This window comes from Cryobacterium sp. Sr3 (genome assembly GCF_004402835.1).
Taxonomy (GTDB): Bacteria; Actinomycetota; Actinomycetes; order Actinomycetales; family Microbacteriaceae; genus Cryobacterium; species Cryobacterium sandaracinum.
The window spans coordinates 1-50035 of sequence record NZ_SOFA01000019.1 but is presented as its reverse complement, the minus strand read 5'-3'; the positions used below and the strand labels follow the sequence as shown (position 1 = coordinate 50035).

General features: G+C 67.9%; 48 protein-coding genes and 5 pseudogenes. 22 read left to right on the top strand and 31 right to left on the bottom strand.

The genetic code is table 11. From position 1 onward, the window contains the following. The 5 genes and pseudogenes from E3N94_RS16460 to E3N94_RS04725 all read left to right on the top strand — a co-directional run. Nucleotides 1-420 (top strand): annotated as a pseudogene (locus E3N94_RS16460) (hypothetical protein); the annotation flags it as partial. 273 nt (nucleotides 421-693) lie between these two features. Then, entirely contained in the window at nucleotides 694-2817 is a 2124-nt protein-coding gene (locus E3N94_RS04740; protein ID WP_134569901.1) for an APC family permease, read from the top strand. A gap of 3 nt (nucleotides 2818-2820) precedes the next feature. Further along, nucleotides 2821-3237, top strand: a complete 417-nt coding sequence (locus E3N94_RS04735; RefSeq protein ID WP_134569900.1) for a CrcB family protein — start codon at nucleotides 2821-2823, stop codon at nucleotides 3235-3237. Then, nucleotides 3234-3602, top strand: coding sequence for a fluoride efflux transporter CrcB (gene crcB / locus E3N94_RS16455; RefSeq protein ID WP_166790065.1), 369 nt, complete (start codon nucleotides 3234-3236; stop codon nucleotides 3600-3602). The genes E3N94_RS04735 and crcB overlap by 4 nt, the downstream gene beginning before the upstream one ends. Before the next feature lie 171 nt (nucleotides 3603-3773). Next, a complete protein-coding gene (locus tag E3N94_RS04725) occupies nucleotides 3774-4049 on the top strand; it encodes a DUF3073 domain-containing protein (RefSeq protein WP_134421239.1) in 276 nt (91 codons plus the stop codon). A gap of 288 nt (nucleotides 4050-4337) precedes the next feature. Here the strand turns inward: E3N94_RS04725 and purM are convergent, their stop codons facing one another. The 6 genes from purM to E3N94_RS04695 all read right to left on the bottom strand — a co-directional run bounded on the left by purM (nucleotide 4338) and on the right by E3N94_RS04695 (nucleotide 9324). Continuing rightward, on the bottom strand, nucleotides 4338-5441 hold the full coding sequence (purM, locus tag E3N94_RS04720; RefSeq protein WP_134401840.1) for a phosphoribosylformylglycinamidine cyclo-ligase: 1104 nt from the start codon (nucleotides 5439-5441) through the stop codon (nucleotides 4338-4340). Beyond that, nucleotides 5438-7045: an amidophosphoribosyltransferase gene (gene purF, locus E3N94_RS04715; RefSeq protein ID WP_104099462.1), complete on the bottom strand. Its 1608-nt coding sequence runs from the start codon at nucleotides 7043-7045 to the stop codon at nucleotides 5438-5440. Before purF ends, purM begins: the two co-directional genes overlap by 4 nt. Before the next feature lie 116 nt (nucleotides 7046-7161). After that, nucleotides 7162-7560, bottom strand: coding sequence for a hypothetical protein (locus tag E3N94_RS16720; RefSeq protein ID WP_174721915.1), 399 nt, complete (start codon nucleotides 7558-7560; stop codon nucleotides 7162-7164). Nucleotides 7561-7763: 203 nt separating this feature from the next. Then, nucleotides 7764-8216 (bottom strand): MarR family transcriptional regulator, encoded by a 453-nt coding sequence (locus E3N94_RS04705; protein ID WP_134341984.1) that lies wholly within the window; start codon nucleotides 8214-8216, stop codon nucleotides 7764-7766. Continuing rightward, a complete protein-coding gene (locus E3N94_RS04700; protein WP_134569898.1) occupies nucleotides 8213-8845 on the bottom strand; it encodes an SDR family oxidoreductase in 633 nt (210 codons plus the stop codon). The genes E3N94_RS04705 and E3N94_RS04700 overlap by 4 nt, the downstream gene beginning before the upstream one ends. A gap of 119 nt (nucleotides 8846-8964) precedes the next feature. Continuing rightward, complete coding sequence (locus E3N94_RS04695; protein ID WP_104099459.1) at nucleotides 8965-9324, bottom strand: sterol carrier family protein; 360 nt, start codon at nucleotides 9322-9324, stop codon at nucleotides 8965-8967. 139 nt (nucleotides 9325-9463) lie between these two features. Between E3N94_RS04695 and purD the strand changes: the two genes are divergently transcribed. The 4 genes from purD (at nucleotide 9464) to E3N94_RS04675 (ending at nucleotide 13639) form a co-directional block, all read left to right on the top strand. Further along, nucleotides 9464-10741: a phosphoribosylamine--glycine ligase gene (gene purD / locus E3N94_RS04690; RefSeq protein ID WP_134569897.1), complete on the top strand. Its 1278-nt coding sequence runs from the start codon at nucleotides 9464-9466 to the stop codon at nucleotides 10739-10741. A gap of 339 nt (nucleotides 10742-11080) precedes the next feature. Next, entirely contained in the window at nucleotides 11081-12001 is a 921-nt protein-coding gene (locus tag E3N94_RS04685) for a phosphoribosylaminoimidazolesuccinocarboxamide synthase (protein ID WP_134342005.1), read from the top strand. A 128-nt stretch (nucleotides 12002-12129) separates the two neighbouring features. Then, on the top strand, nucleotides 12130-12513 hold the full coding sequence (locus E3N94_RS04680) for a VOC family protein (RefSeq protein ID WP_134401841.1): 384 nt from the start codon (nucleotides 12130-12132) through the stop codon (nucleotides 12511-12513). A 298-nt stretch (nucleotides 12514-12811) separates the two neighbouring features. Next, entirely contained in the window at nucleotides 12812-13639 is an 828-nt protein-coding gene (locus tag E3N94_RS04675) for a VOC family protein (RefSeq protein ID WP_134342006.1), read from the top strand. A gap of 63 nt (nucleotides 13640-13702) precedes the next feature. Here E3N94_RS04675 and E3N94_RS04670 read toward each other — a convergent pair whose 3' ends face one another. Beyond that, nucleotides 13703-14437, bottom strand: coding sequence for a TetR/AcrR family transcriptional regulator (locus E3N94_RS04670; RefSeq protein ID WP_166785416.1), 735 nt, complete (start codon nucleotides 14435-14437; stop codon nucleotides 13703-13705). A 136-nt stretch (nucleotides 14438-14573) separates the two neighbouring features. On the opposite strand from E3N94_RS04670, the gene kynA reads away from it, so the two are divergent. The 7 genes from kynA to E3N94_RS04635 all read left to right on the top strand — a co-directional run bounded on the left by kynA (nucleotide 14574) and on the right by E3N94_RS04635 (nucleotide 20635). After that, nucleotides 14574-15428 carry a tryptophan 2,3-dioxygenase gene (gene kynA, locus E3N94_RS04665; RefSeq protein WP_104169576.1) on the top strand — a complete coding sequence of 285 codons (855 nt, stop codon included), beginning with the start codon at nucleotides 14574-14576 and terminating at the stop codon, nucleotides 15426-15428. A 103-nt stretch (nucleotides 15429-15531) separates the two neighbouring features. After that, nucleotides 15532-16536, top strand: a complete 1005-nt coding sequence (locus E3N94_RS04660; protein WP_134421237.1) for an amidohydrolase — start codon at nucleotides 15532-15534, stop codon at nucleotides 16534-16536. A 245-nt stretch (nucleotides 16537-16781) separates the two neighbouring features. After that, nucleotides 16782-18122, top strand: coding sequence for an aminotransferase class V-fold PLP-dependent enzyme (locus E3N94_RS04655; protein WP_174722160.1), 1341 nt, complete (start codon nucleotides 16782-16784; stop codon nucleotides 18120-18122). Nucleotides 18123-18161: 39 nt separating this feature from the next. Continuing rightward, nucleotides 18162-18431 (top strand): phosphoribosylformylglycinamidine synthase subunit PurS, encoded by a 270-nt coding sequence (gene purS, locus E3N94_RS04650; protein WP_104099452.1) that lies wholly within the window; start codon nucleotides 18162-18164, stop codon nucleotides 18429-18431. Next, nucleotides 18431-19129 (top strand): phosphoribosylformylglycinamidine synthase subunit PurQ, encoded by a 699-nt coding sequence (gene purQ, locus E3N94_RS04645; protein ID WP_104099451.1) that lies wholly within the window; start codon nucleotides 18431-18433, stop codon nucleotides 19127-19129. The genes purS and purQ overlap by 1 nt, the downstream gene beginning before the upstream one ends. 59 nt (nucleotides 19130-19188) lie before the next feature. After that, the gene (locus E3N94_RS04640; protein WP_104099450.1) at nucleotides 19189-20292 is read left to right on the top strand and encodes a tellurite resistance/C4-dicarboxylate transporter family protein; all 1104 of its coding nucleotides are present in this window, start codon (nucleotides 19189-19191) and stop codon (nucleotides 20290-20292) included. A gap of 10 nt (nucleotides 20293-20302) precedes the next feature. Next, nucleotides 20303-20635 carry a cupin domain-containing protein gene (locus tag E3N94_RS04635; protein WP_104194316.1) on the top strand — a complete coding sequence of 111 codons (333 nt, stop codon included), beginning with the start codon at nucleotides 20303-20305 and terminating at the stop codon, nucleotides 20633-20635. Nucleotides 20636-20690: 55 nt separating this feature from the next. Here E3N94_RS04635 and E3N94_RS04630 read toward each other — a convergent pair whose 3' ends face one another. Genes E3N94_RS04630 through pdhA form a run of 3 tightly spaced genes read right to left on the bottom strand, consistent with a single transcriptional unit; the run spans nucleotide 20691 to nucleotide 24123 of the window. After that, complete coding sequence (locus tag E3N94_RS04630) at nucleotides 20691-21983, bottom strand: dihydrolipoamide acetyltransferase family protein (RefSeq protein WP_174776118.1); 1293 nt, start codon at nucleotides 21981-21983, stop codon at nucleotides 20691-20693. Beyond that, nucleotides 21980-22996: an alpha-ketoacid dehydrogenase subunit beta gene (locus tag E3N94_RS04625; protein WP_104099447.1), complete on the bottom strand. Its 1017-nt coding sequence runs from the start codon at nucleotides 22994-22996 to the stop codon at nucleotides 21980-21982. Before E3N94_RS04625 ends, E3N94_RS04630 begins: the two co-directional genes overlap by 4 nt. Further along, nucleotides 22993-24123: a pyruvate dehydrogenase (acetyl-transferring) E1 component subunit alpha gene (pdhA, locus tag E3N94_RS04620; RefSeq protein ID WP_134341990.1), complete on the bottom strand. Its 1131-nt coding sequence runs from the start codon at nucleotides 24121-24123 to the stop codon at nucleotides 22993-22995. Before pdhA ends, E3N94_RS04625 begins: the two co-directional genes overlap by 4 nt. A 138-nt stretch (nucleotides 24124-24261) precedes the next feature. Between pdhA and E3N94_RS04615 the strand changes: the two genes are divergently transcribed. Then, nucleotides 24262-24912 carry a TetR/AcrR family transcriptional regulator gene (locus E3N94_RS04615; protein ID WP_134341991.1) on the top strand — a complete coding sequence of 217 codons (651 nt, stop codon included), beginning with the start codon at nucleotides 24262-24264 and terminating at the stop codon, nucleotides 24910-24912. Here the strand turns inward: E3N94_RS04615 and E3N94_RS17100 are convergent. Together E3N94_RS17100 and E3N94_RS04605 are read right to left on the bottom strand one after the other, a co-directional pair. Then, a pseudogene (locus E3N94_RS17100) lies at nucleotides 24845-25107 on the bottom strand (hypothetical protein); the annotation flags it as partial. The gene E3N94_RS04615 and the pseudogene E3N94_RS17100 sit on opposite strands and share 68 nt — an antisense overlap. A gap of 33 nt (nucleotides 25108-25140) precedes the next feature. After that, nucleotides 25141-27948 (bottom strand): vitamin B12-dependent ribonucleotide reductase, encoded by a 2808-nt coding sequence (locus E3N94_RS04605; protein WP_134569896.1) that lies wholly within the window; start codon nucleotides 27946-27948, stop codon nucleotides 25141-25143. Between the two features lie 457 nt (nucleotides 27949-28405). Between E3N94_RS04605 and E3N94_RS04600 the strand changes: the two genes are divergently transcribed. Then, nucleotides 28406-28957 carry a cob(I)yrinic acid a,c-diamide adenosyltransferase gene (locus E3N94_RS04600; protein ID WP_104099443.1) on the top strand — a complete coding sequence of 184 codons (552 nt, stop codon included), beginning with the start codon at nucleotides 28406-28408 and terminating at the stop codon, nucleotides 28955-28957. Nucleotides 28958-29023: 66 nt separating this feature from the next. On the opposite strand, the gene E3N94_RS16450 is transcribed toward E3N94_RS04600, so the two are convergent. Together E3N94_RS16450 and E3N94_RS16445 are read right to left on the bottom strand one after the other, a co-directional pair. Beyond that, nucleotides 29024-29185 carry a hypothetical protein gene (locus tag E3N94_RS16450; RefSeq protein ID WP_166790064.1) on the bottom strand — a complete coding sequence of 54 codons (162 nt, stop codon included), beginning with the start codon at nucleotides 29183-29185 and terminating at the stop codon, nucleotides 29024-29026. Continuing rightward, on the bottom strand, nucleotides 29182-29484 hold the full coding sequence (locus E3N94_RS16445; RefSeq protein ID WP_166790062.1) for a hypothetical protein: 303 nt from the start codon (nucleotides 29482-29484) through the stop codon (nucleotides 29182-29184). The genes E3N94_RS16450 and E3N94_RS16445 overlap by 4 nt, the downstream gene beginning before the upstream one ends. On the opposite strand from E3N94_RS16445, the gene E3N94_RS04590 reads away from it, so the two are divergent. Further along, a complete protein-coding gene (locus E3N94_RS04590; protein ID WP_134569894.1) occupies nucleotides 29372-30115 on the top strand; it encodes a wax ester/triacylglycerol synthase domain-containing protein in 744 nt (247 codons plus the stop codon). The two genes, E3N94_RS16445 and E3N94_RS04590, sit on opposite strands and share 113 nt — an antisense overlap. 516 nt (nucleotides 30116-30631) lie before the next feature. On the opposite strand, the gene E3N94_RS04585 is transcribed toward E3N94_RS04590, so the two are convergent. From E3N94_RS04585 to mgrA, 5 genes and pseudogenes are all read right to left on the bottom strand, one after another. Then, nucleotides 30632-31852: a type II toxin-antitoxin system HipA family toxin gene (locus E3N94_RS04585; RefSeq protein WP_134569893.1), complete on the bottom strand. Its 1221-nt coding sequence runs from the start codon at nucleotides 31850-31852 to the stop codon at nucleotides 30632-30634. Continuing rightward, complete coding sequence (locus tag E3N94_RS04580; protein ID WP_134569892.1) at nucleotides 31845-32177, bottom strand: helix-turn-helix transcriptional regulator; 333 nt, start codon at nucleotides 32175-32177, stop codon at nucleotides 31845-31847. The genes E3N94_RS04585 and E3N94_RS04580 overlap by 8 nt, the downstream gene beginning before the upstream one ends. Before the next feature lie 368 nt (nucleotides 32178-32545). Further along, nucleotides 32546-32809, bottom strand: a pseudogene (locus tag E3N94_RS04575) (IS1380 family transposase); the annotation flags it as partial. A gap of 121 nt (nucleotides 32810-32930) precedes the next feature. Next, nucleotides 32931-33449, bottom strand: coding sequence for a hypothetical protein (locus tag E3N94_RS04570; protein ID WP_166805262.1), 519 nt, complete (start codon nucleotides 33447-33449; stop codon nucleotides 32931-32933). Nucleotides 33450-33597: 148 nt separating this feature from the next. Then, a complete protein-coding gene (gene mgrA / locus E3N94_RS04565) occupies nucleotides 33598-34623 on the bottom strand; it encodes an L-glyceraldehyde 3-phosphate reductase (protein WP_134569891.1) in 1026 nt (341 codons plus the stop codon). Between the two features lie 152 nt (nucleotides 34624-34775). On the opposite strand from mgrA, the gene E3N94_RS04560 reads away from it, so the two are divergent. The 3 genes from E3N94_RS04560 (at nucleotide 34776) to E3N94_RS04550 (ending at nucleotide 38802) form a co-directional block, all read left to right on the top strand. Then, nucleotides 34776-35237, top strand: a complete 462-nt coding sequence (locus E3N94_RS04560) for a DUF3817 domain-containing protein (RefSeq protein WP_134569890.1) — start codon at nucleotides 34776-34778, stop codon at nucleotides 35235-35237. 116 nt (nucleotides 35238-35353) lie between these two features. After that, complete coding sequence (gene purL / locus E3N94_RS04555) at nucleotides 35354-37663, top strand: phosphoribosylformylglycinamidine synthase subunit PurL (RefSeq protein WP_134569889.1); 2310 nt, start codon at nucleotides 35354-35356, stop codon at nucleotides 37661-37663. A 185-nt stretch (nucleotides 37664-37848) separates the two neighbouring features. Then, on the top strand, nucleotides 37849-38802 hold the full coding sequence (locus tag E3N94_RS04550; protein ID WP_134569888.1) for a hypothetical protein: 954 nt from the start codon (nucleotides 37849-37851) through the stop codon (nucleotides 38800-38802). A 114-nt stretch (nucleotides 38803-38916) separates the two neighbouring features. Here E3N94_RS04550 and E3N94_RS04545 read toward each other — a convergent pair whose 3' ends face one another. The 12 genes and pseudogenes from E3N94_RS04545 to E3N94_RS16930 all read right to left on the bottom strand — a co-directional run. Continuing rightward, nucleotides 38917-39870, bottom strand: a complete 954-nt coding sequence (locus E3N94_RS04545) for an SDR family NAD(P)-dependent oxidoreductase (RefSeq protein ID WP_104099433.1) — start codon at nucleotides 39868-39870, stop codon at nucleotides 38917-38919. A gap of 107 nt (nucleotides 39871-39977) precedes the next feature. Continuing rightward, a pseudogene (locus tag E3N94_RS04540) lies at nucleotides 39978-40298 on the bottom strand (chorismate mutase); the annotation flags it as partial. Between the two features lie 211 nt (nucleotides 40299-40509). Beyond that, on the bottom strand, nucleotides 40510-41574 hold the full coding sequence (locus E3N94_RS04535; RefSeq protein WP_347232591.1) for a DMT family transporter: 1065 nt from the start codon (nucleotides 41572-41574) through the stop codon (nucleotides 40510-40512). A gap of 163 nt (nucleotides 41575-41737) precedes the next feature. Next, the gene (locus E3N94_RS04530) at nucleotides 41738-42397 is read right to left on the bottom strand and encodes a GNAT family protein (RefSeq protein ID WP_233191139.1); all 660 of its coding nucleotides are present in this window, start codon (nucleotides 42395-42397) and stop codon (nucleotides 41738-41740) included. 227 nt (nucleotides 42398-42624) lie between these two features. Next, a complete protein-coding gene (locus tag E3N94_RS04525) occupies nucleotides 42625-43911 on the bottom strand; it encodes an adenylosuccinate synthase (protein ID WP_104099431.1) in 1287 nt (428 codons plus the stop codon). Then, nucleotides 43912-44406 carry a DUF3151 domain-containing protein gene (locus tag E3N94_RS04520; RefSeq protein WP_233191138.1) on the bottom strand — a complete coding sequence of 165 codons (495 nt, stop codon included), beginning with the start codon at nucleotides 44404-44406 and terminating at the stop codon, nucleotides 43912-43914. It abuts the gene before it with no gap. Nucleotides 44407-44414: 8 nt separating this feature from the next. Beyond that, nucleotides 44415-45008 carry a TetR/AcrR family transcriptional regulator gene (locus E3N94_RS04515; protein WP_104099429.1) on the bottom strand — a complete coding sequence of 198 codons (594 nt, stop codon included), beginning with the start codon at nucleotides 45006-45008 and terminating at the stop codon, nucleotides 44415-44417. A gap of 76 nt (nucleotides 45009-45084) precedes the next feature. Next, nucleotides 45085-47175 carry a YhgE/Pip domain-containing protein gene (locus E3N94_RS04510; RefSeq protein WP_104099428.1) on the bottom strand — a complete coding sequence of 697 codons (2091 nt, stop codon included), beginning with the start codon at nucleotides 47173-47175 and terminating at the stop codon, nucleotides 45085-45087. Continuing rightward, nucleotides 47176-47886: an ATP-binding cassette domain-containing protein gene (locus E3N94_RS04505; protein ID WP_134416535.1), complete on the bottom strand. Its 711-nt coding sequence runs from the start codon at nucleotides 47884-47886 to the stop codon at nucleotides 47176-47178. It abuts the gene before it with no gap. A gap of 142 nt (nucleotides 47887-48028) precedes the next feature. Further along, a complete protein-coding gene (locus tag E3N94_RS04500) occupies nucleotides 48029-49264 on the bottom strand; it encodes a hypothetical protein (RefSeq protein ID WP_104099426.1) in 1236 nt (411 codons plus the stop codon). Between the two features lie 111 nt (nucleotides 49265-49375). Continuing rightward, on the bottom strand, nucleotides 49376-49744 hold the full coding sequence (locus E3N94_RS04495; RefSeq protein WP_134569887.1) for a DUF4440 domain-containing protein: 369 nt from the start codon (nucleotides 49742-49744) through the stop codon (nucleotides 49376-49378). Between the two features lie 84 nt (nucleotides 49745-49828). After that, a pseudogene (locus tag E3N94_RS16930) lies at nucleotides 49829-50035 on the bottom strand (hypothetical protein); the annotation flags it as partial.

Below are 50035 nucleotides of genomic sequence, written 5' to 3'. Positions count from 1 at the left end.
GGGGCCGCCGCCGGCGCGGCAGCCGGCGCCGCGGCCGGGGCCCGAGCCGGTGCGGCAGCCGCATCAGCCGCAGCTTCAGCCTCGGCCGGTGCGGGATGGCAGACCGGCCCAGCGGAATCAGCAGCGAGCGGCAGCACATCGGGAACCACATTCGACGGAACAGGTGCCCGCGCCGGAACCGTCGAAGGCGATTCGGGATCCACCGCCGCCTCGACGCCCGACCCGCGTCTCGAGTCCAACCGGGCGCTGCATGAGGCCGACCTGGTGCTGAACGAGTTCCGTCAGCAGCTGCGCGCGGACCTGCGCCAGGCTGCCACACGGTCCGGCGTGCCGACCACGCTCGTGCCGGAACTTCGGGCTCGCCTGGTCGAGGTGCGCGCGGACATCCTCGCCGCCCTGCACCGGCAGCGCGGCCACTAGCCCGGAGCGGTGCAACAGCACCCCCCACACAGAACACCCTCGCCAGCTGCGCGGGTGTTCTGTGTGTCACCGTCGCAACCGGGTCAGACGGTACGGGCCGCGATCTCCTCGGCGGTGGGGTGGCGCGGTCGGCGCATCCCCCCGAACGGTCGATCGCGTGCAGGGACATCAGGGCGCCGCAGATCGGGCAGACCGGGCGCACCCGACACGCCCGCACGGCGGCCGACTCCCCTGGATTTGACAGAGGAATCCAAGGGAGTAGTGTCGTCCCTCGTGACACCAGAGGGAACCCCCCAGGCACCAGAAACACGTTCACCGAAAAGGTGGATCATCGGCGACCCGCTCTCGACCGAAAAGCTCGACGGCCAGTTGCTGCCCAAGCACCTCGCCCTCCCCATCTTCGCGAGCGACCCGCTGTCGAGCGTCGCGTATGCGCCGCAAGAGCTCCTGATGATCCTGACGCTCGGCGGGCTGGCCTTTCTCAGCTTCGCGCCCTGGGTCGCGGCGTGCGTCGTGCTACTGCTCGTCGTGGTCGTCGCGTCGTACCGCCAGCTGATCAAGGCCTACCCGTCCGGCGGCGGCGACTACGAGGTCGCGCACAAGAACCTCGGAGAGAAGGCCGGCCTCGTCGTCGCGTCCGCCCTGCTCGTCGACTACGTGATGACCGTGGTCGTGTCGGTGGCCAGCGGCGTGGACAACATCATCTCCGCACTGCCGGGCCTGGCGCCGTTCCGGGTGGAGTTCGCGGTCTTCTTCGTGATCCTGCTCGCGGCGGTCAACCTGCGCGGCGTGCACGAGTCGAGCAAGGCTTTCGCCATCCCCACCTACCTGTTCATCGCCAGCGTGCTGCTGATGGTCGTCGTGGGCCTCGCCCGGGTCGCCCTCGGCGATACCCCGATGGCCGAGTCGGCGAACTACGACGTAGAGGCCCAGAGCCTGGCCCAGTCGGCGTTCATCCTGCTGCTGCTGCGCTCCTTCGCGAGTGGGTGCAGCGCGCTCACCGGCGTCGAGGCGATCGCCAACGGGGTGCCCGCGTTCAAGCATCCGAAGGTCAAGAACGCCCAGCGCACGCTGGTGCTCATGGGCGGCATCGCCATCACGCTCTTCATCGGCCTGACCGCGCTCGCCCTGTTCTCGAAGGTGCACTACGCGGAAAATCCCTGCGACCTGATCGGCTGGGAGGAGTGTGCGACTTCCCCGCAGCGCAGCCTGATCGCCCAGATCGCGGCGGCCACCTTCGGCAACAACTCGATCATGTTCTTCGTGCTGCAGGCCGCGACCGCGGCGGTGCTGCTGCTGGCCGCCAACACGGCGTTCAACGGCTTCCCGCTGCTCGGCTCCGTGCTCGCCAAAGACTCCTACGCCCCGAAATCGCTCAGCACCCGCGGCGACCGCCTGATCTACTCCAACGGTGTGCTGCTGCTGGCCCTCTTCGCCTGCATCATCCTGGTCATCTACCAGGCCAACCTGACCGTGCTGATCCAGCTCTACATCATCGGCGTCTTCGTCTCCTTCACACTCGGGCAGACGGGCATGGTGCGGCACTGGCTGACCCTGCTGAAGACGAACCCGCCGAACCGGGCATCCATCATCGCCAGCCTCTCGATCAACGGCTTCGGCGCGCTGCTCACCGGCGTGGTGCTGATAGTGGTCACCATCACCAAGTTCACCCACGGCGCCTGGCTCGTCTTCGTTTTGATGCCTGTGCTGTTCACCCTCATGCTCGGCGTCAACCGGTACTACCGCGACGTCGCCAAGGAAATCGAAGTGGATGCCGACACCATCTTCGGCTCGTCGGGCGACCACGCGATCGTGCTGGTCGGCAAGATGCAGAAGCCCGTGCTCAAGGCGTTGGACTACGCGATCGCGGCCCGCCACGAGAGCATCGAGGCCGTACACATCTCCGTCGACGTCGACGAGACCAAGACGCTCAAGCGCGCCTGGGTGCAGCAGAATATCCAGGTGCCGTTGCGCATCGTACAGTCGCCCTACCGGGATATCAGCTGGCCTCTGATCAGCTACATCAAGGATCGGCGCGAGGACCACGGCTCCGAGGTCGTCACCGTGTACACCCCGATCTACATCGTGGGCCACTGGTGGGAGGGTCTGCTGCACAACCACAAGGCCCGGCGGCTGCGCCAGAAACTCATGCTCGTGCACGGCGTCACCATTGCCCTGGTGCCGTGGCTGCTCGACTCCTCCGAGCTCATCTACGGCCGGCGCTCCCGGCCCGTGCCCGGCCAGGACCGCCGCGGCGAGCCCGTGCGCCCCCGCCCGATCCCGCGCCGCCCGCTCGCTCCGGCGACCAAGGACATCTCGATCCGACCCACGCCGGTCGTCGGCACGGTTCCGCCGAATTCCCGGCCGTCCGCCGCGCGGCGCCGCAAGAGGAAGTAACGGATGCGCCTTGCTCCCGGCGTCCTTCTCGGCGGCATGGTCGGCACGGGCCTTCGACTCGGCATCGATCAGGCTCTCCCGCACGCCGACACCGACTTCCCGGCGAGCACGCTGATCGCCAACACGATCGGCGCGTTCATGCTCGGCTGGCTGGTGGCCGGCCTGTGGACCCGCCCGGGCCTGCCGGCCTGGGTCAAGGCCACCCTCGGCACGGGGGTGCTCGGGTCGTTCACGACCTACTCTGCCGTCATGGTGTCCCTGGTCGCGCTCGGCGCGGCCGGATTCCCGACTCTCGGCTGGATCTACCTGACGGCCACTCTGCTGCTGGGGTTCGGGGCCGCGGCCCTCGGCCTGCAGCTGGGGGCGCAGCTTCGGCACCGCGTGTTGCCGGACATTCCGGATGCCGGGAGCACTCTGTGAGCACCTGGCTGGTCCTTGGCGTACTCGTCACCGGTGGCGCGGCGGCGGTCATCCGTTACTTCGTCTCGCGTGCCCTCCCCGTCGGCCCCGGGCGGCTGCCGCTCGGCGTGTTGATCGTGAACGTGGCCGGATCGTTGATCGGCGGCGTGGTGCTCGGTCTCTCCGAGCGTGCCGCGGTGTCCGCCGACGTGCAGCTGATCCTGTTGACCGGGGTCTGCGGCGGCCTGACCACGTTCAGCACCTGGAGCGTCGAGACCGTCGAACTGACGCTCACCGGGTGTCGGCGAGCTGGCATTGTCAACCTGATCGGCACTCTCCTGCTCGGGTTCCTGGTCTGTGGTGCGGGCTACCTCCTCTCCCGCTGAGGTACAGTGAAGGAACGCTGATTGTGAACGTGCTCGGCGAACCGCTGCTCAGGATTTGCATCCTCGGCCCGTTCGGCCCGCCATGCTAAACTGACGGCTAGTTTTCACAATATTCGGCAACTCCCGGGAGACGTTCCTCTCACCCGGCCTGGCATCGTTAGGGGGTCTCGCATGGGGCGCGGCCGTCAAAAAGCAAAGCACACCAAGGTTGCCCGCGAGCTGAAGTACTTCAGCCCGGACACCAACTACAACGCGCTTGAGCGCGAGCTCACCGGGCATCCGGCCAACGACCCGCGCCTCGATGAGGACCTGGCGAAGTGGCCGGAGTACGAGGCCGGCAAGCCCGGCAAAGACGCAGACACCGACGACGAAGCCGACGCCGACGCCGACGCCGACGACCAATACGTCGACCATTACGCCACCGAAGACGAGCAGAAGCGCGCCTGACGCTCGGCTCGGCTCGGCTCGGCTCATCTCGGCTCGGCTCATCTCGGCTCATCTCGGCTCGGCTCATCTCGGCTCATCTCGGCTCGGCTCATCTCGGCTCGGCTCATCTCGGCTCGGCTCATCTCGGCTCGGCTCGGCTCATCTCGGCTCGCCGAGCTTCGCTCCTCCGCGGCCCCGTGCCTCAGCGGGTGCGCGCAAATGGCCGCCATCGTTTCACCGATGGCGGCCATTTACGCGCACGGGGCGCTCGGCGGGGCGCCCCACGAGGCGCCCCGCCGGGCGGCCTGGCTAGAGCGCGTAGCCGCCGACCAGGCGCACGGCGCCGCCGTTCACGCCCTTGGCACCCTGCTCAAAGCCCGCGAGGTCGTGCGGGGCGGTCGAGACACGGCCGGCCACCCAGGCCGGCACTCCCTCGGTGGCGAGGCGCGCGATGACGGATGACGCCGATTCGGCCGCGACGACGGCGAACATGCCGACACCCAGGTTCCAGGTGCCCTCCGCGCTCTCGAGCGAGGAGCCGGCGAGTTCGCTGAGCACCCGGAAGACCGGGGACGGCGACCAGGTGGACCGGTCGACCTCCACCCAGGCGCCGAGCGGGAGCACGCGAGCGAGGTTCGCCGCGATGCCGCCGCCGGTGACGTGGCTGAGCGAGTGCACGACGCCGGCGAGCTCCGGGTCGGAGATCACGCCGAGCAGCGGCCCGGTGTAGAGCCGCGTCGGCTCGAGCAGGACCTCGCCGACCACGCCTCCGAAATCGGCGGACGTGTCGGTGTAGCCGATGCCGCGGTTGGCGAGGATGTGCCGCACGAGCGAGTAGCCGTTGGAGTGCAGGCCGGAAGAGGCCAGCGCCACGACGACGTCACCATGGCGGACCTTCTCCGCGCCGAGCACCTGGTCGGCTTCCACCACCCCGGTGGCGGCGCCGGCCACGTCGTAGTCGTCAACGCCGAGGAGGCCGGGGTGTTCGGCGGTCTCGCCGCCGACGAGTGCGGTGCCGGTGGCGGCGCAGGCGCGGGCGATGCCCGCGACGATGTCCGCGATCCGCTCGGGGACGACCTTGCCGCACGCAATGTAGTCGGTCATAAAGAGCGGGCGGGCCCCGACGACGATGATGTCGTCGACGACCATGCCCACAAGGTCCTGGCCGATCGTGTCGTGCTTGTCGATGGCCTGGGCGATCGCAACCTTGGTGCCGACGCCATCCGTTGACGTGGCCAGCAGCGGGCGCGTGTAGCCGGTGAGGAAGGAGACGTCGTAGAGGCCGGCAAAACCGCCGAACCCGCCGAGCACCTCGGGACCGTGCGTGTTCGACACGGCCTCCTTCATCAGGAAGACGGCGAGGTCGCCGGCCGTGGTGTCCACTCCGGCCGCCGCATAGGATGCGTTGCTCATTCTTGTCTTCCTGGGTCGCCGATCGGGGGCTTACCCTGTGTGACCAAGGATTCTTCGCGCAGTGCTTCCTGGCGCAGTGAGGTGGGGGCGAGCAGAGGCTCGAATTCCGAGTCGGGGCCCGGGTCGCATCCGTTCGAGGCGGCGGCCGGACGTTCCAACAGGTTCTTGCCCAGGTGTGCTGAGTCGGGCAGCGGGATCGGATAGACCCCGGTGAAGCAGGCCGTGCATAGGCGTTCGGGCGGCTGCTCGGTGGCGGCGATCATACCCTCCGGTGAGAGGTACCCGAGCGAGTCGGCGCCGATGGCCTGGCGCACCTCGTCGACGCCGAGGCCGGTCGCGATCAGTTCCGCGCGGGAGGCGAAGTCGATGCCGTAGAAGCAGGGCCAGGTGATCGGCGGGCTCGAGATGCGCACGTGCACCTCGGCCGCACCGGCCTCCCGCAGCATGCTGACCAGGGCACGCTGGGTGTTGCCGCGCACGATCGAGTCGTCGACGACGATCAGCCGTTTGCCCTTGATCACGGCCTTGAGGGGGTTGAGCTTGAGCTTGATTCCCCGCTGGCGGATGGTCTCCGACGGCTGGATGAAGGTGCGCCCCACGTAGGAGTTCTTCACCAGACCCTGGCCGAACGGAATTCCGGATGCCTGCGCGTACCCGATCGCGGCCGGCGTGCCGGACTCGGGGGTCGGGATGACGAGGTCGGCCTCGACGGGGTACTCCTGGGCGAGGCGACGGCCCATCTCGACCCGCGCCTCGTGCACGCCGCGGCCGGCGATGGTGGTGTCGGGCCGGGCCAGGTAGACGTACTCGAACACGCAGCCGGCGGGCTTCGCTTCGGCGAAGCGCTGCGTGCGCAGGCCGTCTTCGTCGATGGTGATGAGCTCGCCCGGCTCGACCTCGCGCACGAAGCTGGCGCCCACGATGTCGAGGGCGGCGGTTTCGGATGCGACCACCCAGCCACGCTCGAGGCGGCCGAGCACCAGCGGGCGCACCCCCTGCGGGTCGCGGGCGGCGTAGAGGGTGGTCTCGTCCATGAAGACGAGGCTGAAAGCGCCGCGCAGACGCGGCAGAACCTCGAGCGCCGTGGCTTCGAGGGTGTGGTCGAGATCGCCGGTGAAGAGGGCGGTGATCACTGCGGTGTCGGTGGTGTTGCCGCGGGCGAGCTCGCCCTCCACCTTCGGGTAGCGTTCGTGCACGAGCTGCAGGAGCTCGGCCGTGTTGGTGAGGTTGCCGTTGTGGCCGAGGGCGACCGTGCCGCCCGAGGTTCGGCCCAGGGTGGGCTGGGCGTTCTGCCAGCTGGACGATCCGGTGGTCGAGTAGCGGGTGTGCCCGACGGCGATGTGGCCGATCAGTGTGCTCAGCGCGGCCTCGTTGAAGACCTGGGAGACCAGGCCCATGTCCTTGTAGATCAGGATCTTCGAGCCGTCACTCGTGGCGATCCCGGCCGACTCCTGGCCCCGGTGCTGCAGGGCATAGAGGCCGAAATAGCTGAGCTTAGCCACCTCCTCACCGGGAGCCCAGACGCCGAAAACGCCGCAGGCATCCTGCGGCCCCTTCTCTCCGGGGAGTAGATCATGGCCTAAAAGTCCGTCGCCGCCAGCCAAATCGGTGCCTCTTCTACTATCAGTGCTCGGGGAAGTGTGTGCTGAGAGTTGTGGGGTAACCGGGAGCTTCTCCGCTTCGGTCCGGTGAGCCGTGTTGTTGGGACGGGCGGGTTGAGCTAGCCCCGATCAGAATTCGACGAGTCGGATACGGCATCCGGAGACTCGGAATCGCTCGGACCGACAGCTGCCATTCTATCGACGACGACCGTCTTCCCGCGGCGGGAGATGACACGGTCGATGATGATGGCGACGACGGCACCCAGGGCGACGCCCAGCGTGAGGAACGCGAGCAACAGGAATCCGAAGACCTGGGTAGCCCCGAACTCGGCGTTCTCGGGAAACACGACCGTGAGAACCAGGGCCGCGATCGCACCGATCAGGGCGCCGAGGAGCATGAAGTTGAAGAAGCGGGGCGAGCGCCGCACGGTGACGGTGGACTTGTCGACGATCGATTCGCCGGCACTCTCAACGGTGCCGGAATCGGACTCCTGCTCGGGCTGTTGGTCTGAGATCACGCTTTCATTCTCGCACGCCTGGTCGGTCCTGCGGCTGTGTGTTGGCTCTGCCCGGCGGATGCCAGCCTGCCCGGATGAATGAGATTGCGGTACGCGGGAGCGCGAACATCGACCTCGTCGTGCGGCAGCCGCGGCGGCCGGTGGACGTTCCACCACGGCCGAGCCGAGCGCCCCGGTCGCGCCTGTCACAATGACCGCACCTCTCAGGATCCCTTGACCTGTGCGAGCAGTCCAGCGAGCTCGGTCAGTGAGTCATCGGTCAGCGTGTCGAACCATGGTGCGGAGCGTTCTATCGCGAGAGTTTCGAACGCCTCGACCTGGGAACGCGCGAATCCGGTGAGCCTGAGGAGCCGCACCCGTCCGTCCTGGTCGGATGCGAACTGCTCGACCAGGTCATGCTCGCGCAATTGGTCGACGAGTTGAGTGATGGCCCCCGGTGTGACGTGCAACAGTGCGGCAAGCCGGCCCGGAGTGACAGAGTCCTGCGCGTGAGCGAGGACGAAGAGGACATCCAGCTGGGTGCGTGTGAGGACCGTGCTACCGAACGGAGTCGATCGCGGGCTCGCGATCGACCGCGACAGACGAACGACCGCCGCCAGGACCTCCCCCATCTGCCTGGACCGGTGCGAGGTGAGCAGGCGCGCCGATTGTGTCATGCGCTGATAAACGGCATCTGCCCGATGAAGGTGCGATCCTCCACCTGGGTGAGGATGAAGTCCGCGAGATCATCTCGACTGATCTGGGTGCTCGCGTCAACGCCCACCCATCCCACCCGGTAAGTTCCAGCACCCGGCTTCTCGGTCAACCGCGGACCACGAACGACCGTCCACTCCAACCCGGACGCCTCGAGCACCCGAAGGTGCTGCTCCGCGTCGGCGAGAACATGCCCGGACAGGGTCTTCAGCAAGAACCTGATGACGCGGTCTGCGGGCCCGGGCCGGTCCAGTGGAGCGGTTAGCCCGCCGCCCGACAGGGTGACGATCCGCTTTACTTCGTGCCGCCCCATCGCGTCCACGATGAGCTGGTTGCCCTCGGTCTGCAGGGTCGGCGGCGACCCCTTGACCTGCCCGAACAGGCTGAGCACGGCGTCTGACCCCGCCACCGCCTGATCCACGGCGCCCGCGTCCAACACGTCACCGCGAATAACCGTCAGAGCCGGCGACGTGGTGACGAGCTTGGCCGGATCACGCACCAGAGCCCGCACCTCGCATCCCGCGGCAAGAGCTCGCGTCAGCACGCGATGACCGGTCTTACCGGTCGCACCGAACAAAGCAATCACTGTCATGAGAATTAGTTTAGTCGCTAAATGTTGTGATCGGATGATGCTGCCACCGAACCACAACGACGGGGAAAACTAACGAGGGAGAAAAGGGGGAGTCGCGTCCGAGACGGAGGTGGGAGGCGTCAGAGAAGCGGTAGGTGCCCGACCAGGTCGGCGCGCTGGCCGGAGGCGGCGATGCGACCGGATGCGATGCCATCAGCCCACGAGAGCGTACCGGTGGCGAGGGCGAGCCAGGTGGGGGCATCCGTCTCAATGACGTTCGGCGGTGTGCCGCGGGTGTGGCGCGGACCGGCGATGCACTGCACGGCCCCGAACGGCGGCACGCGAACCTCGAGTGTGTTGCCGGTGGCCTTCTCGGCGAGCAGCTGCAGCGTGTACCGAACCGCCAGGGCACGGATGTCCCGGCTCGCCTCACCCTGCTGCGCCGCGTATTCGCGCACCGCCGCGCGCCCCACGCCGTCGTCAATCCTCGCTCGTGCCACGCCACCAGTCTGCCTCCTGTCTGCGGTCCGTGCCGGCCGCCCGCTCCTTGCGCCGCCAGCCCACCTCGCGCGCATGCTGCGCCAGTGCCCGCTGTCCGCCGCCCGCGCGGGGCTACGCGGCATCCGCTAATCTGACGGGGTGAAGATTCTGGTCCTCGGTTCCGGTGCCCGCGAGCACGCCATCATCACCGCGCTGCTCCGCGAGGAGCCGCGCCACGACATCGTGGCGGCGCCAGGCAATGCCGGCATCGCCCGGGATGTGCCGGTGATTCCGCTCGACCCGGCCGACCCCGAGCAGGTCACGAACTACGCGAACCTCAACGGCATCGAGCTCGTCGTGGTGGGGCCGGAGGCGCCGCTCGTCGCCGGGGTCGCCGATGCGCTGCGCACCCGGGGCATCCCGGTATTCGGTCCGGACCGGGCCGCAGCCGCCCTCGAAGGCAGCAAAACCTTCGCCAAACGCATCATGGACGCCGCGGGCGTGCCCACCGGACGCGCCGAACGCGCCGGGTCGCTCGCCGAAGCCACGTCCGCACTCGATGAGTTCGGGGCGCCCTACGTGGTGAAGGCCGACGGCCTCGCCGCCGGCAAGGGCGTGCTCGTCACCGTGGACCGTACGGCCGCGATCAACCACGCCATCTACTGGCTTCAGCACGGCAGCGTGCTGATCGAAGAATTCCTGGACGGGCAGGAGGTCTCCCTCTTCCTGCTCAGCGACGGCCACAGCGTGCTGCCGCTCTCCCCCGCCCAGGACTACAAACGCCTCGGTGACGGTGACCTCGGCCCGAACACCGGCGGCATGGGCGCCTATTCGCCGCTGCCCTGGCTCGACGCCGAATTCGGCAGTGAACAGGCTTTCATAGACGAGATCATCGAAACGATCGCGTTGCCCACGGTGCGCAAGCTCGCCGCCGAGGACACCCCCTTCATCGGTCTGCTCTACTGCGGCCTCATTCTCACGACCGAGGGCATCCGGGTGATCGAATTCAACGCCCGATTCGGCGACCCGGAGACCCAGGTGGTTCTACCGCGCCTGGTCACGCCACTGTCGGGTCTGCTGCTCGCGGCCTCCACCGGCGGCCTTGGCGGCCTGGCCCGCCCGGTATTCTCGGCTGACGCCTGCGTCACGGTCGTGCTCGCGAGCGAGAACTATCCGGATGCGCCGGTCACCGGACGCGCTCTCACCGGCCTGGCCGCGGCATCCGCTGTGCCCGGCGTCAGTATTGCGCATGCGGCGACAGCCGTCGTCGACGACACCCTCGTGTCCACCGGCGGACGCGTGCTCAGCGTCGTCGCGGTCGGCGACGGCTTTGCGGATGCCCGCGCCCGCGCCTACGAGGCGCTCACCCTGATCACGCTTGAGGGTTGCCAGTTCCGCACCGACATCGCGGCCCGCGTCGCCGCTGTCGCCCGCTGAGCCCGCGTCGCCGGTGTCGCCCGCTGAGCCCGCCGAACCCTCGTCTCACTGGCCCGGCTGAGCTGTCGCCGCCCGCCGTTTCCGTGGCCAACTCAGGAGATCCATTCGGCGAGCGCTGAGAACACCCGAGAACACCAGGCCGGATGACACCGGCAGCGCAGATCTCCTGAGTTAGCCCCTCCCCCTGGGATCCTCGGCGCGGAAGCGCGGCACGCCGCGGGCGGCACGAACCCGGCACGAGCCCGGCACGAGCCCACGCCGGCACCGCGTTGGCGCGGGCACCGGCCGGTGCGCAAGAATATAGCCGTGACCGCACTAGACCAGCCCGCCGCATCCGCTCTGCCCGACCTGCCGGGATGGCGTCACGCCTACTCGGGCAAGGTGCGCGACCTCTATGTTCCGGATGCCGCGGCTGACCTCGCGACCGCCGCACGCGTGCTCGTGGTCGCCAGCGACCGCGTCAGCGCGTTCGACCACGTTCTCGAGCCCGGCATCCCGGGCAAGGGCGAACTGCTCACCACTCTCAGCCTCTGGTGGTTCGACCAGCTCGTGGGCTTCCCCAACCACCTCGTGCCGGACCACACCGTCAACGGGGCTGTGACCAGCCTGCTCCCGTCCGCCGTTGCCGGGCGCGCCATGCTCTGCAAGACCCTCGACATGTTCCCGATCGAATGCGTCGTGCGCGGGTACCTGACCGGATCGGGCTGGAAGGAATACCAGTCCACCCAGACGGTGTGCGGCATCCAACTGCCTGCCGGCTTGCAGAACGGCGACCGCCTGCCCGAACCCATCTTCACCCCGGCGTGGAAGGCCCCGATGGGCGAGCACGATGAGAACATCTCGTTCGAGCGCACGGTGGAGCTGGTCGGGGCCTCCGTTGCCGACGAGCTGCGCCGCCTGTCGCTGGAGATCTTCGGCCACGCCTCGGCGATCGCCGAGAAAGCCGGGGTCATCCTGGCCGACACGAAATTCGAGTTCGGCGCCGACCGCCTCACGGGCGCCATCACGCTCGCCGACGAGGTGCTCACCAGCGACTCGAGCCGCTATTGGGACGCCTCGCTCTGGCAGTCCGGCACGACCCCGGAACAACGGATGGCCAGTTTCGACAAGCAGATCGTTCGCGACTGGCTCGCGGCCAACTGGGACCTGACCGGCACACCGCCGGCACTTCCGGCGGAGATCATCGGGCAGACCGCGGCCCGTTACCTGGAACTGCTGGCGCGGCTGACGCACGCGGCTTCCGCGGCCGGCGCGGCGTAGGCGAGGCCGCGGTGGCCCGCGTTTCTCCGCGGGCACCGCACCGTCGCTGGGTTTCCCCGCAGCCGGGCGTGCCGTCGCGAGGCGTCACGGCCCGGCGGCCACGGGCCGCAAACTGATACGCTCCGGCCATGCGAATCAAGATGTGCAGCGTCCACGTGAACGATCCGTCCGCCGCGTTCGACTTCTACACGTCCGTGCTCGGATTCGAGAAGCTGATATCCATGCCGGAGCACCAGCTGTACATCGTGAAGTCCCCGGAAGACCCCGACGGGGTCGGCCTCCTCCTCGAGCCGAGCGACAACAAGGTCTACCAGAAGTACGCTCAGGGCATCCGCAGCCTCGGGCTGCCGGCCATCGTGTTCGGCACACCGGATGTGCAGGCCGAGTACGAGCGACTCCGCACCCTGGGCGTTCAGTTCGCCGGCGCCCCCAGCACGGATGCCTACGGCACCTCCGTCATCTTCGACGACACCTGCGGCAACCTGATCCAGCTCCACGAAGACGAGCAGTAGCGAGCGCCCTGACTGCCGGGTCGCGTTCTGCGCTCCGACCCGCTCCCGACTCCCGATCCCCCTACAACTCCCGACTCCACCTCCCGACTCCAATCTGGGGCTAACTCAGGAGATCCCGACCAAGGCCGTCCCCGGGGCCACTGTTTCCGCGGCGGATGGCGTCCGATCGCGACCGTGCCGCCGGATCTCCTGAGTTAGCCCCCGCCACGCGGCGCACGGCCGGAATACCGGGCCCGGATCATCCGTTGGGGCCAGTGTGAATCGATTTGCGAACGATCTGCTGCCCGCATCCACCGGCATGGGCGCGGTGACCCTGCGGGTGGGCGACCTCGACGCCATGATCACGTATTACCGCGACGCGGTGACCCTCGAGCTACAGAGCCACGAGGGGCCGGTCGCCGTGCTCGGGCGCGGAACCACACCGATCGTTGTTCTGCAGCACGCCCCGGAGCTGGCCGCCGCCGAGCCCCGCTCGAGCGGGCTGTTCCACACCGCCATCCTCTTCGATACGCAGGCGCAGCTCGCCGCGGCCGTCTACTCGGTGGGCACAACGCATCCGGGATCGTTCACCGGCAGTGCCGATCACCTGGTCAGCCAGGCCTTTTACTTCACCGACCCGGAGGGCAACGGCATCGAGCTGTACTGGGACCGCGACCGCACCGAGTGGAGCTGGACCCACGGCCAGGTCGAGATGGCCACCCTATACCTCGACCCGAACACCTTCATCGGCGAGCACCTGACCCGGGACGGTCAGGCGCATCCGTCGGTCGGCAACGCCATCGTCGGGCACGTGCACCTTTCCGTCGGCGACGTGGGCACGGCCCGCGAGTTCTACGTGGACCGCCTCGGCTTCGAGGCGACGGCGACCCTCGGCGGCCAGGCCCTGTTCGTCTCGGCCGGCGGCTACCACCACCACATGGCCATGAACACCTGGAACAGCGCCGGCGCCGGCAAGCGCCGACTGGCCCTCGGGCTCGGCGAGGTCGATATCATCCTGCCGGGCTCCGACGACATCGGCGCCCTCAACGAACGGATGTCCCACTTCGGCGTGCAGACCCGTCACGACGGGCAGGCCCTCGGCTTCGACGACCCGTGGGGCAACCAGATCGTGGTGCGCACGAAGTAGCCCGCACGGCGTCAGCGCACGGCGTCAGCGCGGCGCACCCCGCCGACGCCGAACGCAGATGTCCTATGCGCCGGCTCCCGGCGCCGCACCGGCTCCCGGCGCCGCACCCGTGCCGCGGGAGGCCGCCCGGGTGGCACGGCGGCTCAGGCCGTGCACGGCCGCCTGGTATTCCTTGGCTCCCAGCGGACGTCCCGGCAGCTTGGGCCGGCCCCGGTCGACGGCCCGCAGCCCGTCGAGCACGATCGACAGCTGGCGCCGCCACTGGCCGGTGTAACCGCCGCCGAGGGTGCCGAGCGAGCCCACCATGGTGACGAGGACCGCGAGGTCGACCGCATCGACATCCGTTCGGAGGTCGCCGTCGCGTTTGGCCTGCGTGACGAGGGCCGACAGCACCGCTTTGAACGAGGCCGCCTTGCCGCGCGCCGGGTCGACCGTCTCCATGCGCTTGAGGATGGGCGGCAGCGACGGGTCGGCGACGAGCCACTCGGCGACGCGTTCGGTGTAGACGACGATGCCGTCCCACGCGGTGGGGGCAGCCGCGATCTCGTCGCGCACCGAGGCCAGCTCGGCGAGGGAGATGTCGTGCAGGGCCCTGACCAGGTCGTCCCGGGTGGAAAAATTGCGGTACAGCGTGGCTACGCCCACGTCGGCGCGGCGAGCGATCTCCTCCAGCGAAGCGTCAACGCCGTGCACCGCGATCAGTGCCCGCGCCTCAATGAGGAGACGCTCACGGTTCTGCCGGGCGTCACGCCGTCGAGGCTGCGCCCCATCCTGCGGGGTCGATTCGGGCGAAGTCATGACCCTGAGTCTAGGTCCCGAACCTTGGCATCGCGGAGGCTCACCTCCACGCCTCCCCCTGGCAGGTGTCAGCCAGTTGCGCCGGGCCGGGGCTGTCCCGCACAATGCAGTCAGCACCCGAACGAAACGGAGCACCATGTCGGTCGAGCACAACACCCGCGAGTTCGATCCCGAGATCGTGACGGATTTCCGGGAGCGGATGAGTTACGGCTCCTACCTCGATCTGGACACCCTGCTCGGTGCGCAGAAGCCGGTCAGCTCACCCGAGCATCACGACGAGCTTCTGTTCATCATCCAGCACCAGACCACCGAGCTCTGGCTGAAGCTCGTGCTGCACGAGCTGCGCGCCGCGACCGCGTTCCTGCGCCAGGACCAGATCGCCCCGGCCCTCAAATGCATCGCCCGGGTCAAGCACATCCAGCGCACCCTGACCGAGCAGTGGTCGGTGCTGGCCACGCTCACGCCCAGCGAATACGCCGAGTTCCGGCATTTCCTGGGCAACTCGTCCGGGTTCCAGTCGTATCAGTACCGGGCCGTCGAGTTCGCGCTCGGCAACAAGAACCGGCGCATGCTGAGCGTGTTCGAGAGCGATCCGGATGCTCACGCGCTCCTCTCCGAGATGCTTGCGGCCCCCAGCATCTATGACGAGTTTCTGCGCTACCTGCACCGGCAGGGGTTCGCTATCCCGGCATCCGTGCTGGAGCGCGACGTCACGGAGGCGTGGGTGCTGCATCCGGAACTCGTGGCCACCTTTCGCGGGATCTACGAGAACGCGGGCGAGCACTGGGGTGCTTACGAGGCCTGCGAGGAACTCGTCGACCTGGAGGACAACTTCCAGCTCTGGCGGTTCCGTCACCTCAAGACCGTGCAGCGCATCATCGGCATGAAGACCGGTACCGGTGGGTCGAGCGGGGCCGCCTTCCTGCAGAAGGCGCTCGAGCTGACCTTCTTCCCCGAGTTGTTCGCCGTGCGCACCGAACTCGGCACATGAGGCACGGATGACCGGCGGCCGGCCAGGCGGATCGGTGCCAGGCGGATCGGTGCCGGGCGGATCGGTGCCGGGCAGGACGGTCGGCAGGACGGTCGGCAGGACCGTGCTCCCGGGCTTCCTCGATGCGCATGTGCACCTCGCGCTGATCGACCCGGCCCCGCTCACCGCGGCCGGCATCGCCCGCGTGCTCGACCTCGGCGGGTGGACGCCGCCGAGGTCGACGCTTCCGGTCGAGTCCGACCCGGGTGCTCGACCTCGGCGGGTGGAGGTGGGCGCGGGAGAGCCCCAGCGAGCGGGGCGTCAGGCGAGCGCGGTCCTTCCCGAGACCGTGTTCGCGGGGCAGTTTCTCGCCGCGCCGGGCGGCTACCCGAGCGAACGGTCCTGGGCCCCGGCAGGCAGCGTGCGCTTCGTGGCCCAGGCAACGGATGCCGCGGCCGCCGTCGACGATCAGCTGGCGCTCGGGGCATCCGTGATCAAGGTCACGCTGAACGGCGACGCCGGGCCAGTGCTGCCGCGCGCGGTTCTCGCGGCCATAGTCGGGCACGCCCACGATCGCGGGGCCCCCGTTCTCGCCCACGCCGAGGGGGCCGGCCAGGCGCTCCGCGCGTTCGAGGCCGGGGTGGACGCCCTGGCGCACACGCCGTTCAGCGAGCGGCTGGGCGACGAGGTGATTGCGGCCATGGCCAGGCGAATGGCATGGATCAGCACCCTCGACATCCACGGCTGGGGCGAGCCGACCGACGACTTCGATCGCGCGGTCGACAATCTGCGCCGCTTCCACCGGGCCGGCGGACAGGTGCTCTACGGCACCGACCTCGGCAACGGCCCGCTGCCGCTCGGGCTGAACCGGCGGGAGATCAACGCGCTGCTCGGCGCCGGCCTGAGCGGCGACGACGTGCTGCGGAGCCTGACCATGGGAAACCTCGGCGGCTTCCGGACCGTGCTGCGCGGCCCAACAGGCAGCGAGCGCCTGGTCACGGTGCTGCGTGGCAAGCGCCCGGCCGACCCGGCCGCGTTCAGCGCCTGGCTCGGCACCGCCCGGGCGATCAGCCCGGCCGACCTCGGCGACCTCGGCGACCTCAGCACCCTCGACCCGCCGGATTCCTGAGCGCACCCCCGACCGCATCCACCGCCGCACGGCCGTCCGCGCTTTCCGTAGTCGCGCGGTCACCCGCGTGGGTGGGATACTTCCAGCGCGGCACGGTGTCGGCGAGTCCCCGGGAAGCGCGCATCGCTGCGAGAGATGGCTGCCCATCATCCGTTCGACCTCGAGGAATCCAGATGACCCCCCACACCGACACCAGCCCCTCCGGCAACGGCAGCCAGGATGCCCAGCTCGCCTTCGCCCGCCGGATGGACCGCATCGACGGGCTCGGACACTACCGGCGGCAGTTCGTCGGCATCGAACCCGACAGCGCGACCGGCGCGACCGGGCACACCCCGAGCCTCGTTGCCTACCTCGACGGCAACTCCCTCGGCCGGCCCACCCGGGCCAGCGTGGCCCGCATCACCGAGTTCCTCACCCACGACTGGGGCACCCGCCTGATCCGCGGCTGGGACGAGGCCTGGCTGGACCTTCCGCTGAAAATCGGCGACGACATCGGCCGCGCCGCCCTCGGTGCCGCGCCCGGCCAGGTCTTCGTCGGCGACTCGACCACCGTGCTGCTCTACAAGTTGGCGCGGGCGGCCGTCGACTACCTTCGCGTCGACGCGGAACCGACGCGCACCGAGATCGTGCTGGACACCGACAACTTCCCCACCGACCGCTACTTGCTCGAGGGCATCGCGGCCGAACGTGGCATGACGCTGCACTGGATCCACTCCGACCCCGCGAGCGGCGTCACAGTAGAGCAGGTGCGGCAGGCCGTGGGCCCGCAGACAGCGCTCGTGCTGCTCAGCCACGTGGCCTACCGCTCCGGTTTCCTTGCCGATATGCGCGAGATCACCGCGGTGGTGCACGCCGCGGGCGGCCTCGTGCTCTGGGACCTCAGCCACTCGGTCGGCTCCGTGGTGGTCGAACTCGACCTGTGCGACGTGGACCTGGCCGTCGGCTGCTCCTACAAATACCTGAACGGCGGCCCCGGCGCCCCCGCGTTCGCCTATGTGCGCAGCGACCTGCAAGACGTTCTCACCCAGCCGATTCAGGGCTGGATGGGAACGAAGGATGTCTTCACGATGGGCCCGGGGTATGTGCCGGCCGACGGCATCCGTCGTTTCATGAGCGGAACCCCGCCGATCGTGGGGATGCTGGCCATGCAGGATTCGCTCGCGATGATCGAGGAGGCGGGCATCGACCAGGTGCGCGCCAAGTCGGTGGCGCTGACCGAGTTCGCGCTGACCCTCGTGGATGTCTGGCTTGCCCCGATGGGCGTGACTGTGTCGTCGCCGCGAGAGCCCACGCACCGCGGCGGTCACGTGACCGTGAACCACCCCGCCATGCGGCAGGTGACGCAGATTCTGTGGGAGCACGATGTGATCCCCGATTTCCGCATGCCCGACGCACTGCGCATCGGCCTGTCCCCGCTGAGCACAAGCTTCGTCGAGACCTTCGAGGGGGTCGCGGCGATCCGGGACGTGCTGCGCGGTGTGCTGCTCGGGCAGAGCGGGCTTGCCGGCGGAGCCAACGGTGGTCTCGGCACCGGCCTGGGCACCGGCCTGGCCGGTGCGCTCGGCGGCCCGGGGGTCGGCCTGTAGGATCGTGGAATCCACCCCCCGACGCCTCCGGAGTGAGCTATGCCAACAATCGTCGTAGAAGTTATGCCCAAGGCCGAGCTGCTCGACCCGCAGGGGAAGGCCGTCGCCGGCGCCCTGGGTCGCCTCGGCAAGACCCGTTTCACCAGCGTTCGCCTGGGCAAGCGATTTGAACTCACCATCGACGGCCACGTCGACGACGCCGTGCTCGCCGAGGTGCAAGAACTCGCCGACACCGTGCTGTCCAACACGGTGATCGAGGATGTCATCGGCATCCACGTGCTGGAGGCACCCGCCGGAGAGACGCACTGATGCGCATCGGCGTCGTCACGTTCCCCGGTTCGCTCGACGATCGCGACGCCGCGCGCGCGATCCGCCTGGCCGGCGCCGAGCCCGTCGCCCTCTGGCACGGCGAGCACGACCTGCACGGCGTGGACGCGCTCGTACTGCCCGGCGGCTTCAGCTACGGCGACTACCTGCGCTGCGGCGCCATCGCGAGCCTCTCTCCGATCATGGCGGAGGTCATCAGCGCGGCCAACAGCGGCATGCCCGTGCTCGGTGTCTGCAACGGCTTCCAGATGCTGACCGAGGCGCACCTGCTCGAGGGCGGCTTGATCCGCAACGACCACGGCTCGTTCATCTGCCGCGACCAGAAATTGCGCGTCGAGAGCGCCCTCACCGACTGGACCGGTGGTTTCGCGGCCGGCCAGGAGATCACCATCCCGCTCAAAAACGGCGAGGGCGGCTTCATCGCCTCCGCCGACACGCTCGAGCGCCTCGAGGGTGAGGGCCGCGTGGTCGTGCGCTACGTCGGCATGAACCCGAACGGCTCGCTCAACGACATCGCCGGCATCAGCAACATGCGCGGCAACGTCGTCGGCCTGATGCCGCACCCCGAGCACGCGGTCGAGCCGGGCTTCGGCCCCGACACCGTCGACGCCATGCGCAGCGGCACCGACGGGATCACCTTCTTCACCTCCGTGATCGAACGGATGCTCGTCAGCGCGTAACAGCGTCCGCACCATGCGGTTGTCGGCGCGCCGGAGCGCCGGCGCGCTAGCCTGTCAGGGTGACGTCTAACAGCGGTGTGCGTGTGGGTGCCGCTGTCCGAGGGATGCCGCCTGGCTACTTCGCGTTGGTCATGGCCACGGGGATCATCTCGGTCGGGATGCACCTGATCGGCGTCCAGACGCTCAGCTTCATCCTCATGGTCGTGTGTGCCGCGGCCTACCTGATTCTCGTGGCGCTTACCGGGTGGCGGCTCATCGCCTATTCCGCGGCCTTCCTTGCGGACATGCACGATCCCCACCGCGGATTCCAGTTCTTCACTTTCGTCGCCGGCACCAACGTCCTGGCTGCCCGTCTCGCCATCGAGGGCTGGTTCGGCCTGGCGACAGTTCTCCTCGGCGTGTCCGGAATCACCTGGCTGCTGCTCGGCTACGCTCTCCCGTGGTTCGCGGTCCTGGGCCGCAGCGTGCGCCCCGTGCTCAACGCCGCGAACGGGACCTGGTTCATCTGGGTCGTCGCCAGCCAGTCGGTCGCCGTCGTGGCGGCCTCGTTGGAGCCCGTGTCGGGCGATGCCAGGGCACTGCTCGCAGTCCTCGCGATCTTGTCCTGGTCGGTGGGCATCTTCCTCTACGGTGCCGCGGGTGTTTTCGTATCCTTACGGCTGGTGCTCTATGACATCCGGCCTGAGCAGTTGGACCCGCCCTACTGGGTGTCTATGGGCGCGTGCGCGATCACGGTGCTGGCCGGTGCCCGCATCGTCGAAATGGCGGACGCCCCGATGGTGACCGCGACCCGGGGGCTCGTTGCGGGCGTCTCCGTCATGTTCTGGGCGTTCGCCACCTGGCTCATCCCCGTGCTCATCGCGGTGGGGTTCTGGCGTCACGTCACACACCGAGTGCCACTGCGCTACGAAGCGACGCTGTGGAGCATCGCATTTCCCGTCGGGATGTACGCGGTCGCCGGAATCTACCTGGGCCAGGCCGATGACCTTCCACTGGTCGGGCAGATCGGGACCGTCTCACTCTGGGTGGCTCTCGTGGTGTGGTTGGTCATGTTCACCGCGATGGTCCGCCAGCCGCTGCGGGCAGGTGGACTGTTTCGTGGATCCCCTGACCCGCGGCACCTGACCGTTGAGCCCGCAGTCACCGGCCAACCGAGAAAGTGAGAACCGACCCGTGCAGAAAATTTCGATCGAGGCGTTCGCCCGCGAACACCTGAAGGCAGCCGCAGCCGGCACCAGTGGTCGCGCAGCCGGAACGGTCTTCGGCGGCCACGAGAAGGTGATGCGTCAAACCGTCATCGCGCTGCTGGCCGGGATCTCCCTGAGCGAGCATGAGAATCCGGGTGAGGCGACGGTCTATGTCCTCAGCGGGCGCGTGCGGCTAAGAGCCGGCGACGACGTCTGGGAGGGGCGCGCCGGTGATTTCCTGATCGTTCCGGACGCACGGCACAGCCTTGAGGCGGTCGTAGATTCCACGGTCCTGATGACCGTTGCCAAGAAGGGCTAGAACGCCAGATCGAGGACCGCCGCGACAGGCGCGCAGCGGTCCCCCGTGCCGGTGATCAGGCGATGATCGTCCACGGGTTCTCGATCAGTCGGGTCAGCGTTTGCAGGAACTGTGCGGCCACAGCGCCGTCGATGATCCGGTGGTCCGCCGACAGGGTGTAGCGCATCCTGTGCCGGGCAACGATCTCGTCCCCGACCACGACAGCCTCGCGGGCGGTGCCGCCGACGGCCAGGATCGCCCCTTCGGGCGGGTTGATGATCGCGGTGAACTGCTCCACACCGAACATGCCGAGGTTGCTGATGGTGAACGTGCCGCCCGACATCTGACCGGCTGTGAGCTTCTTGGCGTTGGCCAGGGAGACGAGCTGCTTGGCTTCCGTACCGAGCTGGCTGACGGTCTTCTGGTCCGCGTCCTCGATCACGGGAACCACGAGGCCGTTGCCCGAGGCGACAGCCACACCGATGTTGACGCGGTGGTGCACCAGCATCTCGACGCTCGCGTCGTCGATGTAGGACGCGTTGACCTCGGGGTGCTCGCGGAGGGCGAGCGCGCTCGCCCGAATCAGCAGGTCGTTGATGCTCACCTTCGGCCGACCGGCCTGAACGAGTTGCGCGTTCAACTCGGTGCGCAACTGCACGAGGTTCTCGGCGTCGGCCGCGGCGGTGACGAAGAAGTGCGGAATGGTGCGGGCGCTCTCACCCAGCCGCCGCGCGATGATGCGGCGCATGTTGCTCAGCGGGATCGCCTCGGACGCGCGCTTGTCGAGGGTGTCCGGTGAGGGTGCGGCGGCTGCCGCGCTCGGAGCGACCACGGTCGCGTTAGGGACGGCGGAGTCGGCACCGGGCGCGGTCGCCTGGGCGAGCAGTGCGTCGGTATCCGAGCGGATGATGCGGCCGCCGGGGCCCGTGCCGCGCACCTGGCTCAGGTCGAGATGGTTTTCCCGCGCGAGCTTGCGCACCAGCGGTGACGCGAAGAGGCGCTCACCGCGCCCGGCGGCGTTCCCGTCCGCATTGCCATCGGTCGGAGGAACTGCCGGTGCGGCCTCGGCCGCCGGCGTAGCCGCCGGTGCGTCGGCAGCGGCGGCCGGCGTCGCCCCCGGCATGACACTCGGCTTGCCGTCGTCCAGCAGTGCGATGGGCTCGCCGATGGAGACCAGCTTCCCCTCTGCCACGAGATGCTCCGAGAGTGTGCCGGCCTCGTAGGCTTCGTACTCCATCGTGGCCTTATCGGTCTCGATCTCGACGAGCAGGTCCCCGACCTCGACCCGGTCACCGGGCTGCTTGTGCCAGATCGCGATCGCGCCTTCCTCCATCGTGTCGGAGAGGCGGGGCATTGTGATTTCGATCATGATTTTTCACCCATCGGGTAGCGGCGGCGACCGACGGCGTCGAGGGTCTGACGGATGGCGCCGATGACGTCCTCCGCCGACGGCAACGCGGCCGTCTCCAAAGGTTTTGAGTACGGGAGCGGCACCTCTGCCATCGCGACGCGTCGAACGGGCGCGTCCAGGTAGTCGAAGGCGCCATCGGAAATCGTGGCCGCGATCTCAGCGCCGATTCCATAGGTCAGCCAGTCATCCTCGAGGATGACGGCGGCATGCGTCTTCTTGACGGACTCCACAACCGTTTCGCGGTCCAATGGACGCAGACTGCGCAGGTCGATGACCTCGATGTCGAGGCCGTCCGATTCCGCGAGCTGCGCCGCGACCTGCGACGCGACGTGGGCCATCCGTGAATAGCCGATCAGAGTGATGTCGCTTCCCTTGCGGGTGACGGCAGCCTTGCCGATTTCGGCCGACACGTCGCCGTCAGGCACCTCGCCCTTGATGTTGTAGAGCGACAGGTTTTCCAGGAACAGCACGGGGTCATCGTCCCGGATCGCCGCGATCAGAAGCGCCTTGGCGTCGGCCGGCGTGCTGGGTGCGACGACCTTCATCCCGGGGACGAAGGCGTAGAAGAGCTCGATGTTCTGCGAGTGGGTCGCACCCAGCTGCTGTCCGCCGCCACCCGGCGTGCGGATGACGAGAGGCACTCGGGCCTGTCCACCGAACATGCCGTAGATCTTGGCGGCGTGGTTCACGATCTGGTCGAGCGCGAGCAGGGAGAAGTTGATGGTCATGATCTCGACCACGGGGCGGAGCCCGAGCATCGCGGCGCCGATGGCGGCACCGGTGAAACCCTCTTCGGCGATCGAGGTGTCCCGCACGCGCTTCTCGCCGAACTCGTCGAGCATGCCCGCGGTGATCTTGTACGCGCCTTCGAAGAGACCGATCTCCTCACCCATCAGGAACACATTCTCGTCACGCAGCATCTCGGAACGCAGCGTGTCGTGCAGTGCCTGGCGATAGGTCATGATGCTCATTGGTTGACTCCGTAGTCGGGGATCGGTGCCGGCTCGAACAGAGGCTGCCCGGGCAACCGATGGGAGTCATTGGCCACGGCTGTGGCGTAGGTGTAGTCGAACAGGGTCGACACATCCGGGAACGGGCTGTTCTCGGCGAACGCCGCCGCCTCGGTTGCCTGAAGGGTTACTTCCTCGTCGATCTTCGCCAGTTCCTGCTCGTCAAGCAGACCGTCCGCGACCAGCTTGGCGGCGAAGGTGTGCACCGGGTCTCGTTCCTTGACCAGGGACATCTCCTCGTCGGAGCGGTACTTGGCCGGGTCGACGACGGAGTGCCCACGCAGTCGTTCCGTCACGACCTCGAGAAGGAAGGGCTTACCGCTGCGAGCCTGAGCAACGGCACGCTGGGCGGCCTCGAACACGGCGACGGGATCGAGCCCATCGACGCGTTCCGACGCCATCCGGTACGCGGATGCGCGCTTGTAGAGGTCCGGCTCAGCCGAAGCCTTGTCGACCGTCGTGGCCATTCCCAGCCTGTTGTTGATGATGACGTAGACGATCGGTAGGTTCCAGAGAGACGCGATGTTCAAAGACTCGTGGAATGCTCCGATGTTCGTGGTGCCATCGCCCATCGTGCACAGCACGATCTCGTCGCCGGCGCGGTAGTCGATGGCCAGGGCGGCCCCCGTCGCCAGCGGGATCTGGCCGCCGACGATGCCGTAGCCGCCCAGCATCCGCTTCTCGAAGTCGAACATGTGCATCGAGCCGCCCCACCCCTTGGACACCCCGTCGGATCGGCCGTACAGTTCGGCCATCACCCGGTTGGGGTGGATGCCGCGGGTGATCGCGTAGCCATGCTCGCGGTAGTTGGTGAAGAGGTAGTCGCTCGGGCGCAGCGCGGACATGAGCCCGACGACCGCAGCCTCCTCGCCGAGATTCAGGTGGCAGTAGCCGCCGATCAGCGCTTGCGTGTAGGCCCGTGCGGCTCGCTCTTCGAACCGGCGGATGAGCATCATCTGGCGGTAGAACCCGGTCAAGAGTTCCCGGTCGGCCGGGGAGACATCGGGTTTTGCGCCCGGGGTCGGCCGATCCGGGGAGGTGGTTGGTCGGGACTGAGTCGCCACGGATGTACGCGCTCGAGTGGTCATGAAAGAACTCCCTGCTCGGCCTTCGTGAGGTCGGAGATCGAAGAGTCGCATCGAATTTTAATGATACGAATTAGTTTCATTCTACATCCGAGAGTACGTTTGCGTTTAACGTTTTTTTGAAGATCCGAAGGGCCGGACATGGACTCAGCGACCCCAGCGAGCCCGGTTCGCAAGCGCGGCCGACCCACGGAGGCGGGGCGCGTCGAGCGTCGAGGCCAGATCCTCGACGCCGCGTTGCCGGTCTTCCTTGAATATGGCTTCGGCAAGGCGACGGTGGACCGGATTGCCGCCGCGGCCCGCGTCACCAAGCGCACGATCTACACCTACTTCGGTGACAAGGATGGCGTCTTCACCGAGATGCAGCGACGCCTGGCCGCGAACGTCAGTGGCGAGCCTCTCCGCACGGAGACGCTGGAATCACTCGCCGCGCGTATCGTGTACGGGTTGCACTCGGCCCAGATGATCGGACTACACCGCCTCGTGATCGCCGAGTCGCTGCGTTTTCCCGAACTCGCCCGACGGCTGCACGACAACGGCGACATGCGCCACATCGCGCGCCTCGCAGACCACATTCGGGCCGAGCACGGCCAGGCGGCCGCTGCCCATGCCGAGCAGCTCTACGCACTGCTGCTGGGCGAAGACTACCGGCGGCGGCTGCTCGGGCTGCTCGAACCGGTGACCGCCGCCGAGGCCGCGGTCCACGCTCGGTCCGCGCTGGCCGTCATCCAGTTGACGACGGCGAGCCCCCTGTCCGGCGCCGCATCGGCAGCGGGTGCGCCGAGTCCGTGATGACGACCCGGTCGTCGATCCTGCCCTGGCGCATCTCATCGAGGACGTCGGTCAGCTCCTCGAGGCGGCCAGTGGCGACAGCCGGGTGGAACACTCCACGGTTGTGGAAATCAGGGCTTCGACAAGGTCACGGCGGGTGCCCCCGATCGAACCGCGAATGGTGAGGCCCTTGAGCACGATGTCGAAGATCGGCGCCGACAGCCCACCGCCGTCAGGCAGCGATGGGCCTCAGCTGCAGCCGCTCGTGCTGCCACAGCTTTCGCAGACGTAGCACGAACCGGCCGGACGCATGGCGGTGCCGCACGACATGCACAGCGGCGAATCCAAGCTGAGACCCTGCTGAGCCTCGAGTAGTTCCGCCGAGGAATGCACCGCTCGAGTCGCCCCTGCAGGCGGCTGGGCCGGAGGCAGCACCTGGCTCGGTGGCGCCGTTTCCGTTGCTTCAGAGCCACCCGCATTGAGCTGGGAAACGCGCTCGGCGGTCGTGAAGATCCCCATCGACGAGCGCGTGGCGAACGGCAGGTGGTCCAGGGCCAGGCGGCGGAAAATGTAGTCCATCATCGACTGCGCCATCCGGATGTCCGGGTCATCGGTCATCCCCGCCGGTTCGAAGCGCAGATTGGTGAACTTCTCGACGTAGGTCGGCAGCGGCACCCCGTACTGTAGGCCGATCGAGACCGCGATGGAGAATGCGTCCATGACCCCGGACAGAGTAGAACCCTGTTTGCCCAGCCGGAGGAAGATCTCGCCGAGTTCGTCGTTGGGGTACAACCCCGCCGTGAGATGCCCCTCGGCGCCGGCGACGGCGAAGGACGTGGTGATCGACGTGCGGGACTTCGGGAGTCGCCGCCGGATCGGCGACGCGGGCTGCACGACCGGCACGGACGCCGGGGCGGCCTTGCCGTTCGATAGGGGCTGACCGACCTTGCAGTTGTCGCGGTAAATGGCCACCGCCTTGAGCCCGAGCTTCCAGCCCTGGAAGTAGACCTCCTCCACTTCGTCGACCGTTGCGCTCTGCGGGAGGTTGACGGTTTTGGAGACGGCTCCGGAGAGGAACGGCTGAACCGCGGCCATCATGCGCACGTGGCCCATCGGCGCGATGGCCCTCTTCCCCATGGCGCAGTCGAAGATCGCGTAGTGTTCCGGTTCGAGCCCGGGGGCACCGATGACCTGTCCGTGCAGGGCGATGTGTTCGACGATCGCCTCGGCGGCCTCCCGCGGGTACCCCAGGCCGCGCAGCGCTCGGGGCACGGTCTGGTTGACGATCTGCATGGAGCCGCCACCCACCAGCTTCTTGAACTTCACCAGTGAGAAATCCGGTTCGATTCCCGTGGTGTCACAGTCCATCATGAAGCCGATCGTGCCGGTCGGAGCGAGAACACTGGCTTGCGCGTTTCGCCAGCCGGACACCTCCCCCAACATCAGGGCCTGCTGCCAGGCCGCCGACGCGCGATCATGGATCTCGCCGCTCATGCCACCCGAGGTCTGCAGGGCGATGTCGGCTGCCTCGTGCTTGCGCATGACTCTCGTGTGGGCCTCCGCATTGCGCGCGAAGCCCTCGTACGGGCCAACCACCCCGGCCAGTTCGGCCGAACGCCGGTAGGCGGTTCCGGTCATCAGGGAGGTGATCCCGGCGGCCACGGCCCTGCCCGACTCGGAATCGTAGGCGTGACCGGCGGCCATCAGGAGAGCACCGAGGTTGGCGTAGCCGATGCCCAGCTGGCGGAACGCGCGGGTCGTCTCACCGACGGCCGGCGTCGGGAAGTCGGCGAAGCAGATCGAGATGTCCATCGCCGTGGTGATCAGCTCGACCGCCCGAACGAAGGCATCCGTGTCGAACACGTCCTCCCCCGGGACGGCGTCGGCGCGCAGAAACTTGAGCAGATTGAGCGAGGCCAGGTTGCAGGACGAGTTGTCGAGCGACATGTACTCCGAGCAGGGATTCGACGCCGTGATCCGACCCGATTCGGGATTGGTATGCCAGTCGTTGATGGTGTCGTCGTACTGGATTCCCGGGTCGGCGCAGTCCCACGCCGCTTGGGCGAGTTGACGGAACAGGCCCGGTCCGTGCACTGACTCGATCTCGCTTCCGTCCTGCCGGGAGGTGAGGGAGAAGCTGGTGCCGTTTTCCACGGCTCGCATGAACTCGTCACTGACCCGAACGGTGTTGTTGGCGTTCTGGTACTGCACGCTCGCCATGTCCGCACCGCCCAGGTCCATGTCGTAGCCGGCATCCCGCAGAGCACGGATTTTGCCTTCCTCCCTCGACTTGGCCTCGATGAATTCCACGATGTCCGGGTGGTCCACGTCGAGCACCACCATTTTGGCAGCACGCCGGGTCGCCCCGCCGGACTTGATCGTGCCCGCGCTGGCATCGGCGCCGCGCATGAACGAGACGGGCCCACTGGCCGTTCCGCCGGAGGAGAGCAGTTCCTTGGAGGAACGCAGTTGGGACAGGTTCACCCCCGCCCCAGAACCGCCCTTGAAGATCATCCCCTCATCGCGGTACCAGCCGAGAATGGACTCCATTGTGTCCTCGACCGAGAGGATGAAGCAGGCGCTGACCTGCTGCGGCGATGGCGTCCCGACGTTGAACCACACCGGGGAGTTGAACGAGAAGACCTGATGCAGGAGCAGCCAGGTCAGTTCCGCACCGAAGACCTCCGCGTCGCCGTCCCCGGCGAAGTAACCGTTCGCCGACCCGGCAACCACATACCGCGTGACCACCCGGTCGATCAGCTGCTTGAGGCTGGACTCCCGCTCGGGCGACCCGATGGCCCCGCGAAAGTACTTGGTGCTCACAATGGTGGAGGCGTTCGCCGACCAGGTGTCCGGGAACTCGACACCCTTCTGCTCGAAGACGGTTTCGCCATTCTTCCAGTTCGTCTGCACGACATCGCGAAGCTCCCAGACCACCTCGTCGTACGGGTGGACCCCGGGCGTGCTGAAGTGGCGCTCGATGGCCAGTCCGGCACTATGCGCACCCTGATCGCTTCCGTCAGACCCGGCTTCGGCGTTCTGATTCCTGCTACTCACGTTCGCTCCCCACTCACGACACCCGAATGCCGAATTACTACCAGTGGGTGTCGACTCCTCAGTGAACCACTACATGTAGTGATTGTGTTTTTCTGCTTCGGCTCGGGCGTGTCCTCGACGGGCAGTGCTGCAGAAAAAAGCCCGCCTGGCGGTGCGGAGCAGGGCTGCACGCACAGGCCGGCCGATCAGTGCCGCGCCGTCGGCCAGGACGACGGCCCGCATCAGATCCCCACCAAAAAACGTTGCGCTGCTGAAGGGGAAAATCTGAGCCCCGCGGCGCAACCACGTCGATAGAGGGGTGGTGTTCCGTGCGGTGTGCAGCATCCCGACGGTGGCCGGGCACCCGCGCACCGACGGCAGACAGCCGCACCGGCACGCGAATGCATGAAACGATGGATTTGTCCGGTACCGGCCCAGCTTCGTCAACCTAGTCCGGCGATCAACGGGAGGCCACGAAATGGCAAGAATCTACACCAGAACCGGCGACGCCGGCAGCACCGGGATGCTTCATGGCGGCAGGGTCTCCAAGGGTGATGAACTCATGGACGCGGTCGGCGACATCGACGAAGCGGTGTCTGCCCTCGGTCTGGCGCGAGCGGGATGCGCCGAGCCCGAGCATGCCGCGATCCTGTTCCGCGTGCAGCGCGATTTGTTCGTCGTCGCAGCTGATCTGGTCGTGAACCCAGCTCACCGCGACCGCCTCGTCCCGCGCATATCGCTGGTCGTTCCGGACATGGTCACGGAGCTGGAGGGAATCATCGACGGGCTGGTGACCGCCCGGCCGCTGCGGCCGGTTTTCCTCATCCCCGGGTCGACGCCCACCGAGGCCGCCATCGATCTGGCCAGAACGGTGGTGCGGCGGGCCGAGCGGCACACGGTGCGGGCCGGTGTGGTCGGGCATCCGGTCAGCGACGACGCGCGGCACTACCTCAACCGGCTCTCCGACCTGCTCTACGTGCTTGCCCGGCACTCGGCGGGCCCCGAAACAGAGCCTGCCAGCCACGACTGAGGACGACTCAAAATTGAATTCTCTCCCTCGCCGGTTCCTCCTCCGTTTAGCCTCAATACCGTTCAGTTAAGCGTTTGAGTGGTGATTTTGGCTCGTGGAGGGGTAGTACACGGTCGCGAGTTCTATCTCGGAGGCCTCGGCCGGATCAAGGATCGTGGTCAGCAGCCGGTCGGCGTCAGGGTTGTCGCGTCCGTCGTCGATCGTGTAGTCCACGACCCGCACGGTCAATGGTGGTGTCGATTGCCGCCCCGGCCCGAGGTCTGGATGATCGTCGCCAGCCAGGACCCGTCAGCGAGGGTCTCCTGATGCCGAGGGCGGAGGTTCGTCTTGACCCACCAGAGCAGGTCAGCGCCCGTCGCTGCCGCTTGAGCCCACAACCGGAAGCCGGAGAAGCCGCGGTCGGCGAGGACCAACATGCCCGGTTCGAAGCGCCCTGCGAGCTCTCGGGAGAGTTCAATTTCCAACGTCGCGCACGGGCCAATCACCGCGTCCAGAATGGCATGCGTTCCGCACTCAGCCAGGGCCACCAGGCGTGCCTGCGGGAAAGCAGATTGTTCGCCCCGGCTGCCCGGCCCCCGGGGCGAGCAGGCGGTACTCGATCTAGCCGCAGTGCTGCTCGTCGCTCCGCTGCCGCGCACCCGTGCGCTCTGGGCAGCCACACTTGTCACCGGAGTAGCGCGGCACCAAGCCGCGTTGATCGTCGTCTTTCACCACGTGCTCGCCGACGGAGTGGCCGGCCTGGTCGTGCTGGGCGGGCTCGTAGACCAGTCGGACGCTACCGGGACGCCCAGGGCCGTGGGCCCGAAGACGCATGAATCCGATTTCCCGCGGCCGCAAGCATCCATTCGCCAGCTCGCCATCGACGCCTGGACCCGCCGGCTAGGTTCACTGCGAGCTCTCCCCGCTCTGCTGCGCCGCCTCCAGGACGCGGCCCGGGAATTGCGGTCGGTGCGGTGGACGCGCCTGAGGCCAACGTCGCTTAACCGGCCGACCGGCCCGCGACGAAGCCTCGCTACGGTCACGGTGGCGCTGGACGGGATCCGCAACGCCGGTCACGCCCAGAAAGCCACGGTCAACGACGTCGTGCTCACCGCGATCGGTGGCGCGCTGCCGAACTCTCCTGCCACTGGCCAAGGCCCTGCACGAAGGTTTTACTGAGGCAATTTGGGAAAGTCGCGTCGGGTCCGCTGCCGGGTAACGTTCCGACGAGACCGCCCAGGATGCGCCGGTCGATCGCGACGAGTCGCCCGAGTCCCCGCAATAAATTCCTTGGCCGACATTCAGCCCTAGAAGTCGGGCACGTCGGGCAGAAACTACTGCGGGCGCGGGCTGTGCCATCCACCAATAACGTTGTTCCCGACGATCTGCACGACGCCAATGGTCGGCCGGGCGAATCCGGTCAGCATCTAATGGGATTCAATCCTCGCAGAACCCCTGGCCGATACGGAGCGAGGGAGAGCTCCATCGACCGAGTCTCTGTTGCGCGCGGTTAGCCTCCGCGCAACAATGCCCCTCGAACGGCTTATCCGATTAGTTCCACGCCTGGTCTCGGAAATCGCGGATACCGTGCTCGCTCCGGCTCTTCAGCGCCAGCGTGAGCAGATGAATCAGATCGCGAAACCCCCGCTACCGGCGTCGGGTACTTGAACACTCGGTCCGTCCAGCCTTCTGGGCTCATCCGGCAACGAACGCGCCAGCCATGAGGTCAATTTCGCTTTCCGGGATGTTGAGTCGGCGGGCTTCCACGACCCACCCGGAAACAGCGGCCTTGACTTCTAATAGCAGTGCGACGGCGTCTTTCACACGGAAGTACCGAGCCACGTCTAGGAGGGCGGCGGTGTCCGCGAAAAAGGTGTCGTAGTCGATGGATGTGGACAACTCCTTGGGTCCCGCTGCCGGGTTGGGGTTGAGGTCGAACGCGGGAGACAAATCCCAGCTGCGTGTGGTGTCCGACCGGAGGAACCCGTGGTTTCTGAGATGGTCGTCGGTGTTAGAGATCAGGATTGAGAACGCGATCCGGCGCCACAGCTCGCGAAGGTCACGCGTCGCAGATGAGGATGACTGCTCAATGACCTCGGCGATTTCCAAGTAGCTGCGGTGCTCGCCGTCAACTGCTTCGAGCATCGTCATAGCGCTCACATATCCGATGCGACGATCCCCGACTCTGTCGAACCTGTTGAGCAGCAGCACGTTCCGGCCTGCGACACTCATCAATTCAGTGCGCGGCGTTCGAATGCCTGCCCGGCTGGCCAGCGTCAGAGCAAGCTGCTCCCACGCCATGACGTCCCATTCGTCGGAGGCAACACGGGGGAACTTCGCAATGAGCAATGCACCCCGGCCGTTGACAACGGCAGCTTTGGGCCGGGCACCACCGATAGAGCTTCCCGCACGCAGGAGTAGCCGCAACGATTCGTCATCGGGATGGTCGCTCTCAACAGATTCAACAGCGTGGAGAAGTCTCGGCAGGCCGACCAGGTGCGGCACGCTTGCAGCCGCCGGCCCCAGCCAATCAGTGGTCCCCGGACGACGGAACCGGAAGGCGCCCTGACGAAGGTCGTCGCGAACACCGAGCGTGTAATCAAGTTCGCCGAAACTGCGTGCAGCTCCACCGCCTTGTGCGGCACGATGATGTTCGGATCTTTCGATGAGTTTGCGTCCCCAGCGGTCGGGAGCGCAGTCCGTGAACGCCCCGAAAAGGCGACGCCCGTCCGCAGTGTTGAAAGACCCGGATGAGAGGGGTAGTCCCGGATCGAGCGAGTACGCGTCTGGTCTGGCCAGATAATCGATGTCGTAGGTGAAAGTGGCGCTCTCGGAGTTGCGTCGACGATGCGCGTAGACCGTGCCCGCGCGGACGTCGACACCGTCTATTTGCACCCAGACTTCCGCGTCAGACATCGGCCTGTTTCTTCGGCCGGCTCTGACGCACACGCTGCGGGAGAAGTTCCTCGGAGCGAAGCCGGCCGATGTCGCTGCGATAAGGGTCGGCGCTCTCAACGACCGTGTCCATGATTCCAAGTGCCCGGAAGACACGCAGCGCGGTCTCGAGGCTGACGCCTCCCAGCCCCGATTCCAGCTTGTGGAGGGTTGCCCGGCTCATGCCCGCGCGATCGGCGACCTGCGCAGCAGTCAACCCGAGAAGTTTCCGCCACGTATGAACGTCTGTGCCAAGTTCACGGAGAGCACGCCGGACGGGGATGGGGGTTAATCGCTTCTCAACCATTGACTCTCCTCCCTAACGTCTATTATTTTATACACTAACATTTATAAAGCACTTGATACTTCGCCTTAGATTGGTTTCCCGTCTGCGGCGGATCGCAGCGCACCGGACGAGTGTGCCGCGTGTCGGGCGTGTGGCGGGCAGACTCCGGTGCCTTTACGGGCGGAGAGGTTCACGCGTGCCCACATTTGGCAGGAATGTCGGGTGCGGCCCAAGCTCACACGACTCACAAATCGCACCAGACTCACAAGACTCACGAGGGACTGCCTCGAGTTCAGTTGACTCCAAGGGTGAGTGGTTTCAGGCGGCCGCGCGAGCCGGGCGAATGGCCCCTTCGATCGCCGCGCAAGCGCCTGATGTCTGGCATCGGCGAAGAGTTTCTTCATCCCGCCGTGGCGGAGCAGAGCCATGTCATCGATCGAGTCCGCGCCGGCGAGCATCCCCGCGACCAACGCGGTGACTTTCAACCCTGCGTTCGCCCCGAGGTACCCCGGCAACGTCAATCACCGGCTGGCAAGCTCGCCCAGGCCCGTGGAGGCGGCCAACATCATCGCAGGGACGAGTCCGGCGGCCGACACGAGATTGGTGTCATCGAGGGACGCTGACAAGGCCGTGGACCTATGGAAAAATTGCATCTACGAGATGCCTTTCGTGTCAGTCGAAATGAACCCTGAGTGAGTTCTATTTTTCCTGATCTGGAAGGCATTCTCTGTTTAACGCGCCGTCAACTCCCCAGCCTCACCGGTGGATTGAGGCTTAGGACACCGTGACCAACACCGGGGGGACCGGCAGGCGAGGTGACGGCGTGCGTCGAGCACCCCAGGTTCGCCGCCATCCGGCACGGTCGGGACCGGATGCCGCCGACAGGCCCCCCGGTGGAACAGTGCGTGCTCGGGCGGTCGGCCGTGCACTGACGTCGGTGAACTCCGGGACCGCAATTTCGTGGTCGATGACCGCACCGTCGGCGATGAAAGCCCCACGGCCGATGTCCGTGTTGCTGGCCAGGCGCGCCTCGTTTCCGACAATCGCATCGGCCCCGACATGCACGTTCGCGCCGACGAAGACCCGCGCGCCGATGATCGCCCCGTGGTCGATCCAGCTCCCCTGCCCGATCCACGATTCAGGCCCGACCTGGGCGTCACTTTCCACATACGTTGCGCTCGACACGTAGGCGCTCGGGTTCACCTGGGCACCGGGCGACACCAGTCCACGCCCGTTCTCGTGACGCCGGTACTTCGTCACCTGGCCCTTCTCGAGTTCCACTTCCACACTCATTCTTGCCACTAGCAGTCTCCTCGATCTCATCGTGTGATTTATTAAAAGGATAACTCTGCTTTTAATAACCTGTCCAGGAAAGTTGCCCGGCGATCACGGCGCGGGCGCCGCAGCGGCCCGCCCGAATCATCCGTCGATGCCGCCCGGGCTAGACGGCGCTGGACGGCTCCCACAGGTTGATGCCCATGTCGACGGCGTGCTCGTCGATCGCCGTGATCTCGGCGTCGGTGAACGCGAGGTTGTCGATCGCGGCGATGTTCGTCTCCAACTGCTTCACCGAGGAGGCGCCGACGAGCGCCGTGGTGACGGTTTCGCGTCGCAGCACCCACGACAGGGCGAGCTGGGCGAGCGACTGACCGCGGGCATCCGCGATCTCGGTCAGGGCACGGATGCGCCCCACCGTCTGGTCGTTCACCATGTCGCGGCTCATCGAGCCGGCCTGCGAGGCTCGAGACCCCTCGGGCACCCCGTTCAGGTAGCGGTCGGTGAGCAGCCCCTGCGCCAGCGGGGAGAAGGCGATGCAGCCGACGCCGAGATCGTCCAGGGTGTCGAGCAGTCCGTCTTCGACCCAGCGGTTGAACATCGAGTACGAGGGCTGGTGGATCAGCAGCGGCGTGCCCATCTCGGCCAGGATCGCGGCGGCCTGCCGGGTGCGCTCGGGCGAGTACGAGGAGATGCCGGCGTACAGCGCCCGACCGCTCGTGACGGCCGTGTGCAGCGCGCCCATCGTCTCCTCGAGCGGGGTGTCCGGGTCGGCCCGATGGGAGTAGAAGATGTCGACGTAGTCCAGGCCCATGCGGCCGAGGGACTGGTCGAGGCTCGAGAGCAGGTACTTGCGGGAACCCCACGAGCCGTACGGGCCCGACCACATGCCGTAGCCGGCCTTGGTCGAGATGACCAGCTCGTCGCGGTGCGGGGCGAAATCCAGCGCGAGGTGCACGCCGAAGTTGCTCTCGGAGCTGCCCTTGGGCGGGCCGTAGTTGTTGGCCAGGTCGAAGTGGGTGACGCCCAGGTCGAAGGCGCGGCGCAGGATGGCGCGCTGCGTCTCCATCGGTGCGGTGCCGCCGAAATTCTGCCAGAGGCCCAGCGAGATCGCGGGTAGTTTGAGGCCGCTGCGCCCGGTGCGGCGGTAGGGCATGGAGTCGTAGCGGGTGTCCGCGGGAAGGTACGTCATCCCTTCAGACTCGCACAGTCGGCTGGGTAGCCCTCTGCCCCACTGATCCGCCGTGTCATCCGTTCGGCCGATGCGCGGCTCCCCCGCAACCCTGCGAAGATCGAAGCTCCCCCTTCTTTCGTCCCGTTCCCCACCCCCTGGAGTGTTCCCCCGTGTCTCCCCGCCTCTTCTACCGCACCATCGCCATCGCTGAGGCGGTGACCTGGACCCTCCTGATCGGTGGCATGCTGCTGAAATACGTGGCGGATGCCGGCGGCACCCCGGTGCGGATCGCCGGCTCCCTGCACGGGTTCGTCTTCATCAGTTACGCCCTGACCGCCGCGCTGGTGGGCCTGAACCAGCGCTGGCCGGTCCGCCTGATGGTGCTCGCAGTCGCCACGGCGATCGTGCCCTACGCAACGGTGCCGTTCGACATTCGTCTCGACCGCAGCGGCCGGCTCGACGGCGACTGGCGCCGCGTCGCCACCGACGACCCGCGCGACCACACCTGGGTGGGCACGCTGCTGCGCTGGATGCTGAACCGTCCGGTGATCCTGATCAGCAGTTTCGCCGTGGCCGCGGTGGCGATCATGACGGTGATGCTGTCGCTGGGTCCTCCCGGCGGGCGCAGCTAGCGGGCGGCCAGGCCGCTGCCAGGCTATAGCCGGGCGGCCTCGGAACCGGCGCTGGAGCGGCGCGGCGGGTAGACTCGCCAGGTCAAGCATCCGTTATCTCTGGGAGAACGCCACTCGTGACCGCTGTTACCACCACACCCTCCCGCGGCATTGCCGACACCGTTGCAAACGCGATTGCGACGCCCGAGAAAGAGCAGCCGTTCGACGCGCTGGGGCTGATCCCGGGCGAGTACGCCGAGATCCGACAGATCCTCGGCCGCCGCCCCACGAGCGGCGAGCTCGCGATGTACTCGGTGATGTGGAGCGAGCACTGCTCCTACAAGAGTTCGAAGAAATACCTGCGCTCGTTCGGCGAGAAGGTCTCCCCCGCCATGAAGAAGAACCTCATGGTCGGCATGGGCGAGAATGCCGGTGTGCTGGATGTCGGCGAGGGCTGGGCGGTCACGTTCAAGATCGAGTCGCACAACCACCCCTCCTACATCGAGCCGTTCCAGGGTGCCGCGACCGGCGTCGGCGGCATCGTGCGCGACATCATCTCGATGGGCGCCCGCCCCGTCGCCGTGATGGACGCCCTCCGTTTCGGACGTCTCGACGACCCCGACACCGCCCGCGTCGTGCACGGCGTCGTGTCCGGCATCTCCTTCTACGGCAACTGCCTCGGCCTGCCCAACATCGGCGGCGAGACCTGGTTCGACAAGGTCTACCAGGGCAACCCGCTCGTCAACGCGCTCTCCGTGGGAGTGTTGCGCCACGAGGACCTGCACCTCGCCAACGCCACCGGCACCGGCAACCAGGTGGTGCTCTTCGGAGCCCGCACCGGCGGCGACGGCATCGGCGGGGCATCCATTCTCGCCTCGGACACCTTCTCCGAAGGCGGCCCCACCAAACGCCCCGCCGTGCAGGTCGGCGACCCGTTCGCCGAGAAGGTGCTGATCGAGTGCTGCCTCGAGCTCTACCGCGAGAAGCTCGTCGAGGGCATCCAGGACCTGGGCGCCGCAGGCATCTCCTGCGCCACCAGCGAGCTCGCCTCCAACGGCGACGGCGGCATGTTCATCGAGCTCGACAAGGTGCTGCTGCGCGACCCCACCCTGACGGCCGAAGAGATCCTGATGAGCGAGAGCCAGGAACGCATGATGGCCGTCGTCACCCCGGAGAAGCTCGCCGGTTTCCTCGCCATCACCGCCAAATGGGATGTCGAGACCAGCGTGCTCGGCGAGGTCACCGACTCCGGCCGGCTCATCATCGACTGGCACGGCGAGGAGATCGTCAACGTGGACCCGCGCACCGTCGCGGTCGACGGGCCGGTCTACGACCGCCCGGTCGCCTACCCCACCTGGCTCGACGCGCTGCAGGCCGACAGCGCCTCCGCGCTGCCCCGCCCGACCTCACCCGAGGTGCTGCGCGAGCAGTTCCTGGCCTTGCTCGGCTCGCCGAACCTGGCCGACCCGAGCTGGATCACCGACCAGTACGACCGCTACGTGATGGGCAACACGGCCCTCTCGTTCCCCGACGACGCGGGCATGATCCGGATCGACGAGGAGTCGGGCCTCGGCTTCGTCATCGCCACCGATGCGAACGGCCGTTATTGCCAGCTTGACCCGTACCGCGGCGCGCAGCTCGCTCTGGCCGAGGCCTACCGCAACGTGGCCGTGACCGGCGCGGTGCCGGTCGGCATCAGCGACTGCCTCAACTTCGGTTCGCCGGAGAACCCCGAGGTGATGTGGCAGTTCGCCCAGACCGTCGACGGTCTAGCCGACGGATGCCTGGCGCTCGAGATCCCGGTCACCGGTGGCAACGTGTCGTTCTACAACCAGACCGGCGACCAGCCGATCCACCCGACCCCTGTGGTCGCCGTGCTCGGCGTGATCGACGACGTCGCCCGCCGCGTGCCCAGCGGCTGGCAGGACGACGGCCACAACATCTACCTGCTCGGCGTGACCCGCGAGGAACTGGACGGCTCGGCCTGGGCCGAAGTCATCCACGACCACCTGGGCGGGCTGCCGCCCGTCGTCGACCTGGCCGGCGAAGCCGCCCTGGCGGGGCTGCTGCACGCGGCGTCGATCGAGGCGCTCATCGACAGCGCCCACGATCTCAGCTCGGGCGGGCTGGCGCAGACGCTGGCCGAAGCGGTGCTTCGGTTCGGGGTCGGAGCCCGCGTGTGGCTCGGCGACATCTGCGAGCGCGACGGGATCGACGCATCCGTCGCCCTGTTCTCGGAGTCGGCCGGGCGCGTGATCGTATCGGTTCCTCGGGAAGACGACGTGAAGTTCCTCGGCCTCTGCGAGGGGCGAGGCTACCCGGTGCTGCGCATCGGCGTGACGGACTCGACCTCGGCGAGCCTGGAGATCCAGGACCACTTCACGGTGTCGCTCGCCGACTTGCAGACGCGTCACCGCAGCACCCTCCCCTCCCGTTTCGCGCAGTAGGGGTTCCTCCTCCGCCCGTTCTCCCGCGCCCCTCCGACCGACCGACCCCGTTTCGCCCCTGCGTGCGACCAATCGGCCGCCATCGCCGGGATCAAAGTGGCACTTTCCGCGCACGCGCGAGCGCCTGCGGTCGGCGCCTGTGGATAGAGCACCGTGCGAATCGCAGCGGGTGGCATCATCGTGCGATGAGACCGCCTTCTGAGCTGCCGGCCGAGCTCGGTGATGGGCCGTTTTCCGTCGCCGACGCTCGACAGCGGGGAGTCAATTCCGGGCGACTGCGGCGCAGCGACCTCGCGCGGCCCTTCCACGGCGTGCGGGCGCCTGTGGGGCGCGGCCCGTCACCGGCCCCCATCAGCGACGCGGACAGGTGGGCACGGATCCGTGCAGCAGCGCGCACCCGGGCCTATGACTACGCGGTGCGGATGCCGTCAGATCAGTTCTTCAGCCACGCGACGGCCGCGCTTCTCCACGGGCTGCCTCTCCCCAAGCGACTCCTCGAGCGGTCAATCGTGGATGTAGGCACAGGCATTCGGACCCGGCGCCGCCGGGGCAAGGGCGTGCGCGGACATCTGATTCCGCTGGACCGGGTGCGCGTCGTTTCGGTGGGACACCTCGCCGTCGCTTCAGCGGTCGACGCGTGGGTCCAGCTGTCGACGGTCCTCACCCTCGATGAGTTGATCATCATTGGCGACTCCCTCGTGCGCCGCCAGCGGCCTGCGGCCACGATGGCGGAACTTCACCTGGCCGTTGCGCGGCACGCGGGCTTGCCCGGTGCCTGTCGTCTCCGCGAGGCCCTCGCCCTGGTCCGTCCGCGCACCGATTCTGCAAAGGAAACAGTGCTGCGACTTCTCATCGTGCGGGCAGGCCTGCCGGAGCCGGAAGTGAACCTGACCCTCGTCAATCGATACGGCGCCTTCATGGCCTTGGGTGATCTCGCCTACCTGCGCTACAAAGTCCTGATCGAGTATGACGGCGGCCAGCACCGCGAAGACGAACGACAGTTTCACCGCGACATCGACCGGCTGGACGAGCCCATGGAAGAAGGGTGGCGGGTCATCCGTGTCAACAAATCCCACTCTCCCCATGCGGTCATCGCCCGAATTCGCACCGCCCTTCTCGATCGCGGTTGGATCCCCTAAATCCCACCTCCAGCCCCACACCCTCTCCAGGGGTCGCGTGCGCTAGAAACGCCGCCATTCCCCGTCGTATGGCGGCATTTTGAGCGCACGCGGGGCCGTGCAGCGGGGCGCCCGCTAGATCGAGAAGGGGGCGCCGAGGTGGAGCTCCGAGCGTGACCAGAGCGACTCTGCGACCGCGGGGTCGAGCGAGGTGCGCGTGGGCTCCTGCAGCGTCGGCAGGCCGCGCGTGAGGTAGCGAGGGCCGTAGTAGTCGCCGCCACGGGCGTCCGGGTCGACGGCCGCACTCACCGTGGGCCAGGCCCCGGCGTCCTTACCCTGAGCACCGAAGGACTGCAGGGTGTCGGCGAATCGGCTCGCACGCGACGGCTGATTGACCCCGCGGATGCCCGGCGTCAGACCCGAAATCGAGTAACCGGGGTGTGCCACGAGGCTTTGCACCCCGTCAGTGCCGCCGGCTCCGGCCGCCCGCAGCCGTCGATCGAGCTCGAAGCCGAACACCTGCATGGCGATCTTCGACTGCGCGTAGGCCTTCCACCGGTTGTAGCCGGACTCCAACTGCAGGTCGAGCAGCGGCGAGTCCAGCAGCCGCGAAATCATCGACCCGAGCGCGACGACCCGGCTGCCGGGCGTGCGCCGCAGAGCCGGCAGCACCCGCGCGGTGAGCGCGAAATGGCCGAGGTAGTTGGTCGCGAAGACCAGTTCGTGCCCGTCGGGGCTCAGCTCGCGCGTGCGCGGCGGGTGCACGATGCCCGCGTTCAGGATCAGCCCATCGATCCGCGGCAGCTCCAGCAGCGCGTCCGCGGCACGGTGTACCTGGGTGAGGTCGCTCAGGTCCAGCGGTATCGCCGACACGGATGCCCCGGGCACCCGGGCGTGGATGGCCGCGACCGCGGCTTCCGTCTTCGCGAGATTGCGGCAGGCCAGCACGACGTGGGCGCCCGCGGCGGCGAGTTGCTCGGTGGTGAAGTAGCCGAGGCCGGCGTTGGCGCCGGTGACGACGAAGGTCTTCCCGAACTGGGCCGGAAGGGCGCGCGACGCCCCGGGGAGCGCGGAGGTCTGAGAAGTCATGAGGTGGCCGGCGACGTGGTGGCGGAAGAATCGGGGCTGGTGCCCACGACCGGCCGTGCGACATCCGTTCGTGCCCCCGCAGCTCGCGGCGCGGACCCGTTCGCCGACTCGGTGCCGGCGATCTTCTCGTGGTGGTGGATGACCTCGGCGATGATGAAGTTCAGGAACTTCTCGGCGAAGGCCGGGTCGAGCCGAGCCTCCTCGGCCAGTCCGCGCAGTCGCTGGATCTGCAGCAGCTCCCGCTCGGGGTCGGCGGGGGGCAGGCCGTGCGCGGCCTTGAGCCGTCCGACCTGCTGGGTGAACTTGAACCTTTCCGCCAGCAAGTGGATCAGCGCGGCGTCGATGTTGTCGATACTCTGACGGATGCTGCCCAGTTCGTCGATCGCTTCCTGCCCCGCGCCGGCGGGCAATTCCTCGTGTGCAGCCATGGTTCGACGATACCGTTTCGCGCGCGGTGACCGCACGACCGGCACTGCCCGCCGTCTTCGATGGAGGCCGCGGGCTACCACCCGGAAGCGGTCACCCGCTCCAACGCATTCCACGCCCGCTCCGCCGAGGTCGACAGTTCCGGTCGACTTCGCCCGGCGCGCGAGTCGATCTCGACCGGAAGTGTCGATTCCGGCGCCATACCGGTCGCCATTAACTCCGTGACCACTGCAGCGGCGCGGGCGACTCCGCCGACCCGGACGACCCGGACGACCCAGACGACTCGGACGACCCAGACGACTCCGCCGACCGGGCCGCCCTCACCGGCCGCGCCGACCGCCGCGCCGACCCCGCCCGCCCAGGCAAGCGCAGCCGCCGCTGGGTCAGCAGGATGCCGAGCAGCACCAGCGCCGCCCCGGCCGGCTCGTGCCACGAGAAGGTCTCCGAGAGCACGAGCACCCCCAGCAGCACCCCGACGACGGGTGTGACATACGTCACCGTCGACGCGTTCGTCGGTCCCCAGGCGCGCAGCACGTTGATGTGCCAGATGTAGGCCACGCCAGTGCCGAGCGCGCCGAGAGTGAGCAGTCCGGCCACGATCGGCACGGTCAGTGCCACCGGATGCGCCGCCACCACCGGGGTGGCCACAAGCATGATCGCCCCGGCGATGCCGATGTTCAAGAACGCGAAAGTCGCGGGGGCGATCGGCCGGCCGCTCAGGAACCGGCGGGTGTAGCCGAACGTGAAGCCGTAGCAGACCGCCGCGCCCAGGCAGGCCAGCTGGCCCCAGAGGTCGCCGGTCAGGGCCGCGTAGCGCCACGGCGCGATGATCACGACCACGCCGGCGATGCCCACGAGGATGCCTGCCACCTGCCCGCGCGCGAGCCGCTCCACCCGGAACGCGAGCGTCGCCATCACCGCGGTCATGATCGGCGTCACGGCGTTGTAGATGCTGGCCAGACTCGACGACACGTACTGCTCCGCCCACGCGAACAGAAGGTGCGGCACGACGCATCCGGTGATCGCGATCACCAGGAAATGCAGCCAGACCATCTTCTCGCGCGGCAGCACCGGCCCATTGGCCACACGCGGACGGCTGGTCAGCACGATCAGGCCGAGCGTGAAACCGCCGAGCACCAGCCGCGACCACGCCACTTGGCCGAACGTGACCCCCTCGAGGGCCACTTTCATGAACAGGAAACTGGATCCCCAGACCACACCCATGCCCAGGAACTGCAGGGTGACCCGGGTTCGTCCGGCGGCGGGAACGTCTCTCACCTGCCGACTGTACCGCGCCCCGCCGACACTCCGCACGGACGCGCTCGACCGCGGCCCGCTGCACACGCCGGAGCACGCCGGAACGCGCCGGAACGCGCCGGAACGCGCCGGAACGCGCCGAAGCGCGCCGGAGCACGCAAACGGGCATCCGGCGGTGCCGCCGTCAGGCCACTTCTCTCGTCTCGAGCGGCCGCACCCGGTACTGAACCGAAGGCGCGCCGTACCCGTCGAGCCGCGCCCGCAGCCCGGCCCGCACCCGAGGCCACTCGCTGTCGAGGATCGAGTAGATCACGGTGTCCCGCCAGCTGCCGTCGGCCCGCCGCCGCTCCCGGCGGATAATCCCCTCATACGTGGCCCCGATGCCCGCGATAGCCGCGCAGGACCGCACGTTCATCACATCCGCCTGGATCTTCACCCGCCCGAACCCATGGTCGAAGGCCAGCCCGAGCAGTAGTAGCTTCGTCTCCGCGTTGACGGCGGTGCCCCAGACCCGCGGATCGTAAGCGGTCCAGCCCACGTGGGCCGACTCGTGTTGCAGGTGCAGGTCGCCCAGCGTGGACATGCCCACGAGGTCACCGGCGTGCGGGCCGCCGGCCAAGCGCACCGCATAGGGCAGTCCCGCCCAGTGAACGTAGGCATCCGCCCAGTCGGTGAACTCGGCCGGGTCCGTGCGGAGCCCGCCCGGGCCACCGCCAAAACCGCCGTCGAAAACCATTGGATGCGCGATCGCGCCGTGCAGCTCGGACAGCAGCGCACGGGTGAGAGGTTCGAGCCGCACATAGTGGCCCACGATGGCGATGCTCTGAGGTCGTTCGGCAGTCATGCCGACACTGTGGCAGCGCCAGGTTGCCACCGAATGAACGGCAGCGGTCAGGTCGGCGCGAACGAATTCGACGGAGATTTTGGCGAAACCGGATGCCGCGGGCCGGTTTTCGCCCTCCAGCAGCAAAATCTCCGTCGAATTCGTCAGGGCACCGAGCGGAGGCCTTCAGCACCGCCCGCAGCCCGCCGTTGACAGCCCGTGGCCCGCGGCCCACAGCCGCGCTTGCCTCAGTCGACGAGATCGTGGCGCGAGATGATCTCCTCGCGGCCAGGACCGACGCCGATCGCCGAGATGCGGGCGCCGCTCATCTTCTCGATCGCGAGCACGTAGGCCTGCGCGTTCCGCGGCAAGTCCTCGAAGGTGCGGGCGCCGGTGATGTCATCGGTCCAGCCGGGGAAGTCCTCGAAGATGGGCTTTGCGTGATGGAAGTCGGACTGCGACACGGGCACCTCGTCGAAGCGCACGCCGTCGACGCTGTACGCGACGCAGACGGGAATCGTGTCCAGGCCGGTCAGCACGTCGAGCTTGGTCAGCACGAAGTCGGTCACCCCGTTGATGCGGGCCGTATAGCGGGCGACGGGCGCGTCGTACCAGCCGCAGCGGCGCGGGCGCCCCGTGGTGGTGCCGAACTCGAAACCGTTGGCGCGCAGGAACTCGCCCGACTCGTCGAACAGTTCGGTCGGGAACGGGCCGGCGCCGACGCGGGTCGTGTACGCCTTGACGACGGCGATGATCCGGTCGATCCGGTTCGGGCCGATGCCCGAGCCGGTCACGGCGCCGCCGGAGGTCGCGTTCGAGGAGGTGACAAACGGGTAGGTGCCGTGGTCGACATCCAGCATCGTGGCCTGGCCGCCCTCGAAGAGCACGGTCTTTCCGGCGGTGAGGGCCTCGTGCAGCAGCAGGGCGGTGTCGGCGACCATCGGGCGCAGACGCTCGGCGTAGCTGAGCAGGTCCTGGACAATTTCGTCGACCGTGATCGCGCGACGGTTGTAGACCTTGACCAGCAGGTGGTTCTTCTGGGCCAGGGCACCCTCGACCTTCTGGCGCAGGATGTTCTCGTCGAACAGGTCCTGCACGCGGATGCCGACGCGGTTGATCTTGTCGGCGTAGGTCGGGCCGATGCCACGGCCGGTGGTACCGATCTGGCGCTTGCCGAGGAAACGCTCGGTGACCTTGTCGACCGTGCGGTGGTACTGGGTGATGATGTGAGCGTTGGCGCTCACCTTGAGTCCGGACACGTCCACGCCGCGGGAGATCAGCGCGTCAAGTTCTTCGAAGAGCACCTCAATGTCGACGACCACGCCGTTGGCGATGATCGGCGTGACACCGGCGGTGAGGATGCCTGACGGCAGCAGGTGCAGCGCGTACTTCTCGGTGCCGATGACCACGGTGTGGCCGGCGTTGTTTCCCCCGTTGAATTTGACCACGTAGTCAACCCGGCTGCCGAGGAGGTCGGTGGCCTTGCCCTTGCCCTCGTCGCCCCACTGGGCTCCGATCAGAACGATCGCTGGCATTTAGTTTTCTCCTCGGATAAAGAACGCCTCGGTGGGCGGGGCCGGGTCGGTGGCCCGGTAGCCGTCCGGTGTGCTGGTCTCCTGATCAAGGCGGCTGATCACCGTGGGATCGGCGCCATTCAGGAAGGTGGTGAGACGGTCGAACTCGTTCTGTTCATTGATCTCGCCCGCGGCCCGGCGCAGCGCATAGAGCGCCCGCAGGAATCCGCGATTGGGTTCGTGGGTCCAGCGCACCGGGCCCTGGCCGTGCCAGCCTGCCTTGCGGAGCGCGTCGAGGCCGCGGTGGTAGCCCACGCGCGCATAGGCATAGGACTCCAGGGTTCGACCCTCGAGGTACGTGGCGTCGGCCAGCACGGCCCACGCCAGGGAGGACGTCGGATGGGCCTCCACCACGCCGGAAATACTGCCGCTATCGGCTCGGCGGAGCGCCTCGATCACCTCCGGTTCCGCGGGAAGAAGGGTCTCGGGCTGCTCAATCAAATTGTCGCCGGTCACACTCGATCCTAACAAGGCCCGGACCGCTCCTCGCCGAACAGGCCACCGGAGAGGGAACCGAGGATGGCCGCGGCGACCTCGTCCCGCGGCCGGTCCGGTTCGAAAACGAGCCATTCCAGGCCCGCCATCAGCACGGCACCGAACACGCTCGACGCCATCAGACCGCAGGTCGCGTCGGCACGGCTGCCCGGCTTCGCCTCCGCGATCGCGTCGGCGAACACGGCGAGGGCCTCGTGCCGTAGCGCAAAGAGCGTCTTTTGCCAGGTGCGGTCGGTGCGGAAGATCTCCGCCGCCATCAGCTTGGACAGTGCTGTGTTCGCCGCGATCCGGTCGAGCAGCGCGCGCACCAGCGCCTCGAGGGCCGCGCTGCCGTGCAGGCCGGCCGACGCGGCGCGGAGGGTTTCGGCGAGCGCGCCGACCCCCTCCTGCAGCAGTTTCTCAAACAGTTTGTCTTTGGAGCTGAAGTTGTAATACAGGCTGCCCTTGGCCACCCCGGCCCGCTCGGCGACCTCATCCATCGTGGTGCCGCTGATGCCCCTGGTCGCGGCCAGCTCCAGCGTGGCGTCGAGGATGGCGCGTTTCGTTCCGGTGGCGCGTGCCATTGGAGTTCCTTTCCACGGGCAGGTTCGGTGCCGGCAGGTTCGGTGCCGGCAGGTTCGGTTCGGTGCCGGGGCCGCGCTAGATGGTCAGTTCGGGGTGCAGCCGGCCCACGGTCCAGATCCTCTGGCGGCCGGCGCTCCAGGCGCTGATCGCGATCGAGCCGACCAGCATCACGGCGAGGACGGCAACCGAAACCCACAGTCTAGAGTCGATGCCTCCGGTGATCAGTTCGCGCAGCCCGGTCACGACGTACGACGCCGGCATGAACGGATGCAGCACCTGGAAGAACACGGGCGTGGTCTCCACCGGATAGGTGCCGCCCGACGAACTCAGCTGCAGCATGAGCAGCACGAGGCTGACCACACGGCCGGCCGCGGTGCCGAGCAGGATGATGAACATCTGCTGCAGAGCCAGGAAGGCGAGCGTCGTCAGGTAGAGGAACGCGCTCATCCCGAACCAGTGTTCGGGCTGCAGGCCGATGCCGTAGACCAGCACGAGCACCATGATCACGACCTGGGCGAGCCCGATGGCCATCGCCGGCAGGAAGCCGGTCATGGTCGAGCGCAGCCCGGAGGCGGCGCTGGCGAGGGCCCGGGTTGGCAGAGCCCGCAGGATCAGCCAGGTGATCAGCCCGCCGACGAAGGTGGCCAGGGCCAGGAAGAAGGGTGCGAACCCCTCGCCGAAACTGTCGGAGGCGTTCTCCCACTTCTGCACGAGCGTGACCGGGCTGGCGATTACGGCCGTCTTCTTTGCAATCTGGTCCGCGGTGAGGTCGGGCGCACTTTGCCCGCCCGTGGTGAGGGAGTCGGCGAGGGTGCCGCTGCCGGCGGCGAGTTCGGCGGCGCCGGTGTTCAGGCTCACGCCGCCGTCGACGAGCTGCCGGGTGCCGTCGGACAGTGACCCCGTGCCCTCGCCCAGCAGCTCGCTGCCGGCGAGTACGGAGTCCGCCCCGGAGGCCGCGGTGGCGGCCCCCTCGGCCAGGGAGGCCGCGCCGGCCGAGAGTTGCCCGGCACCGGTGGCCACCTGGGCGGCGCCGGAAGCCCCGGCGATCAGCTTGCCGGAGAGTTCCCCGGCTCCGGTGGAGAACTGGTCGCTGAGCCCGGCATAGGTCTGGGTCTGGGTGAGCGCGCCTTGGGCACCCGCGTTCACGGCGCCGGCGCCGGCGTCGAGGTGCTCCACGGCCGGCAGGAACGCCGACGCGGGGGTGCCTTCCGGTGCCGCCTGTATCTGCAGGAGCAGGTCGTGCAGTCCGGTCGACACCGAGGCGGTGCCGCCGGCCAGCGTGCCGGTTCCCGCGGCGATCTGGTCGGCGCCGTCGGCGAGCTGCACCGATTTCTCGGAGAGGGTCGCGGCACCCGTGGCGGCGGCCTGCATCCCCTCGGACACCTGCACGGTGCCGTCGGAGAGGGTCACCGAGGAGCCGGCGAGCGCCCGGGCGCCGTCGGACAGCGTGTCCAGTCCGGTCGCCAGGGTGCCGGCGCCGTCGGTGAGGCGCGCAACGCCGTCGTCGAGGGTGAGCGCTCCCTCGGCAAGGGCATCGAGGCCGACCAGGAGGGAGCCGGTCCCGGCCGACGCTGTGGTGAGCCCGTCGAACAGCCGGCCGGCGCCACCCGCTGCCGAACGGATGCCGTCACCGGCCTCGTTCACCCCCACCAGGAGCGCATTGACGGTCTGGTCGCCGATCTCGGTGGCGACCGCGTCCCGCAGTTGAACCATGGCCTGCTTGCCCATGGTCGTGGCGAGAAAACTGTTGCTGTCGTTGTAGTCGACCTGCACGGTGGCCGAAAGCGGGGTGTCGGTGCCGGCGGAGACGGCGCTGGCCGAGAAGTCGCTCGGGATGGTGACCGAGAAGTAGTAGTCGCCGTCCCTGACGCCCGCGGCGGCATCCGCCCCGTTCGTCACGGTCCAGCCGAGCTCGTGGCCGTCGACCAGCTCGTCAACCAGGTCCTGGCCGGCGGTGACCGGTTCGCCGTCCCGGCTGGCGCCGGCGTCTCCGTTGACGAGCGCCACGGGGAGGTGGTCGAGTTCGTGGTCGGGCGCCCAGAAGGCCCAGAGGTAGAGCGCCCCGTAAATGAGCGGGATGAACATAAGCACGACGAGGGCGATCTTGGGCATCTTGCCCTTGCCGAAGCGGTGCAGTTCGGTGCCGGAGGAGAGGAAGGCGAACATTCAGCGGGTCTCCTGATTCAATGGGAGGGCCGAGGTCATCCCGGCCTTGGTCATCACGACAACGGCCGGGTCGATGCCGAGCTCGGCCCACATCTCGGTTTCGGGCGCGGTCGCGGACGCGATCACGCTGGTTCCGGCGGCGGCGACACAGGCGAGGCGCTGCCAGAGGATGCGCCGGGACTCCGGTGCGTGCACCTGCTCGACCTGGTCGAAGAAGAGGATGCTCGGCTCGTTCATGACCGCGAGCGCGGCCCTCAGCAGCACGGTCTGCACCTCATTGAGGTCCCAGATCACGGTGTCGGCAGCCGGAATCGGCACGCCGCCGAACACGGGGGCGCAGACGCGGCGCACCTCGGTGTCGTCGACCGAGCGGATGAACGCCCACCAGGGGGAGATCCAGGCCGTGCGCTCACGGATTGCGGCGCCGACGGTGACCGATTCCTCGAGGGTGTCGATGTCGTGGAAGCCGGAGATGCCGGTGCGCTTCTGCACCCGGCGGGCCCGGCGGGGCAGCTCGTGGCCAAGCACCTCGAGGGTTCCCTCGCTCGGCTTCATGCGACCGGCCAGGGTCAGCATCAGGCTGGTGCGGCCGCTGCCGGTGGGGCCGCAGAGCACGGTGAGGCCGGTACCGGCCTCAAAGCTCAGGGGCCCGTAAACCGAGCCCCGCTTGAATCGCAGGGCCAGGTCGTGCGCCCTCACTGTCGACTGCACGTCGATCCTCTCGTTTGTACTGACTAGTCAGTATAGAACAAGGGATCGACGTGCCGCGTGCCACGGCTCAGGCCGGCGCGCCCCGGGTGCCGCCCGGACGGTGACGTGGCCTTCGCCACGTTGAACGCCGTTCTGGCCGCGGCTAAGACTCCGGAGTACCGGATGCTGCGCGACGACGCGGGAATGTCACCGCGTCGCCGCGGCTGGGAAGCTTCGCGAGCTCGGCCTCCGCGGGGGTGGGAGCTTCGGCCGGGGCCGGGAGGGTCGACCAGCGCAGCAGAGCGGCGGCGCTCGTCTCCGCCGGAAGCTCCCCGGGAGACACCACCATCACCCGCGCATCCGTCAGCATCGCCGCCCGGATCAGCGCGTCGGCGGCCGGCACCGAGCCGAGCTCACTTGCGCCGAGGGCATCGGCCGAGGTGGCTGCCAGCCACGGCTCGCGGTCGAGGGCGATCAGAGTCGTCCCCGCCATCCGGTCCGGGGCCAGCATCAGCACATCGACCTGGCCCTGCTGCAGGGCCCGCACCACGGCCGCGAAGTCGAGCTCGGAGAGGCCGCTGCCCTGTCCCGTCCCCAGCCGCTCGAGGGCGTCGTGCTCCTCCTGCGCGAGAATCGCCGCGAGGTGGCGATTGAGGTCACCTTCGAGTTCCTCCTGCGTGGCACCATCCGGGCGGGTGTTCGTGGCAACGACGTGCAGCACCTCGCGGCTGGCGGGAGAGAGCTGGTCGACGAGCAACTGGCGGGCACGCACGTCGCCGGTGAGCACGAGCAGCTCGGCCTTACTGTCCCGCACGACCTCGTCGATCGCGGCAGCGATCTGGCCCTCGTTGCGCTTCCACACCTCCTCGGTGCGGTGCTGATAGCGCCCGTTCGCAAGGAAGTCGTCTTCGGAACCCACCTTCGTGAGAAACTCCGTGTCGCCCTCCACCTTCACCTTGGAAACCGGGTGCGAGCGGCTGAGCCGGTAGAGGGTGACCTCGCCGCCGTCGCGCCCGGCCTCGGCCACCACGTACCTGAGGTCCCGTGGGCGGTGGATCAGCAGGGGGATCAGAGCGGGCACCGGCCCGTAGGAGACCAGCAACTCGCCGAGCGGCTCCCCCGAGAGCACCTCGTTGAATTCGACCACGCCCTGCCGCACGAACATCAGCCTGCCTATCGAACCGCCCACGCCCGGCGGCTCCTCAATCAGCTCGATGATGGTGCTGATGTCGATCTCCGGGGCACCGGCATCGGTCAGCGCTTCCCGCAGGGTGCGCTGGCGCAGGGAAGAGGTTCGCCGGGGGTTCTGCGCATCCTGGGTCACGTCAACGTAGGCACTCGACACCGAACCGGATCGACGGTATAAGTCCGCGAGCCCCTCATTACCGAAATCAGCCATTGCGGAGTCCTTTCTGTGGCAGTTTATTAACCACGGTATCCCCGGGTTCCGGCGTTCACAACCCTGCCGGACGGTCCGCAGCGGAGCGGAAAAGCTGCCCCTCTCCGGTCGTTACAGGGCGGTCTGCTGGTGCGTCGCGACGCACCAGCCGCCGTCGGCGAATACGTAGGTCGTGGCCGCGTTCGCCTCGATCACCTCGTCGCCGCGGTGGGCCAGGAGCCGGTAGACGAGCACCCCGGCGTGTTCGTTCTGGCGCACCACGGCCGGCTCGCGGAGCTCGTAGCTCGTGATGGCGGGCATCTCCTTGAAGAAGGCGATCGCTTCGTTGCGGGTGACGATCCTGCCCGGCAGGATCAGCAGTCCGTCCGCGGTCATCGTTCGCCGGTAATAGTCTCCGCCGCGGCCGGCGAGAATCGCCTGCCACCCTTCGTGCTCTTCGTGAAGGAGGCGGGCGGGCAGATCGTCAGTGATCGCAGTCATGACCCAACGCTAGCCCCTCAAAGCACCGACTGAGCCTCTGGGAGCGGGACTGAGTTCTGGATCTGCGGCCGGGCGAGCCGCCCGTCAGTACCGCGCCGGGTCGAGCTCGGGATCGGGCTCGGGCTCGGACTCAGCCGCAGGCGTGCGCGGTTCCGGTGCGGGTCTCGGCACAGGCGACGCCGAGCGGATGACCGTGGCCGGCTCACTCACGAACGTGCGCCCGGTCGGCGACGTCCACTCAAGCGTGCCGTCACCGAGGTGCAACACCCGCCACCCGGTCTCGCTCTTCAA

Bases quoted from the DNA above. Each gene is read 5' to 3' on its own strand.
- purM (WP_134401840.1), bottom strand. From the start codon at position 5,441: ATGAGCAACGCATCCTATGCGGCGGCCGGAGTGGACACCACGGCCGGC.
- E3N94_RS04545 (WP_104099433.1), bottom strand. From the start codon at position 39,870: ATGACTTCTCAGACCTCCGCGCTCCCCGGGGCGTCGCGCGCCCTTCCG.
- E3N94_RS04570 (WP_166805262.1), bottom strand. From the start codon at position 33,449: ATGAGTGTGGAAGTGGAACTCGAGAAGGGCCAGGTGACGAAGTACCGG.
- E3N94_RS04735 (WP_134569900.1), top strand. From the start codon at position 2,821: ATGCGCCTTGCTCCCGGCGTCCTTCTCGGCGGCATGGTCGGCACGGGC.
- E3N94_RS04500 (WP_104099426.1), bottom strand. From the start codon at position 49,264: ATGGCTGATTTCGGTAATGAGGGGCTCGCGGACTTATACCGTCGATCC.
- E3N94_RS04725 (WP_134421239.1), top strand. From the start codon at position 3,774: ATGGGGCGCGGCCGTCAAAAAGCAAAGCACACCAAGGTTGCCCGCGAG.
- purS (WP_104099452.1), top strand. From the start codon at position 18,162: ATGCCAACAATCGTCGTAGAAGTTATGCCCAAGGCCGAGCTGCTCGAC.
- E3N94_RS04700 (WP_134569898.1), bottom strand. From the start codon at position 8,845: ATGACAGTGATTGCTTTGTTCGGTGCGACCGGTAAGACCGGTCATCGC.
- purQ (WP_104099451.1), top strand. From the start codon at position 18,431: ATGCGCATCGGCGTCGTCACGTTCCCCGGTTCGCTCGACGATCGCGAC.
- E3N94_RS04625 (WP_104099447.1), bottom strand. From the start codon at position 22,996: ATGAGCATCATGACCTATCGCCAGGCACTGCACGACACGCTGCGTTCC.
- E3N94_RS04580 (WP_134569892.1), bottom strand. From the start codon at position 32,177: ATGGTTGAGAAGCGATTAACCCCCATCCCCGTCCGGCGTGCTCTCCGT.
- E3N94_RS04585 (WP_134569893.1), bottom strand. From the start codon at position 31,852: ATGTCTGACGCGGAAGTCTGGGTGCAAATAGACGGTGTCGACGTCCGC.
- E3N94_RS04670 (WP_166785416.1), bottom strand. From the start codon at position 14,437: ATGACTTCGCCCGAATCGACCCCGCAGGATGGGGCGCAGCCTCGACGG.
- E3N94_RS04630 (WP_174776118.1), bottom strand. From the start codon at position 21,983: ATGATCGAAATCACAATGCCCCGCCTCTCCGACACGATGGAGGAAGGC.
- E3N94_RS04655 (WP_174722160.1), top strand. From the start codon at position 16,782: ATGGACCGCATCGACGGGCTCGGACACTACCGGCGGCAGTTCGTCGGC.
- E3N94_RS04530 (WP_233191139.1), bottom strand. From the start codon at position 42,397: ATGACTGCCGAACGACCTCAGAGCATCGCCATCGTGGGCCACTATGTG.
- E3N94_RS04615 (WP_134341991.1), top strand. From the start codon at position 24,262: ATGGACTCAGCGACCCCAGCGAGCCCGGTTCGCAAGCGCGGCCGACCC.
- E3N94_RS04680 (WP_134401841.1), top strand. From the start codon at position 12,130: ATGCGAATCAAGATGTGCAGCGTCCACGTGAACGATCCGTCCGCCGCG.
- E3N94_RS04510 (WP_104099428.1), bottom strand. From the start codon at position 47,175: ATGTTCGCCTTCCTCTCCTCCGGCACCGAACTGCACCGCTTCGGCAAG.
- E3N94_RS04675 (WP_134342006.1), top strand. From the start codon at position 12,812: ATGGGCGCGGTGACCCTGCGGGTGGGCGACCTCGACGCCATGATCACG.
- E3N94_RS04705 (WP_134341984.1), bottom strand. From the start codon at position 8,216: ATGACACAATCGGCGCGCCTGCTCACCTCGCACCGGTCCAGGCAGATG.
- E3N94_RS04550 (WP_134569888.1), top strand. From the start codon at position 37,849: ATGAGACCGCCTTCTGAGCTGCCGGCCGAGCTCGGTGATGGGCCGTTT.
- E3N94_RS04590 (WP_134569894.1), top strand. From the start codon at position 29,372: ATGCCCGGTTCGAAGCGCCCTGCGAGCTCTCGGGAGAGTTCAATTTCC.
- mgrA (WP_134569891.1), bottom strand. From the start codon at position 34,623: ATGACGTACCTTCCCGCGGACACCCGCTACGACTCCATGCCCTACCGC.
- E3N94_RS04515 (WP_104099429.1), bottom strand. From the start codon at position 45,008: ATGGCACGCGCCACCGGAACGAAACGCGCCATCCTCGACGCCACGCTG.
- E3N94_RS04600 (WP_104099443.1), top strand. From the start codon at position 28,406: ATGGCAAGAATCTACACCAGAACCGGCGACGCCGGCAGCACCGGGATG.
- kynA (WP_104169576.1), top strand. From the start codon at position 14,574: ATGTCGGTCGAGCACAACACCCGCGAGTTCGATCCCGAGATCGTGACG.
- E3N94_RS04525 (WP_104099431.1), bottom strand. From the start codon at position 43,911: ATGCCAGCGATCGTTCTGATCGGAGCCCAGTGGGGCGACGAGGGCAAG.
- pdhA (WP_134341990.1), bottom strand. From the start codon at position 24,123: ATGACCACTCGAGCGCGTACATCCGTGGCGACTCAGTCCCGACCAACC.
- E3N94_RS04495 (WP_134569887.1), bottom strand. From the start codon at position 49,744: ATGACTGCGATCACTGACGATCTGCCCGCCCGCCTCCTTCACGAAGAG.